The sequence below is a fragment of the Streptomyces sp. NPDC031265 genome, assembly GCF_055570295.1.
In genome coordinates this window covers 94,306-148,651 of record NZ_JBVIHM010000007.1, presented here as the reverse complement: position 1 = coordinate 148,651, position 54,346 = coordinate 94,306, and the positions used below count along the sequence as shown (strand labels likewise).

General features: G+C 70.7%; 60 protein-coding genes and 4 pseudogenes (1 of these 64 cut by a window edge). 33 read left to right on the top strand and 31 right to left on the bottom strand.

What is annotated here, in order from left to right; genetic code table 11:
* A protein-coding gene (locus ACZ499_RS13915; protein WP_468674781.1) for a transposase crosses the window boundary here: on the top strand, nt 1–690 show its 3' portion. Its footprint begins 444 nt before the window's first position; the window shows 690 of its 1,134 coding nt (coding positions 445–1,134); the start codon falls outside the window, past its left edge; it ends in the stop codon at nt 688–690.
* Nucleotides 691–1,479: 789 nt separating this feature from the next.
* On the opposite strand, the gene ACZ499_RS13910 is transcribed toward ACZ499_RS13915, so the two are convergent.
* The 3 genes from ACZ499_RS13910 to ACZ499_RS13900 all read right to left on the bottom strand — a co-directional run bounded on the left by ACZ499_RS13910 (nt 1,480) and on the right by ACZ499_RS13900 (nt 4,270).
* Nucleotides 1,480–1,704, bottom strand: a complete 225-nt coding sequence (locus tag ACZ499_RS13910) for a hypothetical protein (protein ID WP_468410216.1) — start codon at nt 1,702–1,704, stop codon at nt 1,480–1,482.
* Between the two features lie 725 nt (nt 1,705–2,429).
* Nucleotides 2,430–2,825, bottom strand: coding sequence for a cupin (locus ACZ499_RS13905; RefSeq protein WP_468674779.1), 396 nt, complete (start codon nt 2,823–2,825; stop codon nt 2,430–2,432).
* Entirely contained in the window at nt 2,822–4,270 is a 1,449-nt protein-coding gene (locus tag ACZ499_RS13900) for an MFS transporter (RefSeq protein ID WP_468674777.1), read from the bottom strand. The genes ACZ499_RS13905 and ACZ499_RS13900 overlap by 4 nt, the downstream gene beginning before the upstream one ends.
* Before the next feature lie 58 nt (nt 4,271–4,328).
* Between ACZ499_RS13900 and ACZ499_RS13895 the strand changes: the two genes are divergently transcribed.
* On the top strand, nt 4,329–4,997 hold the full coding sequence (locus ACZ499_RS13895; protein WP_468674775.1) for a TetR/AcrR family transcriptional regulator: 669 nt from the start codon (nt 4,329–4,331) through the stop codon (nt 4,995–4,997).
* Nucleotides 4,998–5,091: 94 nt separating this feature from the next.
* Here ACZ499_RS13895 and ACZ499_RS13890 read toward each other — a convergent pair.
* A pseudogene (locus tag ACZ499_RS13890) lies at nt 5,092–5,601 on the bottom strand (IS30 family transposase); the annotation flags it as partial.
* A gap of 44 nt (nt 5,602–5,645) precedes the next feature.
* A pseudogene (locus tag ACZ499_RS13885) lies at nt 5,646–5,875 on the bottom strand (hypothetical protein); the annotation flags it as partial.
* Between the two features lie 398 nt (nt 5,876–6,273).
* Between ACZ499_RS13885 and ACZ499_RS13880 the strand changes: the two are divergent.
* The 3 genes from ACZ499_RS13880 to ACZ499_RS13870 all read left to right on the top strand — a co-directional run bounded on the left by ACZ499_RS13880 (nt 6,274) and on the right by ACZ499_RS13870 (nt 9,184).
* Entirely contained in the window at nt 6,274–6,717 is a 444-nt protein-coding gene (locus ACZ499_RS13880) for a hypothetical protein (protein ID WP_468674773.1), read from the top strand.
* A gap of 8 nt (nt 6,718–6,725) precedes the next feature.
* On the top strand, nt 6,726–8,546 hold the full coding sequence (locus ACZ499_RS13875) for an alpha/beta hydrolase (RefSeq protein WP_468674771.1): 1,821 nt from the start codon (nt 6,726–6,728) through the stop codon (nt 8,544–8,546).
* A gap of 176 nt (nt 8,547–8,722) precedes the next feature.
* Complete coding sequence (locus ACZ499_RS13870) at nt 8,723–9,184, top strand: hypothetical protein (RefSeq protein WP_468674769.1); 462 nt, start codon at nt 8,723–8,725, stop codon at nt 9,182–9,184.
* A 124-nt stretch (nt 9,185–9,308) separates the two neighbouring features.
* Here the strand turns inward: ACZ499_RS13870 and ACZ499_RS13865 are convergent, their stop codons facing one another.
* The 6 genes from ACZ499_RS13865 to ACZ499_RS13840 all read right to left on the bottom strand — a co-directional run bounded on the left by ACZ499_RS13865 (nt 9,309) and on the right by ACZ499_RS13840 (nt 12,495).
* Nucleotides 9,309–9,620 carry a hypothetical protein gene (locus ACZ499_RS13865; protein WP_468674768.1) on the bottom strand — a complete coding sequence of 104 codons (312 nt, stop codon included), beginning with the start codon at nt 9,618–9,620 and terminating at the stop codon, nt 9,309–9,311.
* A gap of 55 nt (nt 9,621–9,675) precedes the next feature.
* On the bottom strand, nt 9,676–9,951 hold the full coding sequence (locus ACZ499_RS13860; RefSeq protein WP_468674766.1) for a hypothetical protein: 276 nt from the start codon (nt 9,949–9,951) through the stop codon (nt 9,676–9,678).
* A gap of 349 nt (nt 9,952–10,300) precedes the next feature.
* Nucleotides 10,301–10,573: a hypothetical protein gene (locus ACZ499_RS13855; RefSeq protein WP_468674764.1), complete on the bottom strand. Its 273-nt coding sequence runs from the start codon at nt 10,571–10,573 to the stop codon at nt 10,301–10,303.
* On the bottom strand, nt 10,573–10,803 hold the full coding sequence (locus tag ACZ499_RS13850) for a hypothetical protein (protein WP_385541096.1): 231 nt from the start codon (nt 10,801–10,803) through the stop codon (nt 10,573–10,575). The genes ACZ499_RS13855 and ACZ499_RS13850 overlap by 1 nt, the downstream gene beginning before the upstream one ends.
* A 229-nt stretch (nt 10,804–11,032) precedes the next feature.
* Nucleotides 11,033–11,569, bottom strand: coding sequence for a DinB family protein (locus tag ACZ499_RS13845; RefSeq protein ID WP_468410233.1), 537 nt, complete (start codon nt 11,567–11,569; stop codon nt 11,033–11,035).
* A gap of 191 nt (nt 11,570–11,760) precedes the next feature.
* Nucleotides 11,761–12,495, bottom strand: coding sequence for an SDR family oxidoreductase (locus tag ACZ499_RS13840; RefSeq protein ID WP_468675025.1), 735 nt, complete (start codon nt 12,493–12,495; stop codon nt 11,761–11,763).
* A gap of 182 nt (nt 12,496–12,677) precedes the next feature.
* Here ACZ499_RS13840 and ACZ499_RS13835 point away from each other — a divergent pair, with 182 nt between their 5' ends.
* Nucleotides 12,678–13,277 carry a TetR/AcrR family transcriptional regulator gene (locus tag ACZ499_RS13835; protein ID WP_468674762.1) on the top strand — a complete coding sequence of 200 codons (600 nt, stop codon included), beginning with the start codon at nt 12,678–12,680 and terminating at the stop codon, nt 13,275–13,277.
* On the opposite strand, the gene ACZ499_RS13830 is transcribed toward ACZ499_RS13835, so the two are convergent.
* The 6 genes from ACZ499_RS13830 to ACZ499_RS13805 form a co-directional block, all read right to left on the bottom strand.
* The gene (locus ACZ499_RS13830; protein ID WP_468410468.1) at nt 13,269–13,640 is read right to left on the bottom strand and encodes a helix-turn-helix domain-containing protein; all 372 of its coding nucleotides are present in this window, start codon (nt 13,638–13,640) and stop codon (nt 13,269–13,271) included. The genes ACZ499_RS13835 and ACZ499_RS13830 overlap by 9 nt on opposite strands.
* Nucleotides 13,641–13,776: 136 nt before the next feature.
* Nucleotides 13,777–14,085 carry an SCO5918 family protein gene (locus ACZ499_RS13825; RefSeq protein WP_468674760.1) on the bottom strand — a complete coding sequence of 103 codons (309 nt, stop codon included), beginning with the start codon at nt 14,083–14,085 and terminating at the stop codon, nt 13,777–13,779.
* 87 nt (nt 14,086–14,172) lie between these two features.
* Nucleotides 14,173–15,645: a DEAD/DEAH box helicase gene (locus ACZ499_RS13820; RefSeq protein ID WP_468674758.1), complete on the bottom strand. Its 1,473-nt coding sequence runs from the start codon at nt 15,643–15,645 to the stop codon at nt 14,173–14,175.
* Between the two features lie 253 nt (nt 15,646–15,898).
* Nucleotides 15,899–16,102, bottom strand: a complete 204-nt coding sequence (locus tag ACZ499_RS13815) for a cold-shock protein (protein WP_190093980.1) — start codon at nt 16,100–16,102, stop codon at nt 15,899–15,901.
* 354 nt (nt 16,103–16,456) lie between these two features.
* On the bottom strand, nt 16,457–17,575 hold the full coding sequence (locus ACZ499_RS13810; protein WP_468674756.1) for a DUF5937 family protein: 1,119 nt from the start codon (nt 17,573–17,575) through the stop codon (nt 16,457–16,459).
* 54 nt (nt 17,576–17,629) lie between these two features.
* A complete protein-coding gene (locus tag ACZ499_RS13805; RefSeq protein ID WP_468674754.1) occupies nt 17,630–18,775 on the bottom strand; it encodes a hypothetical protein in 1,146 nt (381 codons plus the stop codon).
* Nucleotides 18,776–18,998: 223 nt separating this feature from the next.
* Between ACZ499_RS13805 and ACZ499_RS13800 the strand changes: the two genes are divergently transcribed.
* On the top strand, nt 18,999–19,838 hold the full coding sequence (locus tag ACZ499_RS13800; RefSeq protein ID WP_468674752.1) for an alpha/beta fold hydrolase: 840 nt from the start codon (nt 18,999–19,001) through the stop codon (nt 19,836–19,838).
* Between the two features lie 36 nt (nt 19,839–19,874).
* Here the strand turns inward: ACZ499_RS13800 and ACZ499_RS13795 are convergent, their stop codons facing one another.
* Nucleotides 19,875–20,414 carry an RICIN domain-containing protein gene (locus ACZ499_RS13795; RefSeq protein WP_468674751.1) on the bottom strand — a complete coding sequence of 180 codons (540 nt, stop codon included), beginning with the start codon at nt 20,412–20,414 and terminating at the stop codon, nt 19,875–19,877.
* 436 nt (nt 20,415–20,850) lie between these two features.
* On the opposite strand from ACZ499_RS13795, the gene ACZ499_RS13790 reads away from it, so the two are divergent.
* The 10 genes from ACZ499_RS13790 to ACZ499_RS13745 all read left to right on the top strand — a co-directional run bounded on the left by ACZ499_RS13790 (nt 20,851) and on the right by ACZ499_RS13745 (nt 31,901).
* Entirely contained in the window at nt 20,851–21,168 is a 318-nt protein-coding gene (locus tag ACZ499_RS13790; RefSeq protein ID WP_468674749.1) for a hypothetical protein, read from the top strand.
* Between the two features lie 155 nt (nt 21,169–21,323).
* On the top strand, nt 21,324–21,566 hold the full coding sequence (locus ACZ499_RS13785; protein ID WP_468674747.1) for a hypothetical protein: 243 nt from the start codon (nt 21,324–21,326) through the stop codon (nt 21,564–21,566).
* A gap of 349 nt (nt 21,567–21,915) precedes the next feature.
* Nucleotides 21,916–22,998, top strand: coding sequence for an ABC transporter substrate-binding protein (locus ACZ499_RS13780; RefSeq protein ID WP_468674745.1), 1,083 nt, complete (start codon nt 21,916–21,918; stop codon nt 22,996–22,998).
* 15 nt (nt 22,999–23,013) lie between these two features.
* Complete coding sequence (locus ACZ499_RS13775) at nt 23,014–24,078, top strand: FecCD family ABC transporter permease (RefSeq protein ID WP_468674743.1); 1,065 nt, start codon at nt 23,014–23,016, stop codon at nt 24,076–24,078.
* A 32-nt stretch (nt 24,079–24,110) separates the two neighbouring features.
* On the top strand, nt 24,111–24,908 hold the full coding sequence (locus ACZ499_RS13770; protein WP_468675023.1) for an ABC transporter ATP-binding protein: 798 nt from the start codon (nt 24,111–24,113) through the stop codon (nt 24,906–24,908).
* Complete coding sequence (locus ACZ499_RS13765; RefSeq protein ID WP_468674741.1) at nt 24,905–26,287, top strand: MFS transporter; 1,383 nt, start codon at nt 24,905–24,907, stop codon at nt 26,285–26,287. The genes ACZ499_RS13770 and ACZ499_RS13765 overlap by 4 nt, the downstream gene beginning before the upstream one ends.
* Before the next feature lie 34 nt (nt 26,288–26,321).
* The gene (asnB, locus tag ACZ499_RS13760; protein WP_468674739.1) at nt 26,322–28,172 is read left to right on the top strand and encodes an asparagine synthase (glutamine-hydrolyzing); all 1,851 of its coding nucleotides are present in this window, start codon (nt 26,322–26,324) and stop codon (nt 28,170–28,172) included.
* A 12-nt stretch (nt 28,173–28,184) separates the two neighbouring features.
* Entirely contained in the window at nt 28,185–29,444 is a 1,260-nt protein-coding gene (locus ACZ499_RS13755) for a cytochrome P450 family protein (RefSeq protein ID WP_468674738.1), read from the top strand.
* Between the two features lie 120 nt (nt 29,445–29,564).
* A complete protein-coding gene (locus tag ACZ499_RS13750) occupies nt 29,565–30,506 on the top strand; it encodes an L-tyrosine/L-tryptophan isonitrile synthase family protein (protein WP_468674735.1) in 942 nt (313 codons plus the stop codon).
* Between the two features lie 282 nt (nt 30,507–30,788).
* Complete coding sequence (locus ACZ499_RS13745; protein ID WP_468674733.1) at nt 30,789–31,901, top strand: alpha/beta hydrolase; 1,113 nt, start codon at nt 30,789–30,791, stop codon at nt 31,899–31,901.
* Between the two features lie 16 nt (nt 31,902–31,917).
* Here the strand turns inward: ACZ499_RS13745 and ACZ499_RS13740 are convergent, their stop codons facing one another.
* On the bottom strand, nt 31,918–32,106 hold the full coding sequence (locus ACZ499_RS13740) for a hypothetical protein (protein WP_468674731.1): 189 nt from the start codon (nt 32,104–32,106) through the stop codon (nt 31,918–31,920).
* Nucleotides 32,107–32,439: 333 nt separating this feature from the next.
* Here ACZ499_RS13740 and ACZ499_RS13735 point away from each other — a divergent pair, with 333 nt between their 5' ends.
* Nucleotides 32,440–33,162 carry an IPT/TIG domain-containing protein gene (locus ACZ499_RS13735; RefSeq protein ID WP_468674729.1) on the top strand — a complete coding sequence of 241 codons (723 nt, stop codon included), beginning with the start codon at nt 32,440–32,442 and terminating at the stop codon, nt 33,160–33,162.
* 492 nt (nt 33,163–33,654) lie between these two features.
* A complete protein-coding gene (locus tag ACZ499_RS13730) occupies nt 33,655–34,032 on the top strand; it encodes a hypothetical protein (RefSeq protein WP_468674727.1) in 378 nt (125 codons plus the stop codon).
* A gap of 143 nt (nt 34,033–34,175) precedes the next feature.
* On the opposite strand, the gene ACZ499_RS13725 is transcribed toward ACZ499_RS13730, so the two are convergent.
* Nucleotides 34,176–34,877: an LbetaH domain-containing protein gene (locus ACZ499_RS13725; RefSeq protein ID WP_468674724.1), complete on the bottom strand. Its 702-nt coding sequence runs from the start codon at nt 34,875–34,877 to the stop codon at nt 34,176–34,178.
* Nucleotides 34,878–35,004: 127 nt separating this feature from the next.
* On the opposite strand from ACZ499_RS13725, the gene ACZ499_RS13720 reads away from it, so the two are divergent.
* Nucleotides 35,005–35,844 (top strand): glycosyltransferase family 2 protein, encoded by an 840-nt coding sequence (locus tag ACZ499_RS13720; protein ID WP_468675020.1) that lies wholly within the window; start codon nt 35,005–35,007, stop codon nt 35,842–35,844.
* Here the strand turns inward: ACZ499_RS13720 and ACZ499_RS13715 are convergent.
* Both ACZ499_RS13715 and ACZ499_RS13710 read right to left on the bottom strand, forming a co-directional pair.
* The gene (locus ACZ499_RS13715; protein WP_468674721.1) at nt 35,841–36,935 is read right to left on the bottom strand and encodes an NAD-dependent epimerase/dehydratase family protein; all 1,095 of its coding nucleotides are present in this window, start codon (nt 36,933–36,935) and stop codon (nt 35,841–35,843) included. The two genes, ACZ499_RS13720 and ACZ499_RS13715, sit on opposite strands and share 4 nt — an antisense overlap.
* A gap of 218 nt (nt 36,936–37,153) precedes the next feature.
* Nucleotides 37,154–37,345 carry a hypothetical protein gene (locus ACZ499_RS13710; protein ID WP_468674720.1) on the bottom strand — a complete coding sequence of 64 codons (192 nt, stop codon included), beginning with the start codon at nt 37,343–37,345 and terminating at the stop codon, nt 37,154–37,156.
* Between the two features lie 673 nt (nt 37,346–38,018).
* Between ACZ499_RS13710 and ACZ499_RS13705 the strand changes: the two genes are divergently transcribed.
* The 6 genes from ACZ499_RS13705 to ACZ499_RS13680 all read left to right on the top strand — a co-directional run bounded on the left by ACZ499_RS13705 (nt 38,019) and on the right by ACZ499_RS13680 (nt 42,136).
* Nucleotides 38,019–38,909 carry a tetratricopeptide repeat protein gene (locus ACZ499_RS13705; protein ID WP_468674719.1) on the top strand — a complete coding sequence of 297 codons (891 nt, stop codon included), beginning with the start codon at nt 38,019–38,021 and terminating at the stop codon, nt 38,907–38,909.
* Nucleotides 38,910–39,373: 464 nt separating this feature from the next.
* Complete coding sequence (locus ACZ499_RS13700) at nt 39,374–39,550, top strand: hypothetical protein (RefSeq protein ID WP_468675019.1); 177 nt, start codon at nt 39,374–39,376, stop codon at nt 39,548–39,550.
* Between the two features lie 184 nt (nt 39,551–39,734).
* Complete coding sequence (locus ACZ499_RS13695; protein ID WP_468674717.1) at nt 39,735–40,919, top strand: helix-turn-helix domain-containing protein; 1,185 nt, start codon at nt 39,735–39,737, stop codon at nt 40,917–40,919.
* 103 nt (nt 40,920–41,022) lie between these two features.
* Nucleotides 41,023–41,385: a hypothetical protein gene (locus ACZ499_RS13690; RefSeq protein ID WP_468674716.1), complete on the top strand. Its 363-nt coding sequence runs from the start codon at nt 41,023–41,025 to the stop codon at nt 41,383–41,385.
* Nucleotides 41,385–41,876, top strand: coding sequence for a hypothetical protein (locus ACZ499_RS13685; RefSeq protein ID WP_468674714.1), 492 nt, complete (start codon nt 41,385–41,387; stop codon nt 41,874–41,876). The genes ACZ499_RS13690 and ACZ499_RS13685 overlap by 1 nt, the downstream gene beginning before the upstream one ends.
* Nucleotides 41,873–42,136 carry a DUF7848 domain-containing protein gene (locus tag ACZ499_RS13680; RefSeq protein WP_468674712.1) on the top strand — a complete coding sequence of 88 codons (264 nt, stop codon included), beginning with the start codon at nt 41,873–41,875 and terminating at the stop codon, nt 42,134–42,136. Before ACZ499_RS13685 ends, ACZ499_RS13680 begins: the two co-directional genes overlap by 4 nt.
* A gap of 22 nt (nt 42,137–42,158) precedes the next feature.
* Here the strand turns inward: ACZ499_RS13680 and ACZ499_RS13675 are convergent, their stop codons facing one another.
* The 4 genes from ACZ499_RS13675 to ACZ499_RS13660 form a co-directional block, all read right to left on the bottom strand.
* Complete coding sequence (locus ACZ499_RS13675; protein WP_468674709.1) at nt 42,159–42,728, bottom strand: transcriptional regulator; 570 nt, start codon at nt 42,726–42,728, stop codon at nt 42,159–42,161.
* 1 nt (nt 42,729) lies between these two features.
* Nucleotides 42,730–44,304, bottom strand: coding sequence for a helix-turn-helix transcriptional regulator (locus ACZ499_RS13670; RefSeq protein ID WP_468674707.1), 1,575 nt, complete (start codon nt 44,302–44,304; stop codon nt 42,730–42,732).
* Nucleotides 44,301–44,591, bottom strand: coding sequence for a helix-turn-helix domain-containing protein (locus ACZ499_RS13665; RefSeq protein ID WP_468674706.1), 291 nt, complete (start codon nt 44,589–44,591; stop codon nt 44,301–44,303). Before ACZ499_RS13665 ends, ACZ499_RS13670 begins: the two co-directional genes overlap by 4 nt.
* 74 nt (nt 44,592–44,665) lie before the next feature.
* Nucleotides 44,666–45,430, bottom strand: a complete 765-nt coding sequence (locus tag ACZ499_RS13660; protein WP_468674703.1) for an SDR family oxidoreductase — start codon at nt 45,428–45,430, stop codon at nt 44,666–44,668.
* Between the two features lie 103 nt (nt 45,431–45,533).
* On the opposite strand from ACZ499_RS13660, the gene ACZ499_RS13655 reads away from it, so the two are divergent.
* The 6 genes from ACZ499_RS13655 to ACZ499_RS13630 all read left to right on the top strand — a co-directional run bounded on the left by ACZ499_RS13655 (nt 45,534) and on the right by ACZ499_RS13630 (nt 50,444).
* The gene (locus tag ACZ499_RS13655; protein WP_468674701.1) at nt 45,534–46,451 is read left to right on the top strand and encodes a sigma-70 family RNA polymerase sigma factor; all 918 of its coding nucleotides are present in this window, start codon (nt 45,534–45,536) and stop codon (nt 46,449–46,451) included.
* 89 nt (nt 46,452–46,540) lie between these two features.
* Nucleotides 46,541–47,188, top strand: a complete 648-nt coding sequence (locus tag ACZ499_RS13650; RefSeq protein WP_468674699.1) for an HAD-IA family hydrolase — start codon at nt 46,541–46,543, stop codon at nt 47,186–47,188.
* A gap of 158 nt (nt 47,189–47,346) precedes the next feature.
* Nucleotides 47,347–47,589, top strand: coding sequence for a hypothetical protein (locus tag ACZ499_RS13645; protein WP_468674697.1), 243 nt, complete (start codon nt 47,347–47,349; stop codon nt 47,587–47,589).
* 160 nt (nt 47,590–47,749) lie between these two features.
* Nucleotides 47,750–49,000 (top strand): cytochrome P450, encoded by a 1,251-nt coding sequence (locus ACZ499_RS13640; RefSeq protein ID WP_468674695.1) that lies wholly within the window; start codon nt 47,750–47,752, stop codon nt 48,998–49,000.
* 225 nt (nt 49,001–49,225) lie between these two features.
* On the top strand, nt 49,226–50,107 hold the full coding sequence (locus ACZ499_RS13635) for a hypothetical protein (RefSeq protein ID WP_468674693.1): 882 nt from the start codon (nt 49,226–49,228) through the stop codon (nt 50,105–50,107).
* 109 nt (nt 50,108–50,216) lie between these two features.
* On the top strand, nt 50,217–50,444 hold the full coding sequence (locus tag ACZ499_RS13630; protein WP_468675017.1) for a chaplin: 228 nt from the start codon (nt 50,217–50,219) through the stop codon (nt 50,442–50,444).
* A 116-nt stretch (nt 50,445–50,560) separates the two neighbouring features.
* Here ACZ499_RS13630 and ACZ499_RS13625 read toward each other — a convergent pair whose 3' ends face one another.
* Both ACZ499_RS13625 and ACZ499_RS13620 read right to left on the bottom strand, forming a co-directional pair.
* Nucleotides 50,561–51,439 carry a tyrosinase family protein gene (locus tag ACZ499_RS13625; protein ID WP_468674692.1) on the bottom strand — a complete coding sequence of 293 codons (879 nt, stop codon included), beginning with the start codon at nt 51,437–51,439 and terminating at the stop codon, nt 50,561–50,563.
* A 36-nt stretch (nt 51,440–51,475) separates the two neighbouring features.
* Entirely contained in the window at nt 51,476–52,120 is a 645-nt protein-coding gene (locus tag ACZ499_RS13620; protein WP_468674688.1) for a tyrosinase family oxidase copper chaperone, read from the bottom strand.
* Nucleotides 52,121–52,544: 424 nt separating this feature from the next.
* Between ACZ499_RS13620 and ACZ499_RS13615 the strand changes: the two genes are divergently transcribed.
* Nucleotides 52,545–52,856, top strand: coding sequence for a hypothetical protein (locus ACZ499_RS13615; RefSeq protein WP_468674685.1), 312 nt, complete (start codon nt 52,545–52,547; stop codon nt 52,854–52,856).
* 160 nt (nt 52,857–53,016) lie between these two features.
* Here the strand turns inward: ACZ499_RS13615 and ACZ499_RS13610 are convergent.
* From ACZ499_RS13610 to ACZ499_RS13600, 3 genes and pseudogenes are all read right to left on the bottom strand, one after another.
* Nucleotides 53,017–53,208: pseudogene (locus ACZ499_RS13610) on the bottom strand (DUF5949 family protein); the annotation flags it as partial.
* Between the two features lie 103 nt (nt 53,209–53,311).
* Nucleotides 53,312–53,452, bottom strand: a pseudogene (locus ACZ499_RS13605) (DUF5949 family protein); the annotation flags it as partial.
* A gap of 289 nt (nt 53,453–53,741) precedes the next feature.
* Nucleotides 53,742–54,050, bottom strand: a complete 309-nt coding sequence (locus ACZ499_RS13600) for a hypothetical protein (RefSeq protein WP_468674683.1) — start codon at nt 54,048–54,050, stop codon at nt 53,742–53,744.
* Nucleotides 54,051–54,346: the final 296 nt, after the last annotated feature.

Sequence of the window (54,346 nt, the reverse complement as noted above, 5' to 3'; positions counted from 1 at the left end):
GCGCTGCGGCACACCACGCTGGACTGCCGGGTTCTGCGGTCCGGCGATCCCGCCGGCATCGAACAGGAGATGTGGTCGCTGCTGACGCTGGACCAGCTGCTGCGGACCGTCATGCCCGGCGCCGCCGAATCGCTCCCCGGCACCGACTCCGACCGCTGCGGGTTCACCATCACCCTCCAGACCGCCCGCGACCAGGTCATCCAGGCTGCCGACACCGTCACCGACGGTGCCGTCCCGGTCTGTGTCATCGGGCGCCGGGTCCTGGCCGGCCTGCTCCCGCCCCGGCGGACACGGGTCAGCTCTCGCAAGGTCAAATCGCCGATCTCCCGGTACAACGAGCGGCTCGACGACGGGCGGCCCGATGCCAGCCGCACCGTCACCCACCTCGACATCACCGTCCTCGAACCCCCGGTCGAGGAAGCCGCTCTGCCCACGGCGTCCCGGGACGGCCGACACACCAACCCGGCGGAACGACGCCGCGAACGGGTCCTGGCCCTGCTCATCGAACAACCCGCCCGTCACTGGCACTCCCGGGCGATCGCCCGCCATCTCGGCGAGATCGCCCTCGGCACCATGCACAGACAACTCGCCCGATGGTCCCAGGCCGGCTTGCTCCGCAAGAGCGGACCAGCCACTTACACCGCCACAACCACGCGATCAACTCCCTTGCGGGAGCGCCGAGACCGTTGACTACCCGGCCTGGGGGAAAGGCCCGTCCACTGCGCAGGAAGAACGCGGAAGTCGGACCGGGGGCGGCAGCGGGCCGACGGTGGAGGGGGCCGCGAAGCCAACTGAGGTCTCCGGGTCCATGGGTCGATCTACCGCCTCCGGCGCGCCCCACCGTGGTCCGGAGCATGGCCTTGGGGGAGACGATCGCCCGTGAGAGAGGGGCCGGTGGCCGTTGTCCGGCGAAACTCTCCTGGCGATGCCCAGCCTCAGGGCCGTCTCCCAGACATGGCCGGGCGAGTGGGGAACGGCTGCCGTATGCTCAGCCGGACCGTTGTTGCTTTCGCTTGGGATTGACCGCTCGCCTCCCATAATTGCGTCGCTCCCGAATGGCCCGACTCGTCCAACGGTGCGATCCCGTGATATGCCAGTATCGGCAGTGGGGACATAGGTAGATGCGATCAGCCGGGGACGCATTTTCAAGTAGAGGCTGTTTCGCCAGCCATTTGCGAGCTGCATTCTCGCTTGGGAAAGGCACCTTCCCGCCGAGCGGGCAACGTGGCAGGCTCACGTGGTCACACTCCTTCGGAATTCAGGAGTGGAGCCCTCACCTCAGCCGCGCTCGCAAGACGTGACTGGCTCCTGTTGCTCCAGGACGGAGACCCGTGACAACAGCAGTGGTCGCGCCCTCAAAACGATGTGCAAGGCTCGGCAGAAGCACACCTCACTGGGCTCCATACGAAAGCCGGGGAAGCGCCGACGATCGTCAGCCCTTCCCCGACCGATGGTGAACGTCTGTCACCAGGCGTTACGTCAGTGCGCCACCGTCGAGGGGGTGCAGATCTGGGTGATCTGCTGCGTGCCGACCGGCAGGCCCGCGACGAGCGCCGGAGAGGTGCTCTGGGTCGCGCAGGACGACACGACGGTGGCGCCGCTGTCGCCGTAGCCGCCACCGAGACCAAAGGCGGAGAGCACAGCCCGCTCGGGCAGCAGCTCGCCGGCGAGGTTGTTGATCTCCTCAAAGTTAACGGCAGACATTCGGTTTCCTTTCATCGTGCACTGGCAGGCGGATTGCTCCCGCCCGCTGATTTCATTTATAGCAGCCGCCAAACCAAGATAGCCAATTTACGGTATCCATAGCGGCATGATTCGCCCATTCAGTCTCCATATGTAATTTCACAATACTGGTGTGTAGTGCGAAAAGGAGATCGGGCATCGCGGACTGCTATGTGATCGCGGTCGAGGAATTCCGTCGGCTGGGGCCGCAGGGGCGTTTCAAAGTCGCGGTGATCATGTAGACCGGCTGGTCAGGGGATATTCAGCGGGTCCAGCGGCCGGTTGAAGGGGTGGTAGGAGACATGGCGGAGGCCGGCGGCGATGTTGCGGTGTCCGTGTTGCCGGAGCGTATTGGTCGCCAGGTTGCGCATGGTGGCCATGTTCTCGGGCCCGTGGCCGGTGCGGATCTTCGAGGCGTCCTCGCCGAAGGCGGTGTCGCGGACGAAGGGGGGGTGCCGTTAACGAGCGGCGAACCAGGTGACAAGTAACCCGCCAGTAGCTTTCGGATCGAAGGCGCGCTGTATGAAAGAGGACCCCGGCCGCGGCCGGGGCCCTCTGGTGTTCTGGGGGTGTCGGGTTACGCGGTGGCCGGTTCCGGCTCGGGTTCCGGCTCCTGGGGGTACGGGCTGGGCGAGCTGGAGGCGTCGGCCCATGTTGAGCCGTGGCTCGTGGTGGCCCGGCAGCGAATCTGTCGGGCCACCTCCCGGTCATTGAGTGTCGGTGCGCTTTTCGAGGCGAGTGCCGTGGCGAAGGGTGATCGACATCAGGTCGCTGGGGGCGTTCAGCTCCAGGCGGTGCCAGCGGCCGCGGGGGACGATCACTGCGGTGCCTGCCTGCAACTGCACCATGTCCTCGCCGCCGCCGGGCGTGGTGGCACGGAAGTAGAGGCGGACGCCGCCAGTCAGGCAGCACACTGCCTCTTCGGCCTCCGGGTGCATCTCCCAGTGGTCGGCGTGGACGTCGACGTCGGTCTCCACGTGGAAGGTCGCGATCTGCCAGGCGCCGGAGTCGCTGCTCGTCATCTGCCGGTCGGCGGCTCGGACATCGCCGTCGGGGCGGAACTGCAGCGCGGAGGCGAACAGGTCGACAGGGGCCGTCGTCATGATGGCGTTCCTTCCAGTCGGTTCTTTGTGGGGACGGCGGGTTGCGGGTCAGGCACGGCGGCCTGGCGTCGGGGCAACACCCCGATCGCCACGACTGCCGCGAGTACGAAGAGGCCGGCGGTGACGGCCAGGCCCAGGGCATAGCCGTCGTTGAGGGCGGCGGGGTCGGTGGCCGTGCCGGTGCGGAGTTCGGCGATGGTGGCCAGGGCGGCCAGGCCGACGCAGCCGCCGAGTTGGCGGGAGCTGTTGAAAAGGCCGGAGGCCATGCCGGCCTCGCGGGAGGCGACGCCGGTGGTCGCGGCGGCGGCGACCGGGGCCAGGACCAGTCCGACGCCGACGCCGGAGACGATGCAGGGGCCGAGCACATCGGTGAGGAAGCCGCCGCTGGGGCTGATGAAGGCCAGCCAGGCCAGGCCCACGGCGGCCAGCAGAGCGCCGGGCACCAGGGCAGCTCGGGGGGTGCGTGCCGTGGTGACGCGGGTCGCGATGATGGTGCCCGCGACCAGGCTCACGGAGAACGGCAGGAACGCGGTGCCGGTCGCGGCGGCACCCATGCCCAGGACTTGCTGCATATACAGGGACACGAAGTAGAACGCCGTGAACTGCCCGGCCGCGGCCAAGAACACCAGCACGTTGGCGCCGGCCACCCAGCGACTGCGCAGCAGGCCGAGGCGCAGCAGCGGCGCGGGGGCCCTGGATTCGGCGAAGGTAAAGGCGGCCAGGAGCGCGGCCGCAGCGGCGAGGGTCGCCACGGTGGCCGGGGATCCCCATCCTCGGGCGTCGGTGCAGACGACACCGAACACCAGCAGCCCGACTCCGCCGGTCGCCAGGACAGCGCCGAGCCCGTCCAGCCTCTCGCGCCGGTCGGGCTGTGCTCCGGCGGGCACGCCTGCCAGAACCAGCGTGAGAGCCGCCGCCACGATGGGCAGGTTGACCAGCATCACCCAGCGCCACCCCGCGTACTGAGTCAGCAAACCACCTGCCAGTACGCCCAGCGCTCCCCCTGCAGCGTTCACTGCGCTCCACACCCCGAGCGCCCGGACACGCCGAGGGCCCTCGGGGAAGGTGGTGGTGAGCATCCCCAGCGCGGCTGGGGCGGCCGCGGCAGCACCCAGCCCCTGGCCGGCACGGGCGGCGATCAGTTGCCAGGGCGCCTGGGCCAGCCCGCCCGCCAGGGAGCACAGCCCGAAGACGGCCAGGCCCACTGCCAACAGCCGACGGTGACCGTACAGGTCACACGCGCGGCCCCCCAGTAGCAGGAGTCCGCCGAAGGTGAGCGCGTAGACGTGCACGATCCACGACAGGTCGAGCCGCGCGAATCCCAACGCGGTGCGGATTGCAGGTAGCGCGACGTTGACCACCGACATGTCCAGGGCGAAGACGAACTGGGCGACGGCCGCCGCCGCCAGCACCACGCCGGGTCGCCCCCGCGAGTTTTTATACATGTAAAGAAACTAGCGTCAGGGGATCGCGGTTGTCGAGACCTGGGGAATGATGGGGGGCATGCCACAGCCGTCCGCACCGCGCAAATCCCCTGGCCGACCTCCCCGTATCTCCCGCGAGGAGGTCATCGGGACGGCCCGCCGGATCGTGACCGAGGAAGGCGTGGACCGGCTGACCATGCGGCGGCTGGCCACGGAGATCGGCAGCACACCGATGGCGCTCTACCACCACGTCCGCAACAAGGAAGAGCTGCTCGTCCTGCTGCTGGACGACTACGCCGCGCGGGCGCTGCGCCGACCCGAACTGCCCGCCCACCCTCGCGAGCGAATCGTCGTTGCCGCCGCCGCGATCCACGAAGCGCTCGCCGCCTGTCCCTGGATCGTGGAGGTGCTGACCGCCGATGACCTGATGTCAGCGTCCGCGCTGTGGTTCGTCGAGCAGATAGTCGACGGACTGGTCGAATGCGGACTGTCCCCCGAGCGGGCCGTGCACGGTTACCGCGCGATCTGGTACTACACCGCTGGAGAGATCGTGGTCCGGGCGACAGCGGCCCGGCGGCGCGCAGACGATGACCGTGCGACCTACCGGGAACAAGTCTTCGGCGATCTCGACCCGGGTGACCTGCCCAGGTTGGCGCAGGTCGCGGACCGCTGGGCACCACTGACCGGCGAGGACACCTACCTGGACGGGCTCCGAGCTCTGGTGACTGGCCTCCTCGCCATCCGCTGACGGTCCACTGTCGCCGATGACGTACGCCTGCCCCTTGGCCGGACGCCCCCACTGGATCTCATGCGTCCTTGAGTGTCTGCAAACGATGGCGAGCTCAAGCGGTCAGCGCATCACCGCTGTTCAGGAGGTCAGCGTAGACCTCTGCCGGAGTGCGGTAGCCGTGGGTCTTGCGCGGACGGTGGTTGAGTTCGTGGGCGACGGCGTCCAGGTCGGCCTGGCTGAACGTGCGGAGGTCCGCGCCCTTCGGGAGGTACTGCCGAAGCAGCCGATTGGTGTTCTCGTTGGTGCCGCGCTGCCACGGGCTCCGCGGCTTGCAGAGGTAGATCGGCACCCCGGTCTCGGCGGTGATGGCTTGGTGCTCGGCCATCTCCCGGCCCCGGTCCCAGGTGAGCGTCCGCCGCAGCTGCGGCGGGATGCCGAGGAGGCTCCGGGTGAGGTGCGGAGTGACCTGCTCTGCCTTGATGCCGTCCGGCAACGCAACGACGGCCGTGTAGCGGCTGGTGCGCTCGACGAGCGTGGCGACGGCCGAGGGCCGGGTGCCCATCACGAGGTCGCCCTCCCAGTGGCCGGGAACCTTGCGGTCCTCGACCTCGGCGGGGGTGTCCCTTGAACTGCGCAAACTCTCCCAGTAGTTCAGTCAGCAGGTGACGTGGTGGCCCACACCAGGGTGCACGGAAGGGCCAGCAACCGGGGCCCGTACGCCGGGTTGATCCTGGTGATGAGCGGGTTGGTGTCGGCTTCTGGGTGCCGGTGGCGGTGGCGGTGCCCGGTGTCGTACGTCGGGTAGCCGTGGGGAAGTTGTCCGGGCGTCGCGCCGAAAGGGATGAGTGGTCCGTCGAGTCGAGGAAGAGGAGTGGCGGCTGCGTGTGGGCGATCACGACTGCACCGTAGTCGGGGCTCCGGCTCGGGGCTCCGGCTCGCGGTTGCCGCTCGGGGTTCCGGCTCGGGGTTGCCGCTCGAAGACCCAACGGCCAACACAGACAAGGGCCCCGCCCTCCATACGGAGGCCGGGGCCCTTGTTCATCGAGCGCTGGGCAGGCCTTGCACCTGCATCTCCCCACAGGAAGTGGGGCGCCTTTCCTTGGACCACCAACGCCGGGCCTGCCGCCGCTCGTCGCGACCGCAAGCTCAAGATCCAATATACCGCACCCGCGCGGCTCGTGGAACGCGTGATCTGAGTACGCGTACTCACAAGCCCCCGTTCCCCTCCTTGTAGCCTGGCGGCGGCGGAAGACCAAAGTGACGTAGGAAACAGGTGGGACCAAAGGGGGAACGGGTGGGTTCGTTCGCTGAGGAGTGGGCTCAGCTCAAGGGTGGTCCCGCGGGCGGGGGCGGGATGCGGCTGGCCGGCGCCGGCGACAGCGGCGGTGGCGGTGGCGGCAAGGGGGACGTGCAGTCCAGCAAAGCCGCCTGGACGGCGGCGGGCAGTGCCGTCGGCGGACTGGGCGGCGATGTCAAGAAGGCGCTGACCGCCCTTGAGACGGGTCAGCAGGGGCTGGGCACCGGCGGCGGAGTGGAGAGCGCGGCGGCGCAGTCCGAGGTCTACCAGAGCTGGAAGACGTACCTGGACAAGCTGTCCGGGCGGTGCACCGCACTCCAGGGCAACCTGGAGCGGGCGGGCAACGACCTGCTCCTGACGGACGACAACATCAAGGGCCTGTTCGTGGAGCTGGGGAAGCAGTACCAGGACACCCCGGCCGTCGGTGGCGAGGGAAAGTGACCTGAGCCGTGGACATCGAGGCGCTGAAGACGCTCAAGCTGCACGAGTTCGAGGAAGCGGCGAAGGGATACCGCTCCTCCAGCGACATGGCGAGCGGCGCCAAGGACGCGCTGGAGCAGCGGATCACCGCCCAGATGCAGAAGGCCCTCAAGGGCGCGGCGGCCGACGCGGCGGTGGGCCAGCTCCGCGAAGTCGCCAAGGACTTCCACTACGTCCAGGTCGAGTGCGGCCTCCTCGCCACCGCCCTGACCGCGTTCGCGGCGGACATGCGCCCCGCGCAGGACAAACTCAAGCAGGCCCTGTCCGAGGCGGCCGAGCACAAGTTCACGGTGGGCGCGGACGGCGCGGTGAGCTATCCGGCGGCGGGTAAGAACCCGGGTGGTTCCCCGCCGAGGCCCGGTAGCGCGAGTGGCGCCACGGACAAAACCGCCCGGGCGCTTCAGGAACAGGCGGCCAGATTCGCCCCCAACCCCAACTACGCGATCGCCAAGGGCATAGCGAACCGCATCGCCGAGGCCCTGAAAGAGGCCACGGACGCGGACCAGAAGTGGGCGCCGCAACTGCGCAAGCTCAAGGCGGACGACGACCTGGTCGTCTCCGACGGGGACTGGGCGGACGTCGCGAAGGACACGGAGGGCGTGCGCGGAGCGGGCCAGCACTACCTGGACTCCCTGCCGCAGCCCCCGAAGGACGGCAGCCCGAAGGCCAACGCGGACTGGTGGAAGGGCCTGGACCCCGACCAGCAGGCCGCCTGGACCGCACTGCACCCCGACACCGTCGGCGGCCTCGACGGCCTGCCGGCCACGGTCCGCGACGAGGCCAACCGCATGGTCTTCGACGAGCGGCGCGGCCAGTACCAGACGGAACTGAACGGCATCCCCAAACCCCCGGCCAACGAGTGGACGTGGACCACCGCAGGGCCTGTCCCCGCCAAGGTGCACACCGACGAGTGGATGGAGTGGGACAAGAAGTACGGAGACCGGTACCGCCACCTGGAGTCGTCCCTCAAGGGGATGAGCGCCATCCAGACCCGGTTCGACCAGACCAGCAAGGACGGGCTGCCCGAGGCATATCTGCTCGGCTTCAGCCCCGAGGGCCACGGCCGGGCCATCGTGGCCAACGGCAACCCGGACACCGCTCAGCACCAAGCCGTGTACGTGCCCGGCACCACGTCGAACCTGAGCGGCTTCGGGGGCAGCATCGACCGGACGACCGAGCTGTGGCGCCAGACCCAGCAGGCGGCACCGGGCGCCAACGTATCGACCATCGCCTGGCTCGGGTACGACGCCCCTCAGGACATCGTCAAAGACGCCCCGTTCGAGCACTACGCCTATGACGGGGCGCCCGCCTACCGGAAGTTCATGGACGGTCTCGACGCTTCGTACAGTGGTTCCGGTGAGCCGCACCGCACGGCCATCGGGCACTCCTACGGCACCACCCTCATCGGGGCGGCGGCCCAGAAGGGCGATCTCAACGCGGACGACGTCATCTTCGCGGGCAGCCCGGGGGTCAAGGTGGGCTCGGCCGACGAGATGGACGTCCCGAAAGGGCACGTGTGGAACGAGGAGGCGGACGGTGACAAGGTTCCGGACATCGGCCGCTGGGGCCACGGTGGCAGCGCGTGGAAGATGGGCGGCGGCGTGTTCCTCATCCCCAGCGACGAGGCCTTCGGCGCGAACCAGATGAACACACATCCCGAGGGCAGCGGCCCCTCGGCGACGGCGGGATCGCACGGCCACAGTGAGTACTGGAACAGAGACACGACAGCCCTCAAGAACCAGGCGCAGGTCGTGGTCGGCCAGTACGGCAACGTCACCGCTCCCCGGTGACGCGCCTCGTCCAGGCCGCCCCGGTACTCGCACCGGCCCAACCGTCAGCGACCCTCCCGACCCCACCACCAAGGACCCGCATGCTCCGCGCACCGCTCCCCGCTGCTCGTCGGCGCCGCCCGGGCAGCGCCCTGTTCCCCCTCGTACTGACCGGCCTTCTTCTGAGTGGATGTGGCATGAGCGACGACGACACCTCGAAGATTCCCCTCGCGGGCACAGCCAGCACCGATGACGCGGTCGCCGCCGTGAAAGCGGTCTCCAGCCAGATCTACGAATTCACCGGGGTACCCGGCAAAGCCTCGGAGCCCGGGCCCGGTGTGAAGGCATGCCCGGGCAAGGACCCGGAGAAGTACTTCCAGGTCTATCACCCGTGGAACTTCACGCCGAAGTCCGGCGCCGACAACGACGTCGCCATGCAGCACCTCAAGGAGAAGCTCAGCACGGGCGGTTGGGTGCTGAAGGATGAGTACCGCGACAACAGCCCGAACAAGAACCTCAATCTCGTCGCCGACAACGACGCCAAGAAGATGAGCGTCTGGATCGTCGCGTACAACAAGAATGCCACCCCCAGCATCGGCATCGACGTCACCTCGGGCTGCTACCGGGCCCCCGACGGCCAGACGATCAACCACTCCTAGGCAGCGGCTTCCCTGGGAGGCCCGGCGGCGCCACGGGCTACGCGCCGGGCCGGGGCGCACGTGCCTGAGCCACCCGCCCCCCGATGGCAACGGTGCCTCCGGGCCGGGCCGGCGGACAGCGGCGCTAGCCCTCGGTCGCGTTCGTGACCATGCGGTGGGCCGCGAGCAGGGTGAGGTCGGGTACGGCCTTGCGGAGGGCTTTCACGCGGGCAACGTGGCCGCTTCGGGAATCGAGGCCGGCGTCGGCCAGAATGTCTCGGACCCATTGGCCGAGTAGGTCGTCATCGGTTCGCCCGCAGTGCGCCTCGACGATCGCGACAGCCCGTTCCAGCCCGGCTCGCTCGCCGGGTGCCGCCTCGGGCAGGGCCGCTCGTACGGCCTGGAGGATGTCGGGACCGTCCCGAAGAACGAGTACGGATGTCTTTTCGGACGGCATGACTTCTCCTCAGGGGGATGGCGGCGCCGGGTGGCACGACGACTGGCGCGCGCCGTCAGCGGCGGCGCGTAAGACGGCTCGCGGTGAAGCTCCCGGTCATCCCCGCGTGGCCGTGCAGCGACCTCACCTCACTGCGTACCCGGGTGGCCTCCAGGCGCGCCTGCCGCTCGATCAGCAAACCCTCCGTGTACTCGGCCGGGCCGCTGCGCCCCCGCCGGGCCACCATGACCACCAGCCCCACGACAACGACACCCAGTCCCACGAACAAACCCGCCAACGCGCCCATCGCTCCCCCGTCCCCGTCCCCCAGGTCCCCGATCAAGAAGCCCAACCATATGCAAGATCCTTGCCCAGCGACATGCTTGGATCTCACCGCGCCGGGCGGAACAGTGTGCAGGTTGGCGTCCCCGGCCCGCGCGGCCCGGTGATCGGCGGGGCGTCGTCGGACCGGCCCGCCTCCAGCCGGTCCAGCGCACGTCGAAACGCTCCCTCGTTCAACAGGGCGGTTATCACGGCGTGATAGGTGCCTCTTGCGTTCGACCGCCGACCGGTCGGCATCGCTCCCGGATACGAAACGCCCCGAGCGAGGCCCCTGTTGGATCGACCGAGCGACCGAGAGCGACCGAGCGTCCTGAATCACCGCACCCCGCGTCCAGGGCCGCACCGGGCAATGCCCGCGGCTACACCTCGATGTACGCGACGACCACCACGGTGCGCAGAGCGGTCAGGTAGTACAGGATCCGAACCGCTTCGATCTCGTCCGCGTACTGGCGCAGCTCGGGCCGGGAGGCGTTGCCGGGGATCGGGTCGCCGTTCTCGGGGTTGACGGAGAGGGCGACCAAGGCGCGGTCCAGGGCGTGGATCTCACGCTCGGTGGTGAGCTCTTCGAGCTGCTTGGCCGCGGAGTCGCTGAACGCGACCCGGGCGCGCCGGGGGGCGTGGCCGGATGCCATCAGGCGACGGCCGGGCGCTGGGCGACGAGGCGGTCGAGGTGCTGCTCGCGCAGTTCCTCCCAGGGTGTGCACTCCTCCGCCGACGGCAGGCCGTGGGTGGCGATGTCCTCCAGGACGCCGGCGAGCCGGTCGGCGTTCTCACGGGTCCTGGCAGCGTAGGCGCGGACCGCGTCGGCGGCCGCGGGCTCCAGCTGCTGCCGCGCGGCGGCGGGGGCCGACTGTTCGCTCATCGGGGGCTCCTGGGCAGTCATTCGGCGTACCCCTTCACGGTATCGCCGGGACCGGCCCACCGAACCCCATGCGGACGAACCAGACCCGACCTCGCCGCCGAGGCCCAACTCCGCGACGGCGCTCCCTCCCACGCGATCGCCGCTGCGAACTGACGCCCTGCGCCTCCCCGGTCACAGCGACGGACACGCCAGCATGACACATGGCCGGAAAGCGCCCCCTACTCCCGGCTTACGCGTTCGCGAGCGCCACCAGTTCGAAGGCCGTCTTGCCGTCGAGGGACTCGCGGATGATGTCCGCGTGCCCGCTGTGCCGGCCGATCTCCTCGATCAGGTGCAGCAGCATCCAGCGCATCGAGACCCGGCCCTCCTTGGGGAACCACGGCGCGTCCGGCAGCGGGAAGGTGTCGTTCAGGGACGGCACGGAGTGGACGAACTCCTCGGTCTCCTTGGCGACCGCGTCCCAGAACGCCAGCGTCTGCGGCACCGTCTCGTCGCCGACCAGCACGAAGCTCTCGTGCCACGTCGACTCCTCGCGCTGCTTCTCGTTCGGCCGCTGCTGGGCCAGCCGCAGCCAGCTCAGCTCGCACTCCGCCACGTGCTTGAGCAGCCCGGACAACGAGAGCTCGCTGGCGCTGGGACGGCTCGCGGCCTGCTCCTCGGTGAGGCCGAGCAGCGCACGCCGCAGCCCGCCGCGCTGGGCCTCGATGAACGCCAGGAGCGCGCCGCGCTCGTCGCCGTGTGCCTCTGCGGGTACGTGAGTGACCATGATGTCCGCCCTCTGATCCGGTCCGGGAGGCCCTGCGCCTCCCTGCCTTCCGACGACACCCAAGTTACGCAGTATCTAGGCCAGATCGTGTCCTCAATGCAGAGTTGAAAAAGTGAACTCGCGCAGCAGCGAGACAGCTGTCCCGAGAACCGCAGGACATTTGCCAGGGGCAGGGGCAGGGGCAGGCGCCGCTAGGCCTGCGCCGTGGGGCGTACGACGATGTCACCCACATCAACACTCGCCGGCTGCTCGACCGCGAACGCGATGGCCCGCGCGATGGCCTCCGGCGGGATCGCGATCTCGCCCATGCCGGCGAGGATCCGGGCCTTCATCTCCGGCGCCATGGGGTCCGTGAACTCCGTACGCGTCACCCCCGGGGACACCACGGTCACGCGCAGGTCGGCGCCGGCTTCCTGGCGCAGGCCCTCGGAGAGGGTGCGTACGGCGTTCTTGGTCGCGGCGTACACCCCTTGCAGCGGTACGACGCGGAGCCCGGCCGTGGAGACGGTGTTGACGAAGTGTCCGAAGCCCTGGCGGCGGAAGACGGGCAGGGCTGCCGAGATCCCGTACAGGACGCCCTTGAAGTTGACGTCGATCATCTCCTCCCAGTCCTCGACGCGCAGGTCGTCGATGGGCGAGATCAGGCCGACCCCGGCGTTGCTGACGAGGACGTCGAGCCTGCCGTAACGGGTGCGGGCCAGGTCGACCAGGGCAGTCAGGTCCGCGCGGCGCTTCACGTCCGTACGGGCCCAGACGGCCTGGCCGCCGGCCTTCTCGATACGGTGGGCCAGCGCCTCCAGGCGATCCGGGCGGCGGGCGCCGAGGACGACCTTCGCGCCGCGCTCTGCCAGCAGCAGGGCGGTGGCCTCGCCGATCCCACTGCTGGCACCGGTGATCGCGACGACCTTGCCCGCGATCCCCTCAATATCTTCGATGCCGTCTATGCCCTCGATTTGCGACACGGGTGATCCTTCCAGGCAGGGGGAGAGGACGGCGGCGCGTGACATACCGTAGAAACGGAGGCGCCGCCGGTTAGCCGGCCTGGCATCACCGTAAGTGGAGGCGCCTCCACTTAGCAAGCGACAGAATCCAGGAGACCGAGCCGCCCATGACACCGGAACGGGATACGCAAGCCCCGGAGCGCCCCCTGCGGGCCGACGCGCAGCGCAACCGGGACAGGATCCTGGCTGCCGCGGTGCGCGTGTTCACCGAGGAGGGGCTGAACGCCCACTTCGAGCGCGTCGCGAAAGAGGCGGGCGTGGGCACCGGCACGCTGTACCGCAACTTCCCGACCCGGGAAGCCCTGATCGAGGCGGCGTACCGCAACGAGGTGGCCCGTCTGTGCGACGCCGTCCCCGAACTGCTGGCGGCCGCGCCCCCGCGCGAGGCGCTGCGTACGTGGATGGGCCGCTTCGTCGACTACGCCACCGCCAAGCTCGGCATGGCCGACGCCCTGCGCGCCGTCGTCGCCTCGGGAGGCGACCCGTACGGGCGCAGCCGCGTCATGATCCAGGACGCCCTCACCACGCTCATGGAAGCGGGTACCGCGGCCGGCGCCTTCCGCTCCGACATCCGGCCCAGCGACATGTTCGCCGCGCTCGCCGGGATCGCCCTCACCTCTGCGGCCCCGGACCAGCGCGAGCAGGCCGAACGGCTCCTGGACCTCACCCTGGACGGCCTGACCCGCTTTCCGCCCCCGTCAGGGTGAGTCGGTCGTCCCGTCGGACGGCCCGCCGCTCGGCCCGTCGTCCCTCTCGGCCGCCGCGCGCCGGTACCCCGCGTTGATCCGCTGCGCCTCCTCCAGCTGGTCTTCCAGGATGACGATGCGGCAGGCGGCCTCGACGGGGGTGCCCTGGTCGACGAGTTCGCGGGCGCGGGCGGCGATGCGGAGCTGGTAGCGGGAGTAGCGGCGGTGGCCGCCCTCCGAGCGGAGGGGGGTGATCAGGCGTGCCTCCCCCAGGGCCCGCAGGAAGGCGGGGGTGGTGCCGAGCATTTCGGCGGCCCGGCCCATCGTGTAGGCCGGGTAGTCGTCGTCGTCCAGACGGTCGCCGAGCGGATTTTCTGCTGTCACTGTCACCTCGTCGTGCGGCATGTAGCTGTGGGCTCGGTGAATTCAACAGCATCGGCCGGGCCCACTGTCACACCGGGACACGGATAAGGGCCCTGCCGACGCGCGTCGGCAGGGCCCTTATCCGTATCTCGGTGCGTTACGCGGAGGTGGACGCGCCCAGCAGTGCAGACGCCGTCTGGAGCGGCGTCAGCTCGCGGGCGGGCATCGCCTCGGGGAGAGCGCGGCACGTGAAACCGAGGAGGGTCATGGCGCGGGTGACCTCTTGGGCGGTGAAGTCGCGGCGGTCCTGGCGCGTGACGACCTCGCCGACCTGCTTGACGGGGTAGCGGCGGCGGCCGATGAGCACGGACTCGCCTTCGACGGGCTGGGGCTTGACGCCCTTCATCGAGGCCTCCACCCCGCTCTTGGTGAGGTCGAACGGGAAACGGGCGATGACGCAACGCATGGTGCCTCCAGAAAGGATTAAGGAGAGGAGTGGGGAGAAGGAGCTCGTTCGGGGCCGGGCCGTTTCCGGCTCGGCCCCTGCCTCCGTTTAGGCCGCCGCCTCCGCGCCGGGCCTGCGCTGCCCCGCCCCCGTACCGCGTACGCCGCGCTCCTGGCCCGTACGGCCTCGGCGGCCGCGGGACGAGGCCGTCGCGCTGCGGCGCGGGCGCTCCGCCACCGGGGTGGTGATCGTGACCGGGATGCCCGAGGGGGCCTGGGCGCCGGTGATGCGGGTCAGCTCCGCGTCGCCGGAGCGCACTTGGGTGGTCTGGGGGACGATCCCGGCCGTCGCCATCAGGCGGCTCATGTCGCGGCGCTGGTTGGGGGTCACCAGGGTCACGACGCTGCCGGAGGCACCCGCGCGGGCGGTGCGGCCGCCGCGGTGCAGGTAGTCCTTGTGGTCGGACGGCGGATCGACGTTGACGACCAGGTCGAGGTCGTCGACGTGGATGCCGCGGGCCGCGACGTTGGTGGCCACCAGCACCGTCACATGGCCGGTCTTGAACCGGGCCAGGGTCCGGGTGCGCTGGGGCTGGGACTTGCCGCCGTGCAGCGCGGCCGCCCGTACGCCGCTGCTGAGCAGGTGCTCGGTCAGCCGGTCGACGGCGTGCTTGGTGTCCAGGAACATCAGCACCCGGCCGTCGCGGGCGGCGATCTCGGTGGTCGCCTGGTGCTTGTCGGCGCCGTGGACGTGGAGCACGTGGTGCTCCATCGTGGTGACCGCGCCCGCCGACGGGTCGACGGAGTGGACCACCGGGTCCGTGAGGTAGCGGCGGACCAGCAGGTCGACGTTGCGGTCCAGGGTGGCCGAGAACAGCATCCGCTGGCCCTCGGGGCGCACCTGGTCCAGGAGCGCGGTCACCTGGGGCATGAAGCCCATGTCGGCCATCTGGTCGGCCTCGTCCAGGACGGTGATGCCGACCTGGTTCAGCCTGCAGTCGCCGCGCTCGATGAGGTCCTTGAGGCGGCCGGGCGTCGCCACGACGACCTCGGCGCCCGAGCGGAGCGCCCCGGCCTGCTTGCCGATCGACATCCCGCCGACGACCGTGGTCAGGCGCAGCTTCAGCGACCGGGCGTACGGGGTGAGCGCGTCGGTGACCTGCTGCGCGAGCTCGCGGGTCGGGACGAGCACCAGCGCCAGCGGCTGGCGGGGCTCGGCGCGCTGTCCTGCCGTACGGGCCAGCAGCGCGAGGCCGAAGGCGAGGGTCTTGCCCGAACCGGTGCGGCCCCGGCCGAGTACGTCACGGCCCGCGAGCGAGTTCGGCAGCGTGGCCGCCTGGATCGGGAACGGCACGGTGACGCCCTGGGAGCCGAGCGCCGCCAGGAGCGGGCGGGGCAGGGCCAGGTCGGCGAAGGCCTCGACGGCCGGGAGTGCGGGGGTGAGCGTCACCGGGAGCGCGAACTCGCCCTGCGGGGCGGAGGGACGGCGGCCGTAGCCGGAGCGCGGGCCGCTGCGCGTCGGGGAGTGCGTACCGGTGCGTGCGCGGGTGAAGCGGTCGTTCGTGCGTGTGCTGCGGTTCAAGAGGAACCTTCCTTGATGCTGCTTGCTGCGGCACGTATCAAGGAATTCCCGGGGAACACGGGTGGCACGGGGAATCGCAAGAACGAGCCAATCAGATGCGTGATGCGCGGGAGCGGACCGGGCCGGGAGGCGTTTCTCACGGCGCGGCGCTGAAATACGGGCCGGACCGGGGCCCGGAAACAAAACGAGCTGGGGCCCGCACCCCAAGGTGCGGGCCCCAGCTACGACGGACGCGTGTGCGTCTGCGTCAAGATCAGGCGGGAACGATGTTCTCGGCCGTCGGGCCCTTCTGGCCCTGCGCGATGTCGAAGGTCACCTTCTGACCCTCCTGGAGCTCGCGGAAGCCCTGGGCGGCAATGTTCGAGTAGTGGGCGAACACGTCCGGGCCGCCACCCTCCTGCTCGATGAAGCCGAAGCCCTTTTCCGCGTTGAACCACTTCACGGTGCCAGCAGCCATGTCAATCTCCTTCGGGGCATTTCCCGGAACCCGCACTGTGCGGACTCCGCGTCACTGCGATGATTACCCCGCCCGGAGAAAAACCGGGACATACAAAAATGCTCCCGCCTTGCCCTGGACTGCAGGACGACGGCGAGGGCACTTGAAGTTTCTGGGAACCACAACCGCAACTGAGATCGACAGTAGCACGGCATACCGGGACCCGCACTGCCGAATAATTCGCTTCCGCCCGTCGCACAAGAAATTCTGAGCGCGCTTCTCGCCAAATTCTTCTACGGCGGGAACAGATTTTTATTCACTCGCCGAACGAGGATTTTCGCCGCCCACAGCCCCGACAGCCCCGCCCCGGTGCGGTCAGCGCAGCACACCCTCCAGGAAGTCGCTGCCGAGGCGGGCGACCACGGTCAGGTCCAGCTGGTGGTGTACGTAACGGCCTCGTCGGCGGGTCGTGATCAGGCCGGCCTTCTTCAGGGCCGCGATGTGCCGGGAGACCTCGGGCGCGCTGATGTCGTGGGCGGCCGCGAGTTCGGTCGTGGTGTACGCGGAGCGGGCCAGGTAGCGGCACATCCGGATGCGCATCGGGTGGGCCAGGGCCTCCATGCGCAGCTCCAGCAGGTCCAGGGAGCCCGGTCCTGGCACGTGGGGCGCGGCGGCCGGGTAGTGGATCACCGGGCGCCAGCGCGGCGCGTGCAGCACCCACAGGTGGGGCCAGCCCAGCGAGGACGGGACGAAGGTGACGCCGGGGCCCACGGCCGGGTCGAGCGCCTGCGTACGGCCGCTGCTCAGCTTGTCCACGCTGATACGGGACCCGTCGTCCGCCAGCGTGAGGGCGGGCGAGACCTCGGCCAGCGCCTCGGCCAGGCCCTTGTGGCGCAGCACCTGCGTCTTGTGCCGGGCGTCGGCGGCGAGCTCGACGCGTACGCGCTGCCAGACGTCGTCGAAGAACGCCTCGGCGCAGTCCTCGAAGAGGCGGCGGGTCCAGGCCCGCAGGGCGGGCGGGTCCTCCAGGAGGCGGGTGGCGAAGTCGAGTTGCCGGGGCCCCCGGGCGGCGGCGCGTTCCAGGGCGTGGGCGCGGGCCTTGGCGTTGCCGAGCGGGGAGGGGCCGCCGCGGCCGTAGTTGCTGGTGCAGGAGATCTCCAGGGCGGCGTCGACGAACACGTCGTCGTCGAGCCGGTCGAGCATGTCCAGGTCCTCGGCGAGGGTGGCGCCCGGGCGGCCGTGCGAGTCGGGCAGCGCGGCGAACGGCAGCGCGATGTCGGAGAAGGAGGAGGTCCACAGGAAGTCCGCCTCGCACAACCGGTCCGCGAGGTCGGGCTTGAGGGCCGCGTTCGTCGCGGTCGTCCACCCGTGAAGCCCCGGGTGGTGCCCCGGCTCGGCCAGGGCGTGCAGCGCGGCGCACAGCTCGGCCAGCGGCGCGGGGCTGAACACGAGGCGCTCGGGCGGCAGTCCGGCGATGTCGATGATCACGCTCATGGGGTTATGGTGCCGGACTCTGTGCAGGTGGGGAGGGTGATTTGACGGTTCTCGTCAATCATCCGTCCACCCCCGACCGCGGAGGCCGCGGGCGGCCGCGTGGCGTACGAGGGCGGCCGCCGCCCGCCGGGTGCCGCCGTGGCCGAAGCGGTCGGTGAGCGCCCGGGCACGGCCCGGGGCGGGGCCGAGGCCGGCGGTGGACTTGGCGATACGGGCGGTGAGCGTCTCGCGCAGGGCGGGGGTGGCCGAGGTCCGGCGGACGGCGGCGCCGACGGCGGCCAGGAAGTCCGGGGTGGGTGCGGCGCTGTCGATGGCCTGGCCGAGGTCCGCCCAGTCCAGGTGGGCGTCGCAGTAGCCGTGGGCGGCGAGTTGGCGGGCCTGGGCGGGGTGGGTCTCGTTGACGGACGGCAGCCACAGGGTGGGGACGCCGGTGGCGGCGGCGTCGTAGATGTGGCCCAGGCCCGGGGTCATACAGGCGTACGCGGCGCTCCCCATGAGGTCGAGCACGTCGGCGTGGTCGTACGTGCCCACGCCCGGGTCGGCCAGTTCGGCGGCGACGCGGCGGCTCGCGGTGGCGACGACGGGCCGCGCGACCGGTTGCGCGGCCCGGACGGCCTCCAGCATCAGGCGGGCGTACGCGACGGCGTCGGACGTCTGCCAGTACGGGTTGTGCAGTCCCCCGAGGTTGACCAGGACGTGCCGCCCCGGGTGCCAGGTGCGGCGGGGCGGGATGAGCGGGGGGACGACGAGGGCACGCGAGTGCAGTGCCGGATCCGCTGCGATGCGCTCGCGTACGCCGAAGAAGTCCTGGGCGAGGTACAGCCCGGTGTCGTGGGCGACGGCGGGGATCTCGGGCCAGAACCAGGTGAGCGCGTCGTAGACGGCCACGTCCAGTCCGGCGCGGCGGGCGAGGGCGGCGGCGGGGAAGTCCATGGCCGTGACGAACAGGTCGTAGTGGGGCGCCCGTCGACGTAGTCGGGCCAGCCGTTCGCCCTCGGGCAGATCCGTCCAGTCGTGGATCGCGCGGTAGGGCGGGATGCGCTGGAGGTCGAGGGTGTGGCCCTCGCCGACGTAGTCGAGTACGCAGCCGAGCAGGGCCAGCTCCTCGGCGAGGATGGCCGTCGCGGCGGCCGGTCCGAAGCCGAAGGCCTGGGCGCTGAGCAGCAGGCGGGGGCCGGGGGCGGGGAGGCGGTCGGCCATGTCGGCTGCTCCGGAGGGGAGTTGGGGGCTGGGCCGGTGGGGTGCGGTGCGGGGGCGCCCTGGCGGACGATACCCCGGATCGCTACGATGAGTCACCTTCCGTAACGCAGAGGCGTATGGCGCAGCACTTGCGCAGCACTTGCGCAGCACGCAACCCGTCCATGCCGTCCGCCACTTCCCCCCTTGGAGCGCGAGCGCTATGGACCCGCTGGAGACGGATACGGTGAGGGAACCGGAACCGGAGACGGAGACGGAAACCGCGCCCTGGACCCGGCCCGAGGTCGGCGCGCTCGCCGTGCCGGGGGCGACCCTGCACTACGAAGTGAGCGGCACAGGGCCCCTGCTGCTCCTTCTCTGCGGCGGCAACTCCGACGCCGCCGTCTTCGACCGGCTCGCCGCCGTGCTCGCGGCCGACCACCGCGTCGTCACCGTCGACCCGCGGGGCAACTCCCGAAGCACCCTCGACGGCCCACCCGTCGACCAGCGCATCGAGGTGCACGCCGACGACGCGTACCGCCTGCTTGAACGGCTGTCGCCGGGCGGTGGGCCGGTGCGGGTGTTCGGCAGCTGCTCGGGCGGGCTGACCGCGCTCGAACTCGCCCGGCGCCACCCGGAGCGGATCGCCGCGCTGGTGGTGCACGAGCCGCCCGCGTTCGGGCTGCTGCCGGACGCGGCGGAGCGGCTCGCGTTCATCGAGGGGGTGTACGAGACGTTCCGCCGGGAGGGGGTCGGGGCGGCCATGGCCGAGTTCAGCGTGCTCTTCGGCGGCCGCCCGGCCCCGGAGCTGCCCGAGGAGCACGACAACACGGCGTTCTTCCTGGCCCACATGCTGCGCCCCTCCACCCACTTCCTCCCCGACGTCGCCGCCCTCGCCCCGCTGGCGGACCGCATCGCCGTCGCCGGGGGCCGTGACTCCCGTACGCAGGCCGTGCACCGCCCGGCCGAGGTCCTGGCCGAACGGCTCGGGCGGCGGCTCCTGGAGTTCCCCGGGGGGCATGTCGGGTACGCGAGGTGGCCGGGGGAGTTCGCGGGGCTGCTGCGGGCGGCGCTGGCGGGCCGGTGAGCGGGCGGGTGGCCCGCCCGCTCACCCTTACGGATGTCAGCCGACCCGCATCCAGTGCTGGTCGCTGTTGCCGTTGCAGTCCCAGATGACGACCGGCGCGCCGTCGCCGCTGCCGTTGTACTGGGCGAGGCACTTGTTGCCGTCGTCGTTGGCCCAGGCCGCGTGGCTGCGGATCGCGGAGTACCGCGGGTCGCTGGAGACGGTGTCGAAGTACCACTGCTGGTCCGGGTTCCCGTTGCAGTCCCAGCCGACGACGGTCGTGCCGTTCCCGGTCGCGCCCTGCCACGTACCGAGACACTGGCCGTAGCCGTTCTTGATCTCGTAGTAGTCCCCGCCGCCGTCGCTGCCCTTGTAGTCAGCGCGGTGCCACTGCTGGTCGGGGTTGTGGTTGCAGGTCCACATGATCGCGATGTTCTGGTACTCCATGCCCATGTCGATGGCCAGGCAGTGGTTGCCGTTCTGGTTCACGAACTCGTTCGTCGACGTGGCCGAGGCCGTCGCCGAGGACGACAGCGTCATCCCGGCGGCCATGGCGAGGGCGGACGCCGTCATCAGCGCGGTCTTGAGAATTTTCATGTGTCCCCCGTTGTCGAGTGGGTGAGATGCGGCTCGTCGCCGACCCGGGGGGAATCGTCACAGCCGTCTCCAACAGCCCGCTAACGGGGCGCCAACGCGGTCGCGGGCGGTGCCAGGGCGAGGAGCCGTTCATGCAACCGCATGAGCCCCAGCGTTCGGGAGCAGCACGTCCTTCACCCCGGACAGAACACCCATGACCAGGGCATTCCCGCCGTCAAACGTAAGCCGCCGGGCCGACGATCGTGACCGTCATGAAAATCCGACCGGACCCGTTTCCAAAGATCGCCGTCAGCCGGCGTCCTACTCGTACGACAAGGGTTTCAAACACGCCATCGACCGGGTGAGATGCGGCGGCACGTGGATGGGTCCTGGCTATCTTGCGACCACCAAGGGCGATGCGTAAGGGCTGCCCGGGGCAGGGAGCAGGAGTGGGTCGATGGGGCAAAAGTATCTTCAGCGTTTCGTCTACAGCGAAGGCGTCACCAAGCCTGCACTCGATGAGGCGTGGAGCGAAGGCTTCAAAGCGTTCGCCCGGTCGGGCAACTGGGGCGATGTCGACAGCGGCGTCGTGCACCACCAGACGTACGGCACCGGATGGGGCGGGTACGCGCTGATCGAAGTGGAGGACCCCGAGGCCTTCGGGCGCTACCAGATGTTCCACAACCAGACCTACGGCCACGTCGTCCACGTCACCTTCGAACCCCTGTGGGACATGGACCGGGCGTTCGAGGCGACCATCCGCGACCTGAAGTGAAGGTGCGACGCAGACGGCGGCCCCTCGCCCGGGTTCGGGCGAGGGGCCGCTGTGGAGTGCGTCAGCCGGTGAAGCCGGCCTGGTGGCCGAGCTACCGCGAAGAACGCCAAGGCCGCCCTCGGCCGGAACCAGCAGGCCGCCGCCATGCCACCGGGGTGTTCACCCGCTCCGTCGGCATGCGGCTCGCCATCGTCGGAGGTGCCCACCTCCAGGCCCGCGACCTCGACCACGGTCTCGAACTCGGCAACCGGTCCGTCGACATCCTCGCGCGCGTCCAGTCCTCGCGGGCCAAGGATTACGTGCGTGAGTTCAACGCGGCCCTCGCCCCCTGGCGGCGGCAGCCGGCCGTGCGCGAGTTCGTCCAGCGGACCCGCAAGGAGCTCGGCGTCGCCGCCTGAGGGCCGTAACCCGAGGGGAGCCCACTGGCCGGAGCTACTTGTGAGCACCCCTTGTCACCGCTCCGCCTCGCGCCGTGCGGAAGCCGTGCCGCGACGCCGATGGCATCACGGCATGGCGTGACACCCTCGCCGGCGTGTCTGGCTGGAGATCTTGGCCCACCCGCTGCGCGAGGCGCTCCCCGGCGCCGCCGGAGCGTAGAAGGCTCCCCCGCCATCGCTCGGTCGCCCCCCCGTCCCGCACTGCCCGCCGAAGATCACAAATGCCAGGAACTCAACCGCAGTCCGCGCCGACTACTGGAACCGGGCGGCAGAGGTCCGCCCGCGTACCAAGTGGACCTGGAGAGTTTCGATGCGTTCTCGCGTGTGGTGGCCTACGACGGCCGTGGTGCTCGGCCTCCTCGCGGCGGGGTGCGGCGACGGGGACGGGGACAAGGGCGCCGACAAGGACAAGGCGGCCGCCGCCGGGGCCTCCGTCTCCGGATCCGGCTATCCCGTCGGCGTCACCGACTGCATGGGCGCCAAGACCACCTTCGCCGCCGCCCCGAAGAAGATCGTCACCAGTAACGCGGCGGGACTTGAGCTGCTGCTCCGCCTCGGCGCCGGGGACAAGGTGATCGGCACCGGCTTCCCGCCCGGCAAGGGCACCCTGCCCGCCGAGCTCGACGCGCAGGCGCAGAAGGTCAAGGTCCTCGGCAAGATGGTCATCCCGAAGGAGAAGCTCCTCGGGTCCGGCGCCGATCTGTACATCGACACCTTCGCCTCGATGGGCGGCATGGGTGGGGGCATGGGAGACACCCCCACCGACGCCGAGTACAAGGCCGCCGGGATCAAGCACATCTATCTGAAGTCCACCGCCTGCGCGTCCAACCGCAAGAGCCCCGTGACCGACCTCTCCGCCGTCGAGGACGACATCACCTCCCTCGGCGCCGTCACCGGCACCGCAGCGAAGGCGAAGGAACTCGTCTCGGGGATGAAGAAGACGGTCGACGCCGTGCAGGGCGTCGTCAGTGGCACCGCCCCCGCCGCCCGGCCCACCTACTTCTTCTTCGACTACGACGCCGGCACCAAGCAGCCCTCCGTCGTCTGCAACCGGCAGGTCGCCCACGCGGTGATCACCCTCGCGGGCGCCCGCAACGCCTTCGCCGACTGCGACGGCGACTTCAAGCAGGTCGGCTGGGAAGACGTCATCGCCAAGAACCCGGACTGGATCCAGCTCGGCGTACGCGACCGGGGCAGCGAGTCCGCCAACAAGGCGGCGTTCGACGAGGCGCAGAAGTGGCTCCAGGACAACGCCGCCACCAAGGGCCTGAAGGCCGTCAAGGAAGGCCACTTCGTACGGATCGGCTCCGAGCGGACCACCATCGCGGGCGTCAGCAACGCCGACACCGTCCGGGAGATCGCCAAGACGCTCTATCCCGGCAAGGTCGGCTGAGTCGTGGTCTCCCTGGTGTCTGCGCGTAAGAACGACCCCACGCACTCGCGCACCCGTACGCTCTCCGCCCGCGCCCTCGCCGCCGTCCTCGCCCTCGCCCTCCTCGCCGCCCTCACCGCCGCCGTGTCCTGGGGCTCGACCTCCATCCCGCCCGGCGAGGTGTGGGGCGTGGTGTGGCGCAGGCTGTCCGGGGACGCGCCCCGGCCGGGCACCGACGACCTGATCGTGTGGCAGCTGCGGGTGCCGCGTGCGCTGCTCGCCGCGTTCGTCGGCGCCGGGCTCGGCGTCGTCGGTACGGCGGTCCAGGCCCTCGTACGCAATCCGCTCGCCGACCCGTACCTCCTCGGCATCTCGAACGGCGCCTCGCTCGGCGCGGTCGCCGCCATCGTGCTGGGGGCGGGGGCGGGCGGGGCGCTCGGGCTCGGCCTTTCGGGCGCGGCGTTCGCGGGCGCGCTCGCGACGTTCGCGCTGGTGTGGGCCGTGGCCCGGCGCGGCGGCGGGTTCGCGCCGCTCCGGCTCGTCCTGGCCGGGGTGGCCATCGGGCAGTTCCTGTCCGGCTTCACCAGCTACCTCGTCCTCCAGGCCGGGGACGAGCAGCAGACCCACAGCGTGCTGTTCTGGCTGATGGGCAGTCTGAGTGGGGCCACGTGGACACTGCTCGCCGTTCCCGCCATCGCCGTTCCGCTCGCGCTGCTGGTGCTCCAGGCCCGCGCCCGGGGCCTGAACGCGCTGCTGATGGGCGACGAGACGGCGGCCGGGCTCGGCATCGACGTCGTACGGCTGCGACGCGAACTGTTCCTGGTCACCAGCGTGCTGACCGGCGTCCTGGTGGCCGTCTCGGGGGCCATCGCCTTCGTCGGGCTGATGGTTCCGCACGTGTGCCGGCTGCTCGTCGGCGGCGACCACCGCAGGCTGCTGCCGCTGTCCGCGCTCCTTGGCGCGCTGCTCCTGGTGGTCGTGGACACCGTGTGCCGTACGGCCATGGACGCGCAGGAGCTGCCCGTCGGCGTCGTCACCTCACTGATCGGCGCTCCGGCGCTGCTGTATCTGCTGGACCGGCGGCTGGGGAGCGAGAGTTGAGTACGAGTACGGGTACGGGTGGAAAGCCTCAGCTGAGGATCGACGTCGAGGATCTGCACGTCGCCTATGGCGGCCGTACCGTCGTCTCCGGCGCGCATCTGCTCGCCGCCGAGGGCGAGATCACCGGCCTGGTGGGGCCTAACGGCAGCGGCAAGTCGACGCTGCTGCGGACCGTTTACCGACATCTGAAGCCGTCCGCCGGGCGGGTGCTCCTGTCCGGCACCGATCTGCGCGAGCTGAGTCCCGTGCAGGCGGCCCGGCACATCGCCGCGCTGCCGCAGGAGCGCGGCGGTGACTTCGAGCTGAGCGTGCGCGAGGTCGTCGCCATGGGCCGCACCCCGTACAAGCGGGCCTTCGCCGCCGAGGACACCACCGACGCGGACATCGTCGCGCGCGCCCTCGCCGACGTCGGCATGGACGGCCACGCGGGCCGCCGCTTCACCGAGCTGTCCGGCGGCGAGCGCCAGCGCGTGCTCCTGGCCCGCGCCTTCGCCCAGCAGCCGGACGTCCTGGTCCTGGACGAGCCGACCAACCACCTCGACGTACGCCACCAAGTGGAGCTCCTCGCGTTGCTGCGGGCCCAGGGGCGTACCACCCTCGTCTCGCTCCACGACCTCAACGCCGCCGCCTCGGTCTGCGACCGGCTGCACGTCCTGCACGCGGGGCGCGTCGTCGCCTCCGGCGCGCCCCGCGAGGTGCTGACGCCCGCGCTGATGGCCGAGGTGTTCGGGGTGCGCGCGGCCGTGGTGGACCATCCGCTGACCGGCGACCCGCTGATCGCCTTCGACCACCGGGCCCCGGCGGACGCGGGCGTGGAGGTGACGGTATGAGCAGCGCACCCGATACCCAGGACCGCTGGTCCCTCGTCGCCGTCGCGGGCCTGCTCTCCTTCGTCGCCATGCTCGACATGAACATCGTCAACGTGGCCCTCGCGGACATCTCCAGCGGCCTCGATGTGTCCGCCGCCACCGCCCAGTGGGCGGTCCTCGGCTACCAACTCCCCGTCGTCGCGCTGCTGTTGCCCGTCGGCCGCTGGCTGGACGGGGTGGGCGCGCGCCCCGCCCTGCTGACCGCGACCTCCGGGTTCGCGGTGTGCAGCGCGCTCGCCGCGCTCTCGCCGTGGGCGGCCTGGCTGATCGCCGCCCGGGTCGGGCAGGGGGCGTTCGGGGCGGTGCTGTTCGTGCTGATGCCCGTGCTCGCGATGCGGTCGGTACGGCCCGAGCTGCGTGCGCGGGCGATGAGCGTGCCCGCGACGCTGGGCCCGCTCGGCGCGGTGACCGGGCCCGCCCTCGGCGGGCTGCTCCTGGACCACCTGGGCTGGCGGGCGGTGTTCCTCGTCAAGATCCCCGTCTGCGTACTGGCGATGGCCGTCGCCTACAAGGCGATGCCGAGGGACGGGCGTCTGCACCGGCCCGACCGGCGCTCGGCGGCCGACGCGCTGCTCGTCGGTACGGGGGTCACCGTCCTGCTGCTGACGCTGACCCTGGCCTCCGGGCACGGCTCGTGGTGGCTGGCGGGCGCGCTCGCCGCCGTACCGCCCCTGTGGTGGTGGCTGCGCGGCCCCGGCGGGCGGCCGGTGACCGGCGCGCTGCGGGCCTCGGGGCTGTACCGGGCGCACGGCGCGGTCCTGGCCCTCGCGGCCGGATTCGCCGCCATGCACTACGTGGTCGCCCTGCACCTCCAGCGCGACGACGGCTTCAGCGCCACCTCCACCGGGCTCACCGTGCTCGCCTTCCCACTGGGCATGGGCCTCGCCGGACCGCTCGGCGGACGCCTCGCCGACAAGTACGGCGCCCGGCCCGTCGCCACCGCGGGCGCCGTACTGACCGCCGCCGGTCTGCTGCTGCTGGTCCCGCTGGGCGACAACTGGTCCGCGCCGGACGTGGCCTGGCGCCTCGCGCTCGCGGGCCTCGGCATGGGCCTGAACGGCGGTCCCACGCAGGCGCTGGTCATGGGCGCCGCCGTGCCCGAGCGGGCCGCCACCGTCGGCTCGGCCGTGCAGCTCGCCCGCAGCCTCGGCTTCACCCTCGGCCCGGCCCTGGCCACCGCCGCGTGGGGGCTTGCCGGGGACGGCGAGGGCGTACGGGCCGGGCTCGCGCTCGCCGCCGTCGCCGCCTGCCTGGCCGTGCCCCTGCTGGCCGTGCCCGTCCGGCTCCCCCTGAAGGCGCAGAGCACCGACCCGGTGCCCGCCACCCAACCCCAACCCTGACCCTGACCCTGACCCTGACCCTGGAGTTTGCCCCATGTGCGGAATCACCGGCTGGGTGTCCTTCCACCGTGGCACCCGTGGCACCCGTGGCACCCGCGACCGGGCCCGCGTCATCGAGGCCATGACCGCAGCGCTCACCCCGCGCGGCCCCGACGCGGGCGGCGTCTGGCTCGACGAGCACGCCGCGATCGGCCACCGGCGTCTGTCCGTCATCGACCTGGCGGGCGGCGTCCAGCCGATGCCCGACCGGCCCGACGCCCCCACCGCCGTCCTCTCCTACAGCGGCGAGGTCTACAACCACCACCAACTGCGCGCGGAACTGAGCCGGTTGGGGCACACCTTCCACACCCGCAGCGACACCGAGGTGGTGCTGCGCGCCTACGCCCAGTGGGGCGAGTCGCTCGCCGACCACCTGGACGGCATGTTCGCCTTCGCCGTATGGGACGCGCGCGAGCAGCGCCTGCTCCTCGTCCGCGACCGGCTCGGCGTCAAACCCCTGTTCTGGGCGGCCGTCGACGGCGGCCTGGCCTTCGCCTCCGAGCCCAAGGCCCTCTTCTCCCACCCGGAGCTCCACCCCCGGGTGGACGCGGACGGCCTGCGCGAGGCGTACAGCCTGCTCTTCAACACCGGCCCCACGGTGTGGTCGGGCGTACGGGAGGTCGAGCCTGGCGGTCTGCTCGTCCTCGACCGGGGCGGCATCCGCGAGCGCCGCTACTGGCAGCTGGAAGCCGGGGTGCACGGCGACGACCGGGACACCGCCGTCGACCGCGTCCACCACCTGGTGAGCGGGGCCGCCCGCGCCCAGCTGGAGGCCGACGTCCCGCTGTGCAGCCTGCTGTCCGGCGGCATCGACTCCACCGTCCTGACCGCCCTGCTCGCCGACGAACTGCGGCTGCGCGAGGGCCCGGAGGCCCGTATCCGCTCGTACGCCGTCGACTACAGCGACCAGGCCGAGCAGTTCACCGGCGATGTGCTGCGCACCGGCCACGACACCCCGTACGCCATCGAGGCGGGCGCCCACATCGGCACCGACCACAGCACGGTCGTCCTCGACCCGCGCGCCCTGCTCGACCCCGAGCACCGCACGGCGGTCGTGGTCGCCCGCGACTCACCCATCGGCGTCGGCGACATGGACACCTCGCTGTATCTCCTCTTCGGGGAGATACGCCGCCACTCCACCGTCGCCCTGTCCGGGGAGGCGGCCGACGAGGTGTTCGGCGGCTACCCCTGGTTCCACAACCCCAAGGCGCTGGCCGCGAACACCTTCCCCTGGCTCCTGGTCACCGGCGACGAGGCCGCGATGCCGCTCAACCCGGATCTCGGCCTGCGCATCGGGGAGTTCCGCGACGATACGTATCGCGCCGCGCTGGCCGCCGTGCCGCACGCCGACGGCGAGAGCCCCGAGGAGCACCGCCAGCGCGAGATGCAGCACCTGTCGCTGACCCGCTGGCTTCGCCAGCTCCTGCACCGCAAGGACCGCCTCAGCATGGCGCAGGGCCTGGAGGTCCGGGTGCCCTACTGCGACCACCGCCTCGTCGAGTACGCCTTCGCCACCCCGTGGGCGCTGAAGAGCTTCGACGGCCGCGAGAAGAGCCTGCTGCGCGCGGCGGGCGCGGGCCTCGCCCCGGAGTCGGTGCTGTGGCGGCCCAAGAACCACTATCCGGCCACCCACCACCCCGACTACAACCGCGGGCTGCAGAACATGGCCCGCGACGCGCTGAACGCGTACGGCGGCCGGGTCCGCGACCTCGCCGACGAGACCCTCATCAAGCCCTGCCTCGACACCCCGCCCGAGCAGTTGCAGTGGGGCCACCGCCTCCGCCTCGAACGCGTCGTCGACCTCGCCCTGTGGCTGGAGCACCACCAGCCCGAACTCGCCCTCTGAGGAGCGCCTTTCATGACCATCCAGGAACCGCTGCCGGTCGCCGGTGGGGATGTCGCCGAGCCCGTCCCGCTCATGGGCTGCCCGTACAAGCGCGATCCGTACCCTCTGTACGAGCAGATGCGCGAGGAAGGCCCGATCCACCGGGTCCTGTTCCCCAGCGGGGTGAACGCCTGGCTCGTCACCGGGTACGAGGCCGCACACTCCGCCCTCAACGACGAGCGCCTGGGCAAGAACCACGACCGGGGCAACGACCGCTGGCGGGCCCGCGCCTCGATCATGCCCGAGCCGCAGCACTCGCAGCTCCAGGTCCACCTCCTGCACCAGGACCCGCCGAGGCACACCCGGATGCGGCGCTTCGTGACGGACGCGTTCACCCCGCGCCGCGTCGACGCGCTGCGGCCCCGCTTCCAGGAGCTGGCCGACGCCCTCGTCGACGCGCTGCCCGAGGCGGGCCCCGCCGACCTCGTCGCGGGCTTCGCCGCCCACTTCCCCTTCCAGGTCCTCGCGGAGACCATCGGCCTCCCGGCTTCGCTGGCCGCCCGCTTCGACCGCGACTGGGGCAAGGTCGTCCAGCCGGTCGGCCCCACCGACCCGGGGCGGCCGATGTACGAGGCGCGGCTGCACGGCCTGCAGAGCTACATAGCCGAGGTCGTCGCCCACAAGCGCGAGCACGCGGACGACGACCTGCTCAGCCGGCTGGTGGTGGCCCGCGACGAGGGCGAACTGACCCGCGAAGAGCTCGACTCCATGATCTTCCAGCTCCTGGTCGCGGGCCAGGAGCCGGTCACCAACCAGATCACCACCGCGCTGATCGCGCTGCTGCGCCACCCGGGCCAGCTGGCCCGGCTGCGCGACGACCCGGCGCTGCTGCCCCGCGCGGTCGAGGAACTCCTGCGCTACGACAGCGCCTTCGAGCTCACCACCTGGCGTTTCCTCGCCGAGGACAGCGACCTGCACGGCACGGTCGTACCCGCCGGGGACTCCGTGATCGTCTCCCTGTGCGCCGCCAACCGCGACCCGCGCCGCTTCGAGGACCCCGACGCGCTCGACCTGGACCGCTCCCCCAACCCCCACCTCGCCTTCGGCCACGGCATCCACTTCTGCCCCGGCGCCGCGCTGGCCCGGGCCGAACTCCAGATCGCCCTGGGCACGGTGCTGACCCGGCTGCCCGGGCTGCGCCTCGCCGTCGCGGACGAGGACCTGGAGTGGATCCAGGCGGTGCTGGGGCGGGGGACGGCGCGGTTGCCGGTGGCGTACGAGCACCGAGTCTGACACCTGATCCCCCGGCCCCGGGGGATCCACCTCGCCCGTACTACGGCGCCCGGCATACGGCCGAGGCGCCATACCGCCGTGCCCACAGGCACCCCGCCCTCACCCTCATGGAGAAACCCCATGCCGCTGACGACCGCGCCGGACCCCGTCTCCACGAGCCTGAGCGCCGCGATCCTCAACCTGCTGCTGCCACACCACCGCACGACGGACCACCTCGGGCCCACTACGCACGCAGAGGCGTTCCCCCACCAACTACGCCACATATCGGCCTACGTACGAGCCGGAGCCCCCATCGTCTTCACCCTCCCCGGCTTCCCCTGCAAGTCCCCCAACCCGGCCAAGGTCCTCGGCCACCTCCCCGACCAGGGCGAACGTCTCTCGCTCCGCTTCCTCGACTCCCTGTGCAGAGACATCGGCCGGATATACCCACCGGGGGCCCGTATCGTCATCTGCTCCGACGGCCATGTCTTCGGGGACCTCGTCCACGTCCCCGACGACCACATCGACGCGTACGCCGACGAACTGCGCACGCTCATCGCCGCGTCGGGCCTCGACCGGCTCTCCGTCTTCGACCTGCGCGACGTACTCGGCGATTTGTCGCACACCGCCAAACGCACCCACGTCCACGACCGCTACGCCCCGAGCGTGGAGGCCCTGCGCGCCGAGGTCCGTACGGACGAGCAGACCCTCGCCCTGTACCGGGGCATCACCCGCTTCCTGGTGGAGGACACGGCCGGTTTCACCGGAACGCGGTCGGCGCTCCAACGGGAGTGCCGCGTACGGGCGTACGGCGTCATCCAGCGCAGCCGTGCCTGGGGCGACCTGATCGCCGACCACCACGCCCGCGCGGTGCGCCTGTCCATCCATCCGCAGCCGGTCGGAGCCGCCAAGTTCGGCATCCGCCTGCTGGACGCGCCCGATGCCTGGACCACCCCGTGGCACTCGGCGGCGCTGCGGCGCGCGGACGGCACGTGGACCCTGATGCCGAGCGCGGCGGCCGCCCGGCTCGGCCACCTGGTCCACCGGGACGGCCGACCCAGCCACTTCGAGCACCGGCCATAGACCTCCGTCGAGGCCAGTACCTCGTCCGCACTCCCTGACCGCGCCGCCGTCACCACGACCTCCGCGTCCTCGCGGCCCAGGACGGCGGGGCGGCCGGGTCAACTCCAGGGCAGGCGGCGGGCACGCGGCGCCCGCTGGAACGGATCGCCCGCGATCGCCATCTACCCGGGTGCGCACCGACAGGACGGTAGAACTGGGCACAAGGGACACCCAGTCACCATCCAGCCATCCAGCATCCCGCCATCCAGCATCCCGCCATCAGACAGAGAGTCTTCACGGTTCATGGGCCTGACAAGTACCACCGTTCTGCTGCTGGCCGTGATCTGCACGGTGCTGCTGTTCGCCGCGACGATCTGGCTGTGGCCGTTCCTGGCGCGGCGGGGATGGGTGCCGGTCGTGGGCCGGGTGGGTCTGGTTCTGGCGATCCAGGTGCTGCTGTTCTCGTCGGTGGGACTGGCGGCGAACAGGACGTTCCTCTTCTACGGGTCGTGGGCGGACCTGTTCGGACAGCAGACCGGTGTGGGGGTGCTCGGCACGCAGGCCATCGGCAACCCGGGTGTGAAGCTCGTGGCCAAGGAGGAGGTCCCCGTTCCGGGGTCCGGGACGCCCCACCTCAGCGGCGAGGTGCAGAAGATCTCCGTGCAGGGCGAGCGGTCGCGGATCGTCAGCCCGGCGTACGTGTATCTGCCGCCGGAGTACTTCCAGAAGGAGTACGCGCACAGGAAGTTCCCCGCCGCCGTCGTCCTCACCGGCTTCCCCGGCACCGCCGAGAACCTGCTCAAGGGGCTGCGCTACCCCAAGACGGCGTGGATGCAGGTCAAGCAGAAGAAGATGCAGCCGATGATCCTGGTGATGATGCGGCCGACGGTGGCGCCGCCGCGCAACACCCAGTGCGTCGACATCCCCGGCGGACCGCAGACGGAGACGTTCTTCGCCAAGGACCTGCCGAAGGCGATCTCGGGTACGTTCCGGGTGGGCACCGCCCCCCGTAACTGGGGCTTCATCGGCGACTCCACCGGCGGCTACTGCGCCCTGAAGCTCGCCCTCCAGCACCCCGAGGCGTACGCCGCCGGGGTGGGTCTGTCCGCCGACTACAACGCGGAGGTGGACCGCGACTCCGGCGACCTCTTCCACGGCAACAAGCAGGAGCAGAAGCGCGCCAACCTGCTGTGGAGCCTGGACCACCTGCCGCAGGGCAACTCGTCGTTCCTGGTCACGACGTCGAAGCACGGCGAGACCAACTACCGGGCGACGCAGCAGTTCATCGCGAAGGTACGCAGCCCCGCGCACGTCTCGTCGATCACCCTGGACACGGGCGGCCACAACTTCAACACGTGGCGGCGGGAGATTCCGCCGGCGCTGGGGTGGCTGGGCGGGCGGCTGCGGGCGGGGTGAGGGTCCAGGGCCTTCGTCAGGCGACCTTCTCCGCCAGGAAGTCCTCCCAGGTCCGCGCCCCCACGACGGCGTTGTCGAGGGAGCGGTAGGCCCCGGCACGGTAGGCCCCGGACTCCTCGACGGCCCGCTCGGCGCCGAGCTTGGCCTGGAAGTAGCCGAGGGGGACGGTGTCGGCGCCGACGACGGAGATGTAGACGATGTGCAAAGGCCGTGGGTTCGAGCTTTCCGAAGGGGGCTCGTAGCCGAACTCGCGGGTGTGCGTCCATAACGGTACCGAAGCGGGCTCGGGTTCGTCAGGGCCCGGCGAACCGAGGGCCAGGCCGAGAGGAGAGAGGACTCGCCCCTGCTCATACATCGGCTGGGGTGGCGCAGCTCGCTGGGCAGAAGTGCCGTGGTATCCGAACAAAGAATCCTATGTTATGCGCAGTTGGTATATGGGAACAAAATAACTACTCAGCTGTGGCATAGCGCTGGCCCTTCGAAGCACGGTCCAGGAGCCAGCGAGTCTGCGGCTCGCCCCCACGGCCAGGGAGTCTCCATGCCAATCAGTCCGAATCAGGGAAGCACGGGCGGCGGCGCCGCAGTAACCCTCACCGGCACCAACCTGAGCAACGCTACAGCTGTCCACTTCGACGCGGAGAGTGCCGTCATCACGGGCAATACCGGCACGTCCGTGTCGGTTATCGCTCCGTCGGGATGCGGGGTGGCCGCCACAACCGTCACCACACCCGGCGGCACCAGCCGACCGATTCCCTTCTACTACATCCCACCCCCGGTAATCTCGAGCGTTTCGCTGACCTCCGGCCCCACCGCCGGCGGCAGCACCCGCACCCTGACAGGCCGCAACCTCGCCACCGCAATATCCGTAAAATTCGGGGCGGCCAGCGTCACACCGACCGTGGTTTCCGACACTCAGTTGACCGTTGTCACTCCTGCCGCAGCGGCGGGCGCTGTGTCCCTGAGCGTCACCACACGCGGCGGGAGCGCCAGCACCCAGTTCACGTTCGTCGCTCCTCCGACCGCCACCAGTTTCAGCCCCGTCACAGGCCCTCCGGCAGGAAGTACCTTGGTCAGCATCACCGGCACCAACCTGACCACCACCACCGGCGTGACCTTCGGCGGTACCCCGGCCACCTTCGCCGTCCTGACCCCCACGCGCATCGCAGCCATCGCCCCCGCCCACGCACTGGGCACAGTCGCTGTCGTCGTCACCACCACCGGAGGCACGGCCACCGCACCCGGAACCTTCCTCTATCTGTGAGCGGCATGGCCTTACTGGCCGCCCCGTTGGTCCTGAACACCGGCATCGCGGAGGTTGTGTTCGATGAGTCCGGGCTGGTCGAATCGGGGCGTCGGGGTCGGCGCAGTCGTCACCGAACTGGTGCCGTACGTCGCCAAGCCACCAGTCCATCAGGGTGTGCGTCGAGTTGATGGCCGGCACCAGTCGGCCCTTGGGCCCCCGCCCACGACTGCCTTTGCCGTGCCGGACGTGCAGCTTGCCGAAGTCGCCCAGATCCGGCCGCCAGTCACGGATGTCCAGCTTGAGCGTCTCGGTCATGCGCGTCCCGACCCGTCGCCACAGTGAAGCGACCATGTAGTCCCGGGCCGCGGGCAGGAACTTCCTCGCGCCGCCCAGAGAGTCCCGCCATCCGATGAACAACTGGTCCACCTCCGCTTCGGACGGCGGAATCCTCTGCGTTCCGTACTCACTCTTGGCCGGGCGGTTGAACTCGTCGATCGGCTGCACCAGCACATGACCGGTCAGCGCGTGGATGTCGCCCTGGTAGCGGGCGATCAGGAAGTCGAAGAACTGCGCGAGGGCCCACGCCTTGATCTGCACCGTGCTGTGCGCCAGCCGCTTCACCTTGCGCTGATCCGCGAGGAACCGATCCGCGTCCTCCGGACCGCTGGTCCATACCGGCCGGCCGAGGAACCGCACGAACTCAAAGATCGCGCGCCGGTCGTCGGCGATCGAACCGTCCGCCATCCCGGCACCGACCCCTGCGAGCAGGAACTGGTCAACCAGTTCCTGCTCCGGGGCCGGGAACGGAGCCTGGGCGAGGCGCTGCGACCCGAGGCAAGCCAGCCGCTGCCGCCTCCGCTCACCCACTCGGCTATCACGGCGCGATAACCCAGGAGGCCCCAACGGGCGGCGAGAGGCGCGAACACCACGACGACCACCGGGGCTTCACCGCCGAGACCGGGATGAAGTCACAGAGGGACTGGCGGACCACCTACGTTGAAGCCACGGACAGGTGTCCCTGTTGCCGGACGTCACGACGCGGTCCGGGCCATTCGCCGCCTGCGTACCCGGATCTCGGCGGTGTGCGGCGCACTGATCACATGGCGCTCGGGGACGACGCGCGCGGCCAGGGTGACCCCGCTGTCGATGCGGCAGTTGCGACCGACGGCGATGCCGGGTCCGAGGGAGATGTTGTTGCCGGTCTGGGTGCCGTCGCCGATCAGGGCTCCGAACTGGGCGGTGCGGCACCGGTAGAGGCCCCGTTCGGCTCGCATGATGACTTCGCGGTCGGGGCGGCGCATGTTCGCGCACATGTTGATCGCGGCAACAGTGACGGAGGCCGACAGGTGGGCGCCCGCACCGATGATCGTGTGGTTGATGCCGATGCGGTGGCCCAGGACCGACCCTTCGCCGACGAAGGCCCGGGTCACCTCACAGTTGAAGCCGATCAGAGCTCCTTCCGCAAGGACGGCACCCCTGCGGACAGTGGTGAACTCGTGGACCCGGACGTGGGGTCCGACAATCACGTCGTCACCGATGATCGCCGTGGGGTGGATGTACGCGGTGGGGTGGATGCGCTGATCACCAAGGCGGGCCAGGGCCGCCGCGTGCAGGTCGGGCCACTGGGCGAGGAAGTCGGCCAGGTCGTACGCGGCGAGGTCGCCGTACGGGGTCTCCGCCAAGGCGCCCTTGCTGATCCCGCGGGCGTAGTCGGCCAAGTGGACGGAGGGCATGGCTGGGGTTCCTTCCGGTTGAACGGCGGCCTCGGCGCAGCCGCTAGCATCACGGGCTTCGGGGGTACGCCGAGGACGGGAGTGGGTCGTCGTGACGCGACCGCGTGTGAGTGTGGCCGTACTGACCATGGGCAACCGGCCCGCCGAACTGGCCGCCCTGCTGGACTCGGTCGCCAAGCAGGACGAGGCGGCGGCCCGCGTCGTGGTCGTCGGCAACGGCTCGCCCCTGTCCGACCTGCCCGACTGGGTCACGGCCGTCGAACTGGACGAGAACCTGGGCGTGTCCGGAGGCCGCAACGTGGCCATGGACCGGCTCCGCGCGTACGGGGACGTGGATGTCCTGGTGGACCTGGACGACGACGGGCTGCTCGTGGACGCGGACGTCTTCCGGCGGATCGCCGACCTGTACGAGCAGGACCCGAGCCTGGGCATCGTGTCGTTCCGGATCGCGGACGAGTGCGGGGAGACCCAGCGCCGCCACGTACCGCGGCTGCGGTCGTCCGATCCGATGCGCCGGGGCGAGGTGACCACCTTCCTCGGCGGCGGCCACGCGCTGTCCATGGCGATGCTGAAGCGGATCGGCGGCTGGCCGGAGGAGTTCTTCTTCACCCACGAGGAGACCGACCTGGCCTGGCGGGCCCTGGACGACGGATGGAAGGTCCTCTACGAGCCCGCCCTGCTGCTCCAGCACCCCAAGACCAGCCCGGCCCGGCACGCCGTCTACTACCGGATGACCTCCCGCAACCGGGTCTGGCTGGCCAAGCGCCATCTGCCCGCTCCCCTCGTCCCGCTCTACCTCGGCACCTGGACCGTCCTCACCCTCGCTCGTACGCGATCGTTCGGGAGCCTGCGCGCCTGGGTCGGCGGATTCGCCGAAGGGGTGCGCCAGCCGTGCGGCGTGCGGCGGCCCATGCGGTGGTCGACGGTGTGGCGGATGACCCGGCTCGGCCGTCCGCCGGTCATCTAGGCGACGCGTTCGTCCAGCCATTCCGGGATCGCCGCAGGGGTTTTGCGCAACCACTCCACGTATCGGCGGACGCCATCGGGAACGGCCACCTTCGGGGTCCAGCCGAGCATGGCCCGCATGCGGCGAGTGGCCGCGTAACCGCCCAGCGGATCGCCGGGTGGCATGGGGGTCTCCATGAAATGGGCATGGGGATGGTGCTCGCAGATCAACTCCGCGACCTTGCGGATGCTGGTCGGCACGCCCGTGCCGATGTTGACCGTCTCCGTGTGGGTCTGCGGCGACACCATCGCCCGGATGGTCGCTTCGGCCACGTCGTCGACGTGGATCAGGTCCCGGACCTGGTGGCCACCGCCGTTGAGGCGCAACGGCAGGCCGAGTGCGGCGCGTGCGGCGAACCAGGCCACCACCCAGGAGTGGCTGCCGGGCTTGACGGTCTGGGGCTCGCCGTAGACGGAGAAGTAACGGACGACCGTGTACGACGTGCCGACCGCGCCGAGCGAGAGCGCCGTCTGCACCTCACCCCACGCTTTGGTGTTCGCGTAGACCGACATCGGTCGCATGGCAGAGGTCCGCTCATGGAACTGGGGCGCGATGCGCCCGTACACGGACTCCAGGAGCTGGCGCATGGTGAGCAGCTCCGGATTCTGGGTGTCCTCGGCGTTCCCGTCGCCGTACACGCTCGCGGAGGAGACGTACACGAAGCGCCGGACGCGTTCGCTGGCGGCGACGGCGTCCAGGAGGACCTGGGTGCCGGTGATGTTGGTGTCGATGGCTGTACGGGGCTGGCGGGTGCAGGCGGCGACGTCGGCGATGGCTGCCGCGTGGATCACGTAGTCGCACTCGGGCACGAGGCGGCCGACGACGGCGGTGTCCCGTACGTCCCCGGCGATCACGTCGGAGCCGCTCGTGTCGATGCCGAACAAGTCGCGGTAGACGTGGGGCGGGTAGGCGTCCAGCGTGCACAGGGCGAGGGGACGGGCACCGAGTTCGCGCAGGCGCGCGGTGATGCGGGAGCCGACGAGTCCGGCCCCGCCGGTGACCAGGACCGTGCGGCCCGCGAGCTGGGCGAGGGGGGTTCGAGGGTTGTGCACGGCGCCTCCTGCGGCAGGGGGTTCATGTCGGGATGCCATGGCTGGCGTCATTCCGTTTCCAGCGCCGGAGCCGATGGGCGCTTGAAACGGAATGACCAGGCGCGCCCGCCGTAGCTCGGGCCACGCCCTGCCGTCCTGCGAGCTGCTGGAGTCGGGGACGGCGCTGAGAGCTCCGGCATCCGGTACTGGGCCGATGGGGGCCCGGATGCCGGAGCGGCCTAGCTCGGCTGCGTGTCCGGTGCCGATAACCCAGTGGTGGGCTGGGTGGCCAGGGGCGCCGGCAGATGGTCACGCAGGGACCACGCCGGTCCGGCGAGGCCGACCACGAGCAGGAAGGTCGTCATCCAGGCCACACCCTCCGAGGCGTGGTGGGGCCGGGCGCTGAGGCGGGGCAGGCACGTCCGAGTCACAAGTGTCTCCGTTGCAGAAGGTGAGGAGGACAGCGGCGACCCGATCAAGCGGTGCAGATCCCCGTACGGGCCGCCGCCTCGTCGCCACCGGGAAAGGGGAGCTGCGGCATTCGTGCCGTAACACCCGGTGGCAAATCCGATTCAAATGCCTGCCCTACAAGGCGAATAGGACCCAAGATGTAACCCCGCGTCATCCCGCGTAACCCAGTCCAGAAGGGACCTGACGGCGATGGACCAGTCAGGGAACGGCATCGCGCGTCTCATCCGACAGGCGTGCGAGGAACGCGGCTGGGGTCCTTCCAAGCTGGCCCGTGCACTCGGGCTCGCCGCCCAGCGGGGTCCCGACGGCATGTCCCGCCAGTACGCCCGGAAACTGATGGTCGGGGAGCGCAACCCGGACTGGTGGCTCCCCTACGTGGTCCAAGTCTTGGACCTGGAAGTAGCGCAGGCAGCAGATACCGCACAGCCGATCGACCCCATCATCGATACCGTGGCTGCAATTCTGGCTCTTGGGAGGAGCGACGTGGACCGTAGGGGATTTCTTGCCACCTCCAGCGGCGCGGCCTTGTCCCTGCTCGGCGTGCCGGACCCTGAAGCCATCACACGTCGAGTGCGCAACTCCTCCCCCACTGCCGTCCGGGTCGGCCAGGGGGAAGTGTCTGCCATCCTCCGTATGGTCAAGGCGCTGGGCGACAGCGCGGCCGAATACGGCGGCGGCCACGTAAAGAAGATCGCCATCGACTACCTCACCGGCAGCGCAGGCCCCTGGCTGGACGGCCTCTACACCGAGGCCACCGGGCAGCAGCTGTACGCCGCCACCTCCCAACTCGCCCACCTCATCGGCTGGATGGCCCAGGACGAGGGCGACGACACCAAGCACCAGGCCCTCGCCCGGCACTATTACGCCCATGCCTACCGCCTCGCCGACGAATCAGGCGAGCAGGAGCTCGCGGCCACCGCCCTGCGCGGCCTGACCGTGCAGGCCATCGGCCTCGGCCCCAAGCACCGGGCGGAGGCACTGGCCCTGTCGGAGAAGTGCATGGACCACGCCCAGCACCTCGACGACCCCCGCGCCATCGCCTACTACCAGTCCACCCTCGCCGAGGCCGCCGCCCTCAACGGCGACCACCGGCTCGCCACGACGTCCCTCTCCGCATCCGAGACCCAGATCGAGCGCACCGCCACTACACCGACCGGCGACTCCTGGGCCTCCCACTTCACGATCGGCCGCTGGGCCTACACGTCCGGGACCATCCTCGCCAGGATGGGCGACCTGGCCGGCGCCCGCGAACAGCTCCACACCGCCCTGGAGATCCACGGCCTCGACCGCCGCCGCTCCCGCGCGACCGTGCTCGGCCACCTCGGAGAGATCCACCTCCAGCAGGGCGACCTCGACGGCGCCCTCACCGCCTGGACCGAATTCCTGGACTGCGCCGAAGGCGTCCAGTCCATCCTCGTCCGCGACGCCGCCGAAGACATGCGCGTCCGCCTCGCACGCCATCAGCACGTACCCGAAGCCCGCGACCTGTCCCAGCGGGCCTCCGTTCTCCTGGCCCGGCCGTGATGGCACGCCAGCCGAGACAGGGGAAGCGGGCCTCACGCCTGATGAGTCGCCGCCTTCGGCCGACGAGTACAGCCGGACTGAGCGTGACCCTGGAGGCACGAGGCCCCCAGCACACCGAGGGCGGTGTCAGGTCGGCGGAAGTCACAGGCAGGGACGCCCTCGGGCGGACGGTCGGTGCGCACTCATGCGACCACGTTACCTGTGGGCGAGTGCCGACGAGAGTGGATCGATCCGGTTGCCACGACCGGTCGGTGGCCTCGCTCTCACGCCTCGGCGAAGCGGATCGCGTACCGGATGCCCGCCGTACCGGACGCCGATCCCGTACGCGTCATGGATCGGCGCTCCGGCCTCAGCAAAGGCCCGCGCGAGGAACGGGCCGACCTTCGAGTGGGGCGTGACGAAGCCCTCAGCGGGGTTCTTCGTAGCGTCTCGTCGAGGTCACGCAGACCGCGCCAGGCGAGACGCTGTACGTCGGCGACCACCCGGCGAACGACGTCGGCCCCGCCCGCGTCGCAGGCATGAGGACGGCGCACCTTCGCCGCGGCCCGTGGGGCTATCTGTGGGCGGACGCAACGGAGGCGGCCGCTGCGGACTGGCGGATCGACTCCCTGGACGACCTCGTACGGATCGCTACGGGGTAGACGGAAGCGAACGACCCCAACCCGGGCTCCGGGCAGGGTCGTTCACGTACGCGCGGCGTGCACGCATGGGGATCTGGAGGCGAGCCAAGACGAAAGCCCCACCCCGGCAGGGGGTGGGGCTACGGATGACCCGCGGAGCCGACCGCGGGTACCGTTCTGGTGTCGAGTCAGAACGGAGTTCAGTATGCACTCTCTTCCGCATGACCACACCGGCGCGCGCATCAAGCGCTTGCGCGCCGAAAGGCACCTCACCCAGAGGGCCCTCGCCGACCTCTCCCTCGTCCCCTACAGCACGCTGACCAAGACAGAACAGGGCGTCATCCCGACCTCGCCGTATGTTGCTGCTGCCGTCGCCCGCGCCCTCGGTGTCGAGGTCTCCACGGTCACCGGGCAGCCGTACGTCGCCGAGCTGCGCGCAGACGAACTGGATGTGCTGATAAGGCCGATCCGCGAGGCCCTGGACGTCTACGACCTCGGGGCCGACCCGGACATCAGGCCCCGCGCACACCGTCTCTTGGCCGACGAAGCGGAAGCGCTCCTCGTCGCCGTGCGGGCGGGCGCGATCAAGCAGGTCGCGAGCCAGGTCCCGGGGCTGATTCAGGAGGCGACGACGGCCGCCCACGCCGCGCCGAGCCGGGACGCCTGGCTTCTTCTCGCCAGCACCTACCGCACGGCGTACGACGTTGCCTCGAAGCTCGGCTACTACGACCTGGCGACGATCGCTCTCACGCGCATGGACTGGGCCGCGCAGCGTGGATCAGACGCGGTCGTCGGCGGCATGTACCGGTACATGAGGGCCCTCACCTACATGCGTGCCGGGCAGTACCGCACCGGGGAGCGGCTCGTCGACCTCGGCCTGCGCACTCTCGAACAGGCCGAGGACAGCCGGGAGCGCGACGTGTTGACGGGGCAGTTGCATCTCGGCGCCGCGGTCATGGCCGGCCGCTCGAAGGATGGCGATCGAGCAACCGGGCACCTGGACGAGGCGGAGAGACTCGCCGAGTCAACGGGTGAGGCCGTTGCCGTGCACTGGCTGTCGTTCGGACCGACGAACGTCGGTGTCCACCGGGTCTCGGTGCTGGCCGAGCTGGACGAGTACGGGGAAGCTGCGGAGGCCGCGCGGGGGCTTGCCATCCCGACGGACTGGCCGGCGTCCCGGCGAAGTCATCACTACGCCGAGGTCGCGCGGGCGCAGATGTGGACGGGCAACCTGGCCGAATCGTTCCGGAATCTGGTGAAGGCGCGCAAGGCAGCGCCGCAGCAGGCGAGGTATCACCCCACGGTCCGGGAGACGTACTCCGGGTTGGAAGCCGCGAAGCGCCAACTGCCGGATTCGTTCCTGTCGTACGGCTCATGGCTGGGCGCATAACCCTGCGCGAATCCTTGGCCCAGACTATCAACGTGCCGTGATAGTCAGGGCCTTGGCATGGGTGGACTCTGTCGGCACCAGCCCCGATGACATGGAGCCGACCATGGTCCGTCGCCACACTGCTGGGGGTCGCGAGCGCCGTCGCGTAATTGCTGACGCTGCGTCTGGCGTACTGGCCCCTCATACTGCCGATCCCAAGGAGCCCGACAACCCGGCGCAGTACCGCCGCTGCGAGGTCTGCCACGAGCCGGGCGCGGACGTCGTCACCCGGATGTTCGTCGCCACCTCCGGCGGTGATCACACGAGTTACGCACACCGTGGCTGTGCCGAGGTGACCGGGGCCGCCAAGGTTCTGGACGGCAGGGCGTGGGGGCCGGTCCAGTTCGCCCCCGCCCGCGCGGCCACCGGCGGCTGCTGCGTCGCCATGTACGCCTGTATCTCCGACAGCGAGGTGATCACGCCGTGATGAACCAAGCCAGCAGAGCCATCACCGACTGGCTCGCCTCCGCGCACCACGTGCCCGCGCAGGCCCGGCGCGAGTTCGACGTGGGTATCGCCCTCGTGCCGACCGGCGAGAAGTTCGACGCGATCCGCCTGCCCGCCGACGTCGTCCACGCAGCGGCGAGCAGCGAAGACCCGGACGCCGTCGCCGCATACCTCGCCGACGCCTTCGAGGACGGGGCCGTCATCCACGACGCGTACGGCATCGGTGTCTGGTACTACGCACTCGTCCCACCGGGCACGCACGCCCACTGGCAGGTGCCAGGCGTGGAGTGCCTTCGCCCGGGGACATGGCTGGGAGTGCCCCGCGTCGACCTCACCGCACGACCCGGCCCGTACTGGACCCTGCCACCCCGCGCGGTGGGCTGCCTGTGCGCGGCCCAAGCCGTGGCCGACCTCGTCGCGCTCGGGCAGAACAGGGTGCGCCCGACGCCGACGCCGGAGCGCACGCCATGAGGTCCGTGATCCGCTACGCGGAATGGACCCTCGGCGCCGACACCACCCCCGGCGCCTCGGGGCCGATCTACGTCATGGAGTGCACCACCTGCCTCACCACCTCCCCGCCCTCCGACGAGAGGACGGAACCGGAGGACTGGGCAATCCGGCACACCGCCAGGCAGCACGGCCACACCGGCTTCCGAGCCGTCGTGACCTCGTTCGCTCGGGTCACCCCGGCTCCCGGCAACCCGCTCTACGAGCGCATAGAGGCCAAGTGAGCCGAGCAGCGGGCCCGCAGCCTCACGCCGCGAACCCCACATTCGTCACGTACTCGTACTGCCCCCACTGCGACCCCAAGTCCTCGATGACGTCCGTCCACGCCCCGTCAAGCGCCTCCTCGTCCGCCGCCGCCCACGCCTCGACGATGCGGTCCCAGCGGCGTACGTTCAGGGCGCGGTACTCCACCACCCGCTGGCGCGGACGCGGAACCTGGGACTGGTTGAGCGGGTGCAGCTCCACCCGCGTGCCGCCCGCCGAGTTGAGGCGCCGCAGCAGATGGCGGGCCACGTTGTGGCGGCGGACCGTCCAGTACGCCGCGTCGATCCGCTCCAGGTTCGCCCGCGACGGGCTACGCCTGCCCTCCAGCCACGCCTTCACCGTACGGTCGGTGACCGTGAGCCCCGCCTCCCGCGCCGCCGCCCACGCGTGCGGCGTACGCGTCAGGTAGTGCAGCCGCGCCATCAGGCCTCGCTTGACGGTGACCGGCGTCGCGATGCCGCCCGCCAGCCCGTCCAGGACCCGGGACACGGCCTCGCTGCCCTTGATGCCGCGCGCCCCGTACTTGCCGAACTCATGGCTCTGCTCCGGCACTTCAGCCCTCCTCGCCCTCAGCGACAGCGCCAGCGGTATACGTGTCCTTGACCTTGACCTCCGTCACGCCCCGGCCCTCCGCGAACACCCCGCGCCAGTCGCCGATCACATGGAGCTCGTCGGTGCCCATCGCCCGTACCACCGCCAGGCCCTCCTCGTGCGCCTTGTACGCCTTCATCCAGAGGTTGGCGAACGCCTGGGAGCGGATGATGTGCATCCAGTCGGGACGGTACAGCTCGCGGTTGTAGTTCGACTCCCCCATCGTGGAGACGAACTTGGAGTACATCGCCTTCACGTACTCCAGCGTCACCTCGTCCCCGTCCGCGATCGCCGCGTCACGGGCGTCCTTCAGTGCGATACGGAACTTCTCCAGGAGGTTCTCCGTCGCCCCGGACGTGAACGACTCGTGGATCTCCGGGGGTTCGCACATACCGTACTTCGGTCCCGACAGGCGTTGCAGCAGGCGCAGGGTCGGCTCGGTGACCCACAGCGGGCCGGGCTCGTCGCGGTTGCCGATCGGGTTCGGCAGTACGTCCTCGTGCTCCCACGCCGGCGGTGTGATCAGGTGTACGCCCGCCCGGCGCCGGTCGTGCGCGAACCCCGTGGAGTGCTCCAACTGCCCGAGGGGGAGGTGGGTCTTCAGGGCCGACAGGTACGCGCCGTTGATGTCGAGCGCCGTCACCTCGTGCTCGCCCGGCGGCAGCTCGCGCCGCGTCCACTTGGGGCGCGCCTCCCAGATCTGGTCGGCGCCCTTGGCCGTCTGCTTGCGCAGCACGTCCGGGATCCAGGGGTGGGCGATGATGTCGTAACGCGCGCCCTTGCGCGACTCGTCCAGCAGCCGCATCGCGTCCGGGATCGCCCGCTTGACCAGCGCGGCGGTGGCCACCTCGATGTCCCCGTGATGCTCGGCGAGGGCGCCGCGCACGGCCTGGGTGACCAGGTCGGAGGGCTCGGGGCGGGGGGGCTGGAAGGCTCGGCGGGTGGGGGGTTTGGCGGACCCCGCCGGGGGCTGGGTGAAGCTGGTCGAGGACTTGGCGGGCTCCGGTGGGGACTTGGCGGGCCTGGACGATTCCGTACGGGCTTGATCCGGCGCGCCGGACGCCTTTTCCGTACGAGCCGGGGCCTCCGGGGCCGCTGAGGCCGAAGCCTCCTCCTCGCACTCCGCCGGATCCAGATGCTGCGCGAACCCCGCCACCCGCTGCCGGGCCGGACGCCCGCACAGCACGCACGGCTCGGGCGCGCCGAGCTGCTCGACGTCGTCCCCAACCTCATCCACCGGTTCGGGCTCAGCCACAGGTACAGGTACAGACTCCGGCTCCGGCTCCGGCTCGTACTCCTCCAGCCGCTCCCGCAACCCCTCCAGCAGATACGCGTACCGCGTACGCAGCTCGCCGGACGGGTCGCGGCCCGTCTCCCAGCCGGTGACCGTCGACGGGCTCACCCCGAGCGCGCGGGCGACCTGCGCCTTCGAGAGGCGGGCGGCCTCGCGCAGCCGCAGCCGCTGGGCGGGCGCCGGGAGCGCGGCCTCGGGCCCGACCGAGGCGAGCAGCGAGTCGATCGCGTCGAAGTCGCTCACCGCCCCGCCACCCCGTCCTTCACGTTCCTGTTCCCGTTCACCTTCACGTCGAGCAGTGCCTCGCACGCCCGGGTCGGACCGGCCAGCAGGTCCAGCGGGCCGATCCCGTAGTGCGCGGCCAGCACGTCGCAGTCGCGCAGGCTCCACGCGGTGGTGCCCGCCTGACGCCGCGACACCTGGGTCTGCGTCAGGCCCAGCACCACGGCCAGTTCCCGCTGCGACTCGCCCGTCGCCTGCATCAGCGCCGCCACGGTCAACCGCAGCGACTCCTCCAACCCCAGTCCCATGCGCCCCACCCTACCAAGGGGTGATGCGCTTTCCGCATGGAATGGCGACAGGTCGCATAGTGACGACCAACCGACTATCTCAGCTGTTCGGCGAGGAAGTCCTCCCAAGTGCGCTCGCCCAGCATGGCCGTGCCGTCCATGGAGAGGTTCTCGCCCGCCCGGTACGCGCGCCCCGCCTTGCCCGGCATCGGCACCGGGACCAGCAGGCGGCGCGTGCCGCGGGCCTGGAGGTACGTACGGATCAGGTCCCCCATCCCGTACACCTTCGGCCCGGCCAGGTCGGGCGCCTGCCCGGACGGCTCGCGCAGGGCCAGCTCGACCAGCCGCTCCGCCACGTCACGCGAGTCGACCGGCTGGAAGCGCAGGCCCGCCGGGACGGGGACGACCGGCAGCTTGGCCATCTTCTGGGCCATCAGCAGGATCAGGTCGTAGAACTGGGCCGCCCGCAGCCCCGACCACGGAATGCCGGACGCCCTCACCGCCTGCTCGGACGCCAGCTTCGTCCCGAACCAGCCCAGCGGGACGCGGTCCGCGCCGATGACCGAGATGTAGACGAAGTGGCGCACCCCGACGTCGCAGGCGACCCGTACGAGGTTGCGGGTGGCCTCGTCGTCGCCCTTGGGGCCGCCCGCCAGGTGCAGGACGACGTCGGCGCCGTCGACCGCGATCCCGAGCCCCTGGGGCCGCAGCAGGTCGGCGGCGACGTACTCGACACCGCCGACGTCCTCGCGACCGTGGCGGCTGAGCACGCGTACGTGGTGGCCCGCGTCCAGCAGGAGCGGGACGACATGGCCGCCGAGCGTGCCCGTGCCACCGGTGACCAGGATCGTTGACGCCATCGCTGCTGCTCCTCACCTCGTTTCGTAGAAGATGAGCAGGTTCGCGGTGATCTACTTCTCTGACACACCGCGCGTGAGGAATGTGACCGGAGGAATGGGGCCGATGGACGAGCACATAACGCAGAGTCAGAGTCAGGCAGAGACCCTGACGGAGCGTTTCGAGGAGGACCGGGCCCATCTGCGGTCGGTGGCCTACCGGATGCTCGGCTCACTCAGCGAGGCCGAGGACGCCCTGCAGGACGCCTGGCTGCGCGCGAGCCGCGCCGACATCAGCGACGTCGAGAACCTCGGCGGGTGGCTGACGACGGTGGTGGCGCGGGTGTGCCTGAACATGCTCCGCACCCGCCGCACCCGTGGCGAGGACCCGCTGGACGAGGTGACCCCCGACGCCGACACGGGCCCCGACCTGGAGGAGGGGCGGCCCGACCCCGAGCAGGAAGCGGTCATGGCCGACTCGGTCGGGCACGCGCTGCTCGTCGTACTCGACACGCTCTCCCCGGCGGAACGGCTCGCGTTCGTACTGCACGACATGTTCGCCGTGCCCTTCGACCAGATCGCCCCGATGATCGAGCGGACCCCGGCCACCGCCCGCCAACTGGCCAGCCGGGCCCGCCGCCGGGTCAAGGGCGGGACCACCGCGCCCGACCCCGACCTGTCCCGCCGCCGCCAGGTCGCCGAGGCCTTCCTGGCCGCCACGCGCGAGGGGAACTTCGAAGCCCTGGTCACCCTCCTCCACCCCGACGTGGTCCTGCGCGCCGACAAGGCGGTCGTCCCCTCCCCCGAGCCCATCTTCCTCGGCGGCGCGGTCACCGTCGCCCAGGCCGCGATGGCCGCGATCGGCCGCGCCCGCTTCACCGGCGTGGCCCTGATCAACGGAACCGCCGGCCTCACCATGGCCCCGTACGGCCGCCTGCGCGTGGCACTCCGCTTCACCTTCACCGACGACACGATCACCGAGATCGACGTCATCGCGGAACCGGCCCGCCTGAGCGAACTGGAGATTACGGTCGCGGACGCCTGACGGCGGACCACCACAGGTCGGCCCGGCCCGGCTCGGCGAACCCGGGGCCGGGCCGACCTGCGCCAACACACCGACTACGCTCACCGATCATGCGACTTTCGGCCGACGCCATCCTGTTCGACAGCGACGAGACGCTCGTCTCCAGCATGCGCTCGGTGGTGCGGGCGTGGACGGGGTGGGCCGCGGCGTACGGCATGACCCTTGAGGACGTCGCCCGGGTCGAGGTGCACGGGCGGCCGGCCGCCGCGATCGTGGCCGAGCTGCTGCCCGCCGCGCAGGTCGCCGAGGCCGTGGCCCGGCTGGAGGACGCCGAGGTCGCGGACGCGGTCGCGGGCGGCGTCGTGGCCGTCCCGGGCGCGCCCGAACTCCTCGCCGCGCTCCCGCCGGACCGCTGGGCCGTGGTGACGTCCGGCACCCGGCGCGTGGCCGAGGCCCGTCTCGCCCAGGTCGGCATCCACCCCGCACACCTGGTCACGGTCGACGACATCACCCACCACAAGCCCCACCCCGAGCCGTTCCTGCTGGCGGCCGAGCGGCTGGGCGTCGCCCCGGCCCGCTGCGTGGTCGTCGAGGACGCCCCCGCCGGCCTGACCTCGGGCCGGGCCGCCGGAATGAAGACGGTCGCCCTCACCAGGACCCACCAGGCCCACGAACTCGACGCGGACGCGACCGTCGCCGACCTCACCGCCGTATCCGTACGGGTCACGGCTACCGGCCTGGAGATCACCGTCGGCTGACCGGCACAGACCGCCGCACGCCCGGCGGATACGTGAAAGGCAGAGCCTTGCGCGACCATCGCGCGGGCGTGCCTTCTTCGTGCCTATTGCGTTGTACGGGCATGAATGTATGTCGAGTTTTCAGCACTGCCTTGGCAGGGTCGGCGTTGGTGGCTGCAATGGCACCTTCTGCTCAGGCGTTTGACCTCGGCCGGACCATCAGCAGCGCCGCGCAGACGCCCTCCGTCGCCGGGCAGCGGGCGAAGCCCGTGGCCGAAGGGATTGGCGGGCCCAATCTGAACACGCGGGTCAAGGCCGTCGGGGATGCCGTGAAGGACGGTACGGATGCGGTGAAGGACGGTACGGATGCGGTGAAGGCCGGTACGGACGCCACCAAGGCCGGGCACGGCCTGGTCAGTTGAGTTCGCGGGCAGCTTCAGGGGAGTCTCATCATCCCTTGCCCGACCTTTCCGCCCTCGGGGATCACCCGGGGGCGGACTTCCGTTTTGTGCGACTTTAATGGCGGGTGGGACATTGTCCGTTGGTACGGGTAGTACAGGTGGTACGGATCACGTGAATCGCATGGACGGTGTCGAATTCGATCTCGCCGATCCACGCTTCTGGACACTGCCCCGCGAACGCCGCCACGAAGCCTTCGCCCTGCTGCGGCAGTTGGACCGGCCCGCCTACTTCGTCGAGCGGGCCGGAGGCGGGCGGCGGCGGCCCGAGCGCGGGTTCTACGCGCTGGTGCGGCACGCCGACGTCGTCGAGGCCAGCCGACTGCCCGAGGTGTTCGCCAGCGCCCCGGGAGCCACCGCGCCCGAGCCGCCGCGCTGGGTGCGGGGGGTGTTCGGGGACTCCATGGTCAACCTGGACGGGCCGCGCCACGCCCAGCTGCGGCGCGTCGTCTCGCGCGCCTTCACCCCCCGCGTCCTCGCCGACGCCGAGAGCGGGATCCGGGACCTCGCCACCCGTATCGTCGACGACCTCGTGGCCACCGGGGCCGACGAGTTCGTCTCCGCCGCGGCCTCGCGCATGGCCTTCGAGGTCATCTGCGACATGCTCGGCGTGCCCGAGCCTGGCCGGGTGGAGATCGCCCGCCAGGTCGACCGGGCCTCCGAGAACGCCGGGGTCGCCCGTACGCTGCGGTCCCGCATCCGGGTGCCCGGGCGCGGGCTGCGCGCGCTGGGCCGGATGCAGCTCACCGTCGCCGCGCTCGGGCGCGAGCGGCGCCGGCGGCCCACCGGGGACCTCATCTCCGCCCTGGTCAGCGCCGACGTCGACGGCCAGGCCCTCAGCACCCGCCAGCTGGGCTCCTTCTTCTCACTGCTCATGGTCGCCGGCGTCGAGACCACCCGTAACGCCATCGCCCACGCGCTCGTCCTGCTCACCGACCACCCCGAGCAGCGCGAACTGCTCACGTCCGACTTCGAGCGGTACGCCGACGGCGCCGTGGACGAGATCGTCCGCGTCTCCACGCCCATCATTCAATTCCGGCGGCATGTGATCCGTCCTCATACTCTGGGCGGGCAGGCCTTTGTGCCCGCGGACCGGGTCATGCTGCTGTACGCCTCCGCCAATCGCGACGAGGCCGTGTTCGACCGCCCGGACGTCTTCGACATCACCCGGCGGCCCAATCCCCATCTGGGGTACGGGGGCGGCGGGCCCCATTACTGCCTGGGTGCCCATCTCGCCCGCGTCGAGATCAAAGCCCTGTTGCGCGAACTGCTGAGCCGCCCGCTCGCCCTGCGCGCCGTGGGCGTGCCGGAGCTGGGGCATTCCAATTTCGACAACCGCGTACGCGCGCAGCGGTGTGCGTTCGCCTCCAAGTGAGACCGGGTGAGGCCGCGCCCATGTAACCCGTAGCCCCGTAGCTCCGGTCTCCGTAGCCCCGTCCCCGTAGCCCCGAACAGATCATCCGACTTGCGCTAGATGGGTTGCCGCGCCCCCCCACCCGTACAGACACGCCCGCGGATGCGGTCCTTCTCGCAATGCCCGGAGTATTCCTATGACCATCTGGTTTTTCTCCCCGCATTCCTGTCGGAGGGTTTGTTCGGCATGCACAACATCTCTGGTTCTGTCGCACGGGCCGCCCTGGTGGCAGGCCTCATCACCACACTGAGTACGGCGTACAGCGCTGCCGCCGCCAGTGACGATCCCGTAGGGGACCGTTCCTCCACGTCGCCGGGTGCGGCGTCCGTCCCGTTCGCCGTCCAGGCCGACAGCGACGCTGACTCCACATCAGGCCCCACATCAGGCCCCACATCAGGCTCCACATCAGGCCCGCGCGATGACCACGACGGTTACACCCGCGACGACCACGACCGCCCTGGCTACGCCCGCGATGACCACGACGGTTACACCCGCGACGACCACGACCGCCCTGGTTACGCCCGCGATGACCACGACGGTTACACCCGCGACGACCACGACCGCCCTGGTTACGCCCGCGACGACCACGACGGTTACACCCGCGACGACCACGACCGCCCTGGTTACGCCCGCGACGACCACGACGGTTACGCCCGCGACGACCACGACGGTTACACCCGCGACGACCACGACGGTTACACCCGCGACGACCACGACCGCCCCGGCTACGGGCACGACAACGGCACCAGTGACGACTACGGCGACGACTACGGCCATGAGTACGGCAGCGACACCCCCCGCCCGCACCCCTCCCACCACCCCTCCAAGCCCCCCCGCCCGCACCCCACTCCCACCCACACCAAGCCGACCCACCCGGGGACTCCCAGCCACACCACCCCGCCCGGCCACACCACCCCTCCGGATGAAGACGAGCCGCCGCAGCTGGCGGAGACCGGCAGAGACAGCCTGCCGCTCTTCCTCGGCGCGGCCGGCGGGACGCTGCTGATCGCCGGTGGAGGCGTGCTGGCGCTGAGCCGGCGCGTGGCCCGCCACCGCCAGGCGCATTAAACCTCCGTTACGTCCGCACGCCGGGCGCGTTCAGCCAAGGCAGCTGCGGCTTCGCGGTGACCGTCGGCCGTCGGGGCCCTGAAGCGTTGGGGCAAACAAGGGGAACTTGATCTCTCGTATCGCGAAGACCGTCGCCGTCCTCGCCGGAACGGGTGCGGTGGCGCCGAGCGGTGCCGGCATGGCCACGGCCGAAGCTGGGGCGCACGGCGAAGCGTCGCACTCCCCGGGTGTGCTGTCCGGCAACCTGATCCAGGTCCCGGTCCACGTGCCGGTCAACGTGTACGGCAACACCATCAAGGTGATCGGCCTGCTGAACCCGGTGTTCGGCAACCACTGAGAGAACGAGAGCGGCCACCACGGAGGCTACGGGCGCTGAGCCCGTCCGTCGACGGCGGTTCACTCACGTACGGCCCCCGGGTCTTCCCGGGGGCCGTACGCGTGTGCGCCGAGCGGTCAGTCCGCGTACTTGTAGATCTTGCGGTGGTCCAGGAGCTCCGCCGGGGTGGTGTTCCACGGGGGCATCCGCTCCTTGAGGGCGGCGACGCGGCCGTACTGGGGGTCGTCGGAGTCGGGCGGCCGGACGGGGCGGTAGCCCGACTTGGGGTGGCGGGTCTGCCAGCGGGACCAGATGAGGTCGACGAAGGCGTGGTGGAGCCAGAAGACCGGGTCGTTGACGGCGCCGCCGCCGATCATGGTGCCCCCGATCCAGCGGTGGACGCGGTTGTGGGTGCGCAGCTTGTCGGTGCCGGCGCCGTCCGTCCAGCCCTCCATCTTGTTGCGGAAGCCGGTGGGGCTCAGGGAGTTCCAGGGCTGGACGTCGTAGACGGAGTCGGCGAGCACGCGGTTGAGGTCGTCGCGCGACGGCAGGTCGAAGTGGTTGCCGCGGCCGAAGGCGTTGCCGAGGTCGCGGGTGAGGAAGGGGTCCTCGGTCACGGCGGTCTCGATCCTCCAGCGGCCGTGCCGGTAGGCGAAGGGCCCGGTCATCACCTGGAGGTCCTCTCTGCGCCCGCTGCCGCCCATGAAGTCCTCGGCCCACAGCGACGACGAAGGCGAGTTGTCCCGGGTCCAGTCCCAGTACGGGACGGTGACGCGGGGGTTGACCGCCCGCAGCTCGCGTTCGAAGTCGAGCAGGAAGCGGCGGTGCCAGGGCAGGAAGGAGGGCGCCATGTGGGCGACGCGCAGCCCCTCGTCCCCGTCGCCGACGAAGTACTCGATGTGGGTGCGGACGAACCGGTCGTACTTGCCGCGGCGCTTGAGCTCCAGGACGGCGTTGACGAAGGCCCGCTTCTCGGCCTTCGTGAGGTTCTTCTGGTTCTTGCGGATATACACCATGCGGGTTGTGTCACCTGGCCTGTCGTAAGCGGGGCATCACTTGCCGTGGACCGGGGCGGCGGCCAGACGGGCGGAGCCCAGCACATCGACCGCCGCGCGGACGGCCTCCAGCGGCGTCGCGTACGAGGTGTAGTGGTCCACCGAGCTGATGTACGTGCCGTCGGCGCGGCGCATCAGGTGCAGATGGCGGCCGTCGATGAGGGCCTCGTACCCCGCTCCGACCGCGCTGTGGCCGCCCGGCGCCGGGTGCGGGATCGGCGCGAGAGGGCCCGGCGGGCGGTCGGGGAACCGGCCCGTCTCCGCTGCCGCCGCCTGCGCGTGCATGTCGGCGAGGACCGTGCGGCCCTGGATGCGGCGGCCCCGGTAGGTCTCGTCGAACGCGGTGGGCAGGCCGGCGCGGCCGGCGGACGCCTCGCGGTCGGTGTCGCGCCAGAGCTCGGCCGGCTCGGCCGGATCGGCCGTGTCGGCCTCGGCGCCGGGGGCGGGGGCGGCGTTGATACGGGCGAGGGTGCCGCCGGCGAAGCTGACGACCGTCAGGGTGAACAGGCCGCGCAGCACTCCGCGCCGGGTGGAGGCGGGGGCCGTCCACCGGGGGCGGCCGGGCCACAGTGCGCCGGGGCGGGGCAGGCGAAGCCGCTTGAGGCCGGGGCGCCGCTGCGGCACCGGGTCTTCGGTGATCACACAGGTCTCCGTTCTGTCCCGGGGCTGATCACTTACAGCCCGGGGCTGATCATGCACAAGGGGGCATTCGGAACAACGAAACCGCCCCGAAACCGTTCCGGCCGTGATTGATCACTTGGTGTCGGGTCCGGCGGATGGCCGTGACCCTCCCAGCGGCCGGTCGTTGCTGCGGACAGGGCAGAGGAGAATGAACGCCTGCTGGGGTCCCGGAGGCCTACGCACTTCCGGGACCTTGGTCTTTACCCCCGGCCCTTTGCGCTCCCCCGATCCTTGCGCTTCTGGCTTCTTCGCGCGTCGGCTTCTGACGGGTCGACAGCCCTCACCACTCACATGCAGTAGTTGCGCGCCCGCTCAGCGCGACAAGTGGTATTTGTCGGATTAGCGTCCTTGATGTCCGTGTTCACCACATCAGGAGACACCGAGAATGACGCTTCGTCAGATAGCTGTAGCCGCCGCCCTGTCCGCCGTGGCGATCCTTCCGGTCGCCGGCGCCGCCCAGGCAGCGCCCCACACGGCCCGTACCCCGGCATCGGCGGCACTTGCGTGCGGGTACGGCGAGAAATGCAAGGACAAGGGCAAGGACAAGAACAAGGACCACCGGGAACACGGCCGCTACGACAACCACGGTCGTCACGACAACCATGGTGGCTACGGCCACGACGGTCGTGACGACCACGGCGGCCGCTACGACCACCGCGGCAGAGACCTCCTCGCCCTGCTGTTCGGGGTGCTCTAGCTCCCACCCGGTCTGCACATGAGAACGGCGTGTGCCACGGACGACGAAGTCCGCGGCACACGCCGTTTCCGTACGCCCTGAGGCTCGGCGGGAGCTGCCTGCGCAGGCGGCGGACCGGGAGGACGCAGTGGCCCGCGCTGGTGAGCGTCTCCCCCTCGCCCACGAACGCCCGCAGCAGCTCCTCGGTGACCGGCCTGCCCGGGACCGCCTCGGGCCAGGCGCGGGTGGCGAGGATGAAGTGCGCGACGTCCTCGGCCCGCGCGGCCGCCAGCCACTCCGGGGGCATGGCGCACTGGACCTTGAGTTGAGGCAACGTCAGGGCCGGCTGGCCGCCCTCCAGAAGGAGCGTCACCGGCGTCGTCGCCCCGTGGTCGGCGTCGTTGACGGTCCCGGCCCGGCATGCCGATCTCGTCGAGCAGCTCCCGGACGGCCGTCTGGGCGCCCTCGGGGCCACCTTCGCCGTCACCCGGCGAGTACGCCATGAGAGAGGCCACGTCACGGCCCTCTCCGGGGCGCGGGCCGCTCCAATCGAGCAGGGCGAGGGTGCCCAACTGGGCGGTCCTGGAAGGGCGTACGGCACTGGAAGCTGAGGTCATACCGGGGCTCTAGCGACATCGTTGGGACATCAGGGGCAAAAGCTACTTGTCAGGGCGAATCGGATTACCGGCCCGCCCCGCCCCGGGCGGACGCGCCGCCTGCCGCGCCCGTCCCCTGCCCCGTCACGCCGTCCCCGGTCCTGACCCGCCACCCGGGCACCGGGACCTGGCGAATTTCCCGTTCCCGGGATTTCCGAAATACGGCGGACCCCCGGTCCCGTACCCCCGCAATCCCGATCCCCCGATCCCCGTACCCCCGTACCCCCGTAAAGAAATTCCCCGCGATTTATCAGTGGCCGACCGGAAGGCCGCCGAGAAGTCCCGCCGGGGCAATGCCATTGGTCTTGTTCAGACCACCCGCGGCCTGACCGGCCGTGCGGAACAGGGAGTCACGCTTGCTCGGGTCGAGGGCCTGCGCCTCGACGATCGTCGGCTTCGGGTCGGCGAGCGCCCGGCTCGCCAGCGCCTCACGCCCGCCGTTGAGGCTGGTGGGGGGCATGCCAGTGGCGCCGAAGCCACTCGCCGCGAACGCCGGGGTCGCGGCCCCCACCACTGCCAGGGAACCGGCAACGATCGCGGCAACCTTCATCGGCTTCATCATCATTCCTTCCGGAGGCGACGTTTCGTCGCGGTTTACGGTTCGCTGTATGTGCTATTCGAAGTGTCACACGCTTCCTCTTGGCTAACGACCTCCCCGCCCGAGGGAAACCCGGCAGTCGGGAAATTGTTGCCGGACCACTCGTATGAAGTGGGCCACGCCGATACTCGTACGAAACGAATCTTCCTATCAGCATCCAGGAAGCTGTATCCCGGCAGCCGTACAGCACGAGGCGGGGGGGGTGGTCTGGGGGTGCGGAGCGGGGGTTTGGGGGGGGGGGGGGACTTCTCCCTCAC

Excerpts from the sequence above, each read along its gene's own strand:
- ACZ499_RS13910 (WP_468410216.1), bottom strand. The coding sequence starts at position 1,704 with ATGTCTGCCGTTAACTTTGAGGAGATCAACAACCTCGCCGGCGAGCTG.
- ACZ499_RS13905 (WP_468674779.1), bottom strand. The coding sequence starts at position 2,825 with ATGACGACGGCCCCTGTCGACCTGTTCGCCTCCGCGCTGCAGTTCCGC.
- ACZ499_RS13900 (WP_468674777.1), bottom strand. The coding sequence starts at position 4,270 with ATGTATAAAAACTCGCGGGGGCGACCCGGCGTGGTGCTGGCGGCGGCG.
- ACZ499_RS13895 (WP_468674775.1), top strand. The coding sequence starts at position 4,329 with ATGCCACAGCCGTCCGCACCGCGCAAATCCCCTGGCCGACCTCCCCGT.
- ACZ499_RS13870 (WP_468674769.1), top strand. The coding sequence starts at position 8,723 with ATGAGCGACGACGACACCTCGAAGATTCCCCTCGCGGGCACAGCCAGC.
- ACZ499_RS13865 (WP_468674768.1), bottom strand. The coding sequence starts at position 9,620 with ATGCCGTCCGAAAAGACATCCGTACTCGTTCTTCGGGACGGTCCCGAC.
- ACZ499_RS13855 (WP_468674764.1), bottom strand. The coding sequence starts at position 10,573 with ATGGCATCCGGCCACGCCCCCCGGCGCGCCCGGGTCGCGTTCAGCGAC.
- ACZ499_RS13850 (WP_385541096.1), bottom strand. The coding sequence starts at position 10,803 with ATGAGCGAACAGTCGGCCCCCGCCGCCGCGCGGCAGCAGCTGGAGCCC.
- ACZ499_RS13845 (WP_468410233.1), bottom strand. The coding sequence starts at position 11,569 with ATGGTCACTCACGTACCCGCAGAGGCACACGGCGACGAGCGCGGCGCG.
- ACZ499_RS13835 (WP_468674762.1), top strand. The coding sequence starts at position 12,678 with ATGACACCGGAACGGGATACGCAAGCCCCGGAGCGCCCCCTGCGGGCC.
- ACZ499_RS13825 (WP_468674760.1), bottom strand. The coding sequence starts at position 14,085 with ATGCGTTGCGTCATCGCCCGTTTCCCGTTCGACCTCACCAAGAGCGGG.
- ACZ499_RS13815 (WP_190093980.1), bottom strand. The coding sequence starts at position 16,102 with ATGGCTGCTGGCACCGTGAAGTGGTTCAACGCGGAAAAGGGCTTCGGC.
- ACZ499_RS13810 (WP_468674756.1), bottom strand. The coding sequence starts at position 17,575 with ATGAGCGTGATCATCGACATCGCCGGACTGCCGCCCGAGCGCCTCGTG.
- ACZ499_RS13805 (WP_468674754.1), bottom strand. The coding sequence starts at position 18,775 with ATGGCCGACCGCCTCCCCGCCCCCGGCCCCCGCCTGCTGCTCAGCGCC.
- ACZ499_RS13795 (WP_468674751.1), bottom strand. The coding sequence starts at position 20,414 with ATGAAAATTCTCAAGACCGCGCTGATGACGGCGTCCGCCCTCGCCATG.
- ACZ499_RS13790 (WP_468674749.1), top strand. The coding sequence starts at position 20,851 with ATGGGGCAAAAGTATCTTCAGCGTTTCGTCTACAGCGAAGGCGTCACC.
- ACZ499_RS13780 (WP_468674745.1), top strand. The coding sequence starts at position 21,916 with ATGCGTTCTCGCGTGTGGTGGCCTACGACGGCCGTGGTGCTCGGCCTC.
- ACZ499_RS13765 (WP_468674741.1), top strand. The coding sequence starts at position 24,905 with ATGAGCAGCGCACCCGATACCCAGGACCGCTGGTCCCTCGTCGCCGTC.
- asnB (WP_468674739.1), top strand. The coding sequence starts at position 26,322 with ATGTGCGGAATCACCGGCTGGGTGTCCTTCCACCGTGGCACCCGTGGC.
- ACZ499_RS13755 (WP_468674738.1), top strand. The coding sequence starts at position 28,185 with ATGACCATCCAGGAACCGCTGCCGGTCGCCGGTGGGGATGTCGCCGAG.
- ACZ499_RS13750 (WP_468674735.1), top strand. The coding sequence starts at position 29,565 with ATGCCGCTGACGACCGCGCCGGACCCCGTCTCCACGAGCCTGAGCGCC.
- ACZ499_RS13745 (WP_468674733.1), top strand. The coding sequence starts at position 30,789 with ATGGGCCTGACAAGTACCACCGTTCTGCTGCTGGCCGTGATCTGCACG.
- ACZ499_RS13735 (WP_468674729.1), top strand. The coding sequence starts at position 32,440 with ATGCCAATCAGTCCGAATCAGGGAAGCACGGGCGGCGGCGCCGCAGTA.
- ACZ499_RS13730 (WP_468674727.1), top strand. The coding sequence starts at position 33,655 with ATGACCGGTCAGCGCGTGGATGTCGCCCTGGTAGCGGGCGATCAGGAA.
- ACZ499_RS13725 (WP_468674724.1), bottom strand. The coding sequence starts at position 34,877 with ATGCCCTCCGTCCACTTGGCCGACTACGCCCGCGGGATCAGCAAGGGC.
- ACZ499_RS13720 (WP_468675020.1), top strand. The coding sequence starts at position 35,005 with ATGGGCAACCGGCCCGCCGAACTGGCCGCCCTGCTGGACTCGGTCGCC.
- ACZ499_RS13705 (WP_468674719.1), top strand. The coding sequence starts at position 38,019 with ATGGTCAAGGCGCTGGGCGACAGCGCGGCCGAATACGGCGGCGGCCAC.
- ACZ499_RS13695 (WP_468674717.1), top strand. The coding sequence starts at position 39,735 with ATGCACTCTCTTCCGCATGACCACACCGGCGCGCGCATCAAGCGCTTG.
- ACZ499_RS13690 (WP_468674716.1), top strand. The coding sequence starts at position 41,023 with ATGGTCCGTCGCCACACTGCTGGGGGTCGCGAGCGCCGTCGCGTAATT.
- ACZ499_RS13685 (WP_468674714.1), top strand. The coding sequence starts at position 41,385 with ATGAACCAAGCCAGCAGAGCCATCACCGACTGGCTCGCCTCCGCGCAC.
- ACZ499_RS13680 (WP_468674712.1), top strand. The coding sequence starts at position 41,873 with ATGAGGTCCGTGATCCGCTACGCGGAATGGACCCTCGGCGCCGACACC.
- ACZ499_RS13665 (WP_468674706.1), bottom strand. The coding sequence starts at position 44,591 with ATGGGACTGGGGTTGGAGGAGTCGCTGCGGTTGACCGTGGCGGCGCTG.
- ACZ499_RS13660 (WP_468674703.1), bottom strand. The coding sequence starts at position 45,430 with ATGGCGTCAACGATCCTGGTCACCGGTGGCACGGGCACGCTCGGCGGC.
- ACZ499_RS13655 (WP_468674701.1), top strand. The coding sequence starts at position 45,534 with ATGGACGAGCACATAACGCAGAGTCAGAGTCAGGCAGAGACCCTGACG.
- ACZ499_RS13650 (WP_468674699.1), top strand. The coding sequence starts at position 46,541 with ATGCGACTTTCGGCCGACGCCATCCTGTTCGACAGCGACGAGACGCTC.
- ACZ499_RS13645 (WP_468674697.1), top strand. The coding sequence starts at position 47,347 with ATGGCACCTTCTGCTCAGGCGTTTGACCTCGGCCGGACCATCAGCAGC.
- ACZ499_RS13640 (WP_468674695.1), top strand. The coding sequence starts at position 47,750 with ATGGACGGTGTCGAATTCGATCTCGCCGATCCACGCTTCTGGACACTG.
- ACZ499_RS13635 (WP_468674693.1), top strand. The coding sequence starts at position 49,226 with ATGCACAACATCTCTGGTTCTGTCGCACGGGCCGCCCTGGTGGCAGGC.
- ACZ499_RS13625 (WP_468674692.1), bottom strand. The coding sequence starts at position 51,439 with ATGGTGTATATCCGCAAGAACCAGAAGAACCTCACGAAGGCCGAGAAG.
- ACZ499_RS13615 (WP_468674685.1), top strand. The coding sequence starts at position 52,545 with ATGACGCTTCGTCAGATAGCTGTAGCCGCCGCCCTGTCCGCCGTGGCG.
- ACZ499_RS13600 (WP_468674683.1), bottom strand. The coding sequence starts at position 54,050 with ATGAAGCCGATGAAGGTTGCCGCGATCGTTGCCGGTTCCCTGGCAGTG.